The following is a 57,671-nucleotide window of genomic DNA, read 5'->3' as shown; positions in this document are numbered from 1 at the left end:
GGTGTCTTCTTCCTGCTCAAGCATCGTGGTGCCGGCGTGTTTTCACAGCCGCTGGGGCTTGCCTGGGCAGTGTTTCTGCTGTGGTTCCTGGTGCCTGCTTTCAATGCCGGGGACTTTCAGTTCTACAAACACATTGCCTATGTCAGTCTGTTTGTTTTTGCCATAGCAGCTTTCACCGATGTCCATTTCTTCAGGAGTGGACTCTTTGTACGCAGCCTGTTCTGGATCGTCTGCCTTTACATCTTCGTTTCCAGCATACGCAGCTGGATGACCGGCGAGTTCGTGTTCGGCGAGCGTGTCGGGATCCTGATGGGGCGCATGGATAATGTCATCTATGCCAGTGTGTTCCTGTTCTGTGCGCTTGGGCTGGCCTTCCCGGGCTGGGTGAAGGAGCGGCGCTGGATTGAAGCGACGCTTGCTGTTGCCCTGTCGCTTTTCGCGGTCACGTTTGTCGTGCAGACCCGTACGGCGCTGGTCGGGGCTGCTTTCCTTTTCGGGTTGTGGGCCCTGTACCTGATTTACCGGTTCCCCAGGCAGGGTGTCATTGGCTTGCTGGCTTTTGCCGTTGCCGCCGCCTTGGTCTTCTGGTTGATTCATGATGAGTCATGGGTGAAAGCGCTGTTTGTCCGTGGCGACTCCTACCGTATCGAACTCTTCCAGATCATGACCGGTGAATGGCGTAACTGCGGCTGGTTGCTGGGGTGCGGTATTGGCTTCCATACCACCCAGACCCTGACGGGCGGGCTGCCGATTCAGCACCCACACAACATTTTCGTGGCCATGGGGTTGTATGCCGGAGCCATTGCGCTGGTCCTGTTCTGTGCGGTGATGGCCTTGACGCTCTGGCAGGCCATTCGCCTGCGTGATGCATGGGGTTTTTACCTGGCCTGTGCGCTGCTCATGCTCAATTTCGATGGCAGCATGCTGGTGGGTAACCCGGACGAACTGTGGATTCTGGTGTTGTTGCCAGCCACGATGATTCTGGGGCGCGTGGTGCAGGAGCACCGCCTCAAGCAGCAGTAACGAAAATGGCCGCTTTCACAGCGGCCATTTTTTTGTCAGCGGACTGCCTGGGCCAGTTCGGTTGCGTCGCAGGTTGTCTGGGCATTCAGATAACCTTCCAGAAAGGCTTGATTGCCTTCTCCCAGAAGCCACTGACGGTCCTGTGTGTAGCGCAACATGTGCTTGAAGTTACGCAACCGCAGGTTTTTGCGCAGCGGGCTTCTGTAGGTCTTCATGTCGGCAATATCGATCAGGCCCAGCTTGCCTTCCGGGGTCAGGATCACGTTACCCAGATGCGCAGAGCGGAAATAGATGCCTTTTTCGTGCAGGTCGGCGATGAAGCGTCCCAGTTGGCCGCGAAGCTCATCGTCACTGGCAGCGTTGCCCAGCAACTGACGAAGAGTCTGCCCTGCAAGCGGGTCGTAATGAACGGCGTCACGGGCTATTTCGGCGATCCTGTAGACCGTGCGTACATTCGGGCAGGGAATCGCTCGTTTTGCCAGCGTTACACAATTGTCCGCAAAGCGTCGTGCATAGGGGTACCATGCGGCCGAGCTGATCAAGCGCTTGCGCCGAAACAGTTTCAGCATTGAACCGTCGGTCAGGCGTAATACTTTGTCGCCTGTGCCATCGGCTTCAAGGACTTCGGCTCCTTGAACCAGGACAAGGTAGCGGGCGTGGTCAAGCGCTTGCATCGATACTCCGGTTTCTACGCCCCAAGGGTTGGACGGCCGCCTATGTTACCCCAGCAGGCAGCCACGAAAACCGCTTGTGGTACAATTCGGCCTCTTTTTCACACGACGGATTCTCATGACATCCTCCGAATCGTCCGCTCCTTCCAGCGTAAAGATTTACTTCCGCTTGCTGGCCTATGTGCGTCCGTATGTGGGTATTTTCCTGCTCAGTATCATCGGGTTCGTGATCTTCGCGTCCACGCAGCCGATGCTGGCCGGTATCCTCAAATACTTCGTCGATGGCCTGACCAATCCGGAAGCGGCGCTGTTTCCCAATGTTCCGTACCTGAAAGACCTACAATTGTTGCAGGCCGTGCCATTGCTGATCGTCCTGATCGCTGCCTGGCAGGGGCTTGGGTCGTATCTGGGCAACTATTTTCTGGCCAAGGTTTCCCTCGGGCTGGTGCATGACTTGCGTGTGGAGCTGTTCAACAAGCTGCTGGTGCTGCCCAACCGCTATTTCGACACCACCAACTCGGGGCATCTGATTTCCCGTATCACGTTCAACGTGACGATGGTGACCGGTGCGGCCACCGATGCGATCAAGGTTGTGATCCGCGAAGGCCTGACAGTGGTGTTCCTGTTCATCTACCTGTTGTGGATGAACTGGAAGCTGACCCTTGTGATGCTCGCGATCCTTCCGCTCATTGCCATCATGGTTGGCAGTGCCAGCAAGAAATTCCGCAAGCAGAGCAAGAAGATCCAGGTGGCCATGGGAGACGTGACACACGTCGCCTCTGAAACCATCCAGGGCTATCGCGTGGTCCGCAGTTTTGGCGGTGAGCAATACGAGCAGGATCGCTTCGCTCGTGCCAGCGACAGCAACACCGAGAAACAACTGCGCATGACCAAGACTGGCGCGATCTATACGCCGATGCTGCAACTGGTGATCTACAGCGCCATGGCGGTCCTGATGTTCCTGGTGCTGTTCCTGCGCGGTGATGCCACGGCGGGTGATCTGGTGGCCTACATCACGGCTGCCGGTTTGCTGCCCAAGCCCATTCGCCAGCTTTCGGAGGTCAGCTCGACCATCCAGAAGGGCGTTGCAGGTGCCGAAAGTATCTTTGAACAACTGGATGTCGAGCCGGAAGTCGATACCGGCAGTGTCGAGCGCGAGCGTGTCACCGGCCATCTGGAAGTGAAGAACCTGAGCTTTACCTATCCACAGACGGATCGGCAGGTTCTGGATGACATCAGTTTCTCCGTCGCGCCGGGGCAGATGATTGCGCTGGTCGGGCGCTCCGGCAGCGGGAAGTCGACGCTGGCGAATCTGATTCCGCGTTTCTATGCACACGAAACCGGGCAGATTCTGCTCGATGGTGTCGATATCAACGATTATCGGCTGCGTAACCTGCGTCGGCATATCGCCCAGGTCAACCAGAACGTCACGCTGTTCAACGACAGCGTTGCCAACAACATCGCCTATGGCGATCTTGCCGGTGCGCCACGGTCTGACATCGAGGCTGCCGCCGCCGATGCATATGCCAAGGAGTTCATCGACAGGTTGCCTGAAGGCTTCGATACCCAGGTGGGTGAGAACGGCGTATTGCTGTCTGGCGGCCAGCGCCAGCGTCTGGCCATTGCCCGTGCCTTGCTCAAGAATGCGCCGTTGCTGATTCTCGACGAGGCCACATCCGCACTGGATACCGAATCCGAGCGTCACATTCAGGCCGCTCTGGATCAGGTGATGAAAGGCCGCACGACACTGGTCATTGCGCATCGCCTCTCGACCATCGAGAAGGCCGACATGATTCTGGTCATGGATGCCGGTCGTATTGTCGAGCGTGGCACGCATGCCGAACTGCTGGCGCAAAACGGCTATTACGCCCGCTTGCATGCCATGGGTCTGGACGAACCCGCGCCTGTCGGCGCCGTTTGAATCTTCGCGGATGAATTCGCTCCGAAACAGCAGGAGCGGGTTCATCCGTGAGAGCGGTCTCCCCGGTTTTCCTGAAAAAATTTCCGCAATCTAGCCTGCCAGAACCCTGTGCTAAGATTGCGCCCCTGTTCATTCTTAGTACGGGTTGTTCGATGAAGTTGTCCATGCCGCGTTTCGATCAAGCGCCTGTCCTTGTGGTCGGCGATGTCATGCTCGACCGTTACTGGCATGGTGGTACCTCACGGATTTCCCCTGAGGCCCCGGTGCCGGTCGTCAAGGTCGATCAGATCGAGGATCGCCCAGGCGGCGCTGCCAACGTTGCCCTCAACATCGCCGCGCTCGGTGCGCCGGCTTCACTGGTCGGTGTGACCGGTGAAGACGAGGCTGCCGACAGCCTGACCAACAGCCTGAAGGCCGCTGGCGTGCGTGCGCATTTCCAGCGCATTGCCCATCAGCCGACCATCGTCAAGTTGCGGGTCATGAGTCGCCATCAGCAACTGCTGCGTATCGACTTTGAAGAGCCGTTCATGACCGATGCCCTGGCCTTGAGTGCCGAGGTCGACTCCCTGCTTGAAGGCATCAAGGTTCTGGTGCTGTCCGACTACGGTAAAGGTGCCCTCAAAAACCATCAGGCGCTGATCAATGCCGCTCGTGAACGAGGCATTCCGGTGCTGGCCGATCCGAAGGGCAAGGACTTTGCCATCTACCGGGGTGCCAGCCTGATTACGCCGAACCTGAGCGAGTTCGAGGCCATCGTCGGTCACTGCGCCGACGAGGCGGAGCTGGTCGCCAAGGGCGCGAAACTGATGCTGGAGCTGGAGCTGGGTGCCTTGCTGGTCACCCGTGGCGAGCACGGCATGACCCTGCTGCGTCCTGACCAGCCCGCACTGCATTTGCCTGCCCGTGCACGCGAAGTCTTCGATGTGACTGGTGCCGGTGATACGGTCATTTCCACGCTGGCGGCAGCCATTGCGTCTGGAGAGGATCTGCCCCATGCCGTGGCGCTGGCGAATCTGGCGGCCGGTATTGTCGTCGGCAAGCTGGGCACCGCTGCCATCAGCGCTCCGGAACTGCGTCGTGCCATCCAGCGTGAAGAAGGCTCCGAGCGCGGCGTGCTGGGGCTGGAGCAGTTGCTGCTGGCCATTGATGACGCCCGTGCCCATCAGGAAAAGATTGTCTTCACCAATGGTTGCTTCGATATCCTGCATGCAGGCCATGTGACCTATCTGGAACAGGCGCGTGCCCAGGGTGACCGCCTGATCGTGGCCATCAATGACGACGCCTCTGTCAGTCGCCTCAAAGGGCCGGGTCGTCCGATCAATAGCGTTGACCGACGCATGGCCGTACTGGCAGGTCTCGGTGCGGTGGATTGGGTCATCAGTTTCCCTGAAGGCACGCCGGAGAACCTGCTGCGCCACGTCAAGCCGGACGTTCTGGTCAAGGGTGGGGACTACGGGATCGATCAGGTGGTCGGTGCCGAAATCGTCCAGGCCTATGGCGGAGAGGTCAGGGTGCTGGGGTTGGTGGAAAACAGCTCGACCACGGCCATTGTCGAGAAAATCCGCGGCCAGTGACTGTAGGAGCGAATTCATTCGCGAAGGCTTTTCGCGAATGAATTCGCTCCTACTGCGTGTTACTTGCTCAGCCGAACATGCAGGACCGGATTTATCCGGGAAGAGGCCCGTACATTCACAGAGTCTGCGTCGCCAGAAAGAATGTCTTCCCGGATAAATCCGGCCCCACCCCATTCGAGAAAAGACCGATTATTTGCTCAGGCTGTTGCGCGCCATTTGCAGCAGTTCCCTGGCCTTGCCGGTCAGGTGCTTGAGGCTGCTTTTCTTCGGGGGCGGTGTCAGGCCTTGCTGGCGCAACCAGTCCTTCCAGCGAATCCGTTCTTCATGCACCACCCAGCCATCCTGGGCGGCAAAGCTTTCTGCCAGATACAGCCCGCGTGTACTCACTGAACTCAGCTTGTCTCGCTTGAGCGTATAGAGTTCGGGCAGTGGCACTCCATTTTCCAGCGGCATCAGATACAGGTCGGGCTTGCTTCGATTGAGCCGGGCGACCAGCTGTTCGTTTTCCAGGGTTTCATCGACATGGAACAGGCTCAACGGGCGAGCCTCCCTGGGGATTTCCAGGCGCATGTCGTAAATCAATTGCAGGGAAGCCGTTGGCAGGTGGACATAGGCGCGTGGGCGTTCGATCAGGGTCATGCTGCCGCAACGCACAGGCTTTGCCGCCCCCGAGAGAGAGCTCAGGCTGAAAGGCATGGCTTCGCGATAGTGCAGCGCCGCCGCATAGGGGGCCGGTAGCCAGGTGTCCTTGAAGCGACCGCTCAGCCAGCCCTGAGGGGTTTCGATCAGGCATTCCTCGGCAACTTCCTGTACGGCCGTGTGCAAGGGCAGGGTGAGCTCGTGGGCCGGTACATAGCCGGAAATCAGCTTGAGCACGACATCGCCACGATCCTGCCGTCGCTGCCTGACCAATACCCAGTAATCGCGGTTCTGCCAATGAAGGGTCAACCTGATCGATACGCCGAGGTTGGCCAGTTCTGTCGCAAAGCGTTCGGTGTCCGGGACTTCGATCTTGCGGCGGCGTTGCAGGGTCTGGGAAAAATTCAACGGCATCCCGACGCTCTGATAACTCAGGCTGTCGGGAGTGGCTTCGATGAATAACGGCAGAGTCTTGAAGTCGCTGGGGTTCTTCCGAATCAGGGTTCGCGGCATATCGGCTCCTTCTTGCGTTGGGGTCGGCCGCCTACATCAGGCTTGACGGCAAATCACTGCGGCTGCGCTGGCAACATTGTGGGCCAGATGCAGGGGATTGATCGTGCCGACAATAGCACTGGCGACCCCCGGATGTTCAAACAACAACGTGAAACTGGCTTGTACCGGATCGACTCCCGGGCTCAGGCATATATGACCGCTGGCCAATGCCTTTTTCACCAGGATGCCTTTGCCGTGTGCAGCAGCGTAGTCCAGAACCGGTTTTTCACCCTGTTCATTGAGATTGTAGGTGACCATCGCGCAGTCGCCTTCGCGCAGGGCCAGCAGGCCGCCCTCGACGGTCTTGCCGGAAAAGCCGAAGCCCCGGATCTTGCCTTCGCGCTTGAGGTCGGCCAGTGTCTGATAGACGTCCGTGTCGTTGAGGATCGCCAGGTCGTTACCGTCCGAATGCACCAGCACCAGATCGATGAAATCGGTTTCAAGGCGTTTCAGGCTGCGTTCCACCGACCGGCGAGTGTGTCCGGCGCTGAAGTCGTGACGCGATTGCCCGTTCTCGAATTCTTCCCCGACCTTGCTGACGATGACCCAGTCCTGACGCTGACCACGCAGCAGCGGACCAAGACGCTCTTCGCTGGTGCCATAGGCCGGTGCCGTGTCGATCAGGTTGATGCCCATGTCACGGGCCATTTTCAGAAGCATCTTCGCTTGCTGATCATCGGGGATCGTGAAGCCGCTGGGGTATTTCACCCCTTGATCGCGGCCCAGTTTGACGGTCCCCAGCCCCAGTGGCGAAATGCTCAGGCCGGTACTGCCCAGCGGGCGGTGCAGGTCATGCAGGGTCTTGACGGTCATGGCAGCAGTTCATCCCAGACAGGTATCGCCAGAGGCGGTTTGGGCAGGCCAGTCATGGCGGGTTGAGGCGTCGGCTGGATGCCGTCTTTCGACAGTGCGGCCAGTACGCGATCGGCCAGATCCGGTGCCAGTGCCAGCTTGGTCGGCCAGCCGACCATGAGGTTCTGCTGGACATCCAGAAAGGCGTTGTCCGGCCGTACGAGGCCCGACTGGGCCGGCTCTGCCCGATCAACCCGCAAGGTGGCCCATTGCGCCTGCCCGAGATCGACCCATGGCAGCAGCGATTCCAGTTCCTTTCTGGCCGCGGCGATCTGGGCGGCGGGTTCGCGTGCCACGCCATCGGCTTCGGCCAGGTCGCCGCCCAGATACCAGACATGCTCGCCATTGGCCGCCGGGTGAGTGGTCACGGTAATCCGTGGCTTGGGTCCACCTCCCAGGCAGTGGGCGAACAGAGGCTTCAGGGTCGGGCCTTTGACCAGCACCATATGCAGAGGGCGGCGTTGCATCTGCGGTTGGGACACTCCCAGTGCCTCGAGCAGCCCGGCATTGCCCGCGCCGGCACTGAGCACGATACGCTGGGCACGAATTTCGCGGCCATCCACACGCAAGCCTGCCAGGTTGCCATGTTCGTGAAACGGTTCGATCCGTTGACCGGCCAGCAGGCTGTCACCCGCCAGTTCGGCCAGACGCCGGATCAGGCTCGGCACATCGACCACCAGTTCGGCCAGTCGGTACACCTTGCCCTTGAATTTAGGGTTTTGCAGGGCCGGTGGCAGTTGCTCGCCCTTGACCTGATCCACCCGTCCACGCACTGCCTTGCTGGCGAAGAAGCTGGTCAGGTTGCCCGCGATCGTGCCCGGCGACCACAGATAATGGGCCTCGGACAACAGGCGTACGCCAGACAGGTCCAGCTCGCCTGTGCCTTCAAGCGATTCACGCCAGCGGCGCGGCATATCGGCAATGGCCTCGGAGGCACCCGACAGCGCGCCATGCAGGGCGTATTTGGCACCGCCATGGATGATGCCCTGGGACTTCAGGCTCTGCCCGCCCCCCAGGCTCGCGCTTTCTACCAGAACTGTCGAGAACCCTTGACGACGCAACCGGGCATTGAGCCAGAGGCCGGCAATACCGCCTCCGACAATCAGGACGTCAGTGGAAATAACAGATGGCATGAGCACCTCAGTGGCGTGAAGAATGCGCCATTATAAGGGATCGCGTTTTCAATGCCCGGCGGTTTTCGAGAACAACTGAATCACCACGACACCCAGCACGATCATGCCCATGCCCAGCAGGGCGGGAAGGTCCAGTTTCTGCCCATAGATGAAGAACGCTGCGATGCTGACCATGACGATTCCCATCCCTGACCAGATGGCATAGGTGATGCCGACCGGGATCGTGCGCATCACCAGAATCAGCATCCAGAACGCGATACCGTAGCCGACAATGACCAGCAGCAATGGCAGCGGCGTACTCAGCCCCTTAACGGCCTTCATGGAGGTGGTGGCGATGACTTCGGCGCAGATGGCGATGGCCAGCAGGTAGTAGGCAGTCATGGTGTTTCTCCTTTTTTTCAGGCTGCGTATCTTAGCGATACCTGTCAGGGGCATGACAGCTCGGGTACGTCATGACCAGGCGTATTTACGTCGGCAGGGAATCGTGGCTTTGACGGGGCGTGCTGATAAACTCCGCGCCCATGAATAGAACTCTTTATACCCTGTTGTTTCATCTTGGCTTGCCGCTGGTTGCCCTGCGGCTGTGGTTGCGAGCGCGCAAGGCCCCGGCTTACCGCAAGCGAATCGGCGAACGCTTCGCTGTCGGCCTGCCTGCAATGCAGCGCGGCGGGATCTGGGTGCATGCGGTATCGGTGGGCGAGAGCATCGCGGCCGCCCCCATGATTCGTGCCTTGCTGGCGCTCTACCCGCAATTGCCGATTACTGTGACCTGCATGACGCCGACAGGTTCGGAGCGCATCAAGGCAATGTTCGCCAGCGAACCGCGCATCCAGCACTGTTACCTGCCGTACGACCTGCCTTGGGCGGCGGGGCGTTTCCTGGATCATGTTCAGCCTCGGCTCGGCATCATCATGGAAACCGAGTTATGGCCCAACCACATCCATCAGTGCGCCAGACGCGGGATTCCTGTCGTGCTCGCCAATGCGCGCCTGTCGGAGCGTTCGGCCCGTGGTTATGGACGTTTTGCCGGTCTGACACGACCGATGCTGGCCGAAATGAGCGGGTTCGCCGTGCAGACCGAAGCCGAGGCCCAGCGCTTTCGTGATCTGGGGGCGCGGCCTGAATGCGTGACGGTGACCGGCTCGATCAAGTTCGACCTGAGTATCGACCCACAATTGCTTGAACAGGCGGCGCAGTTGCGCGAGCAATGGCAGGCCACGCAACGGCCTGTCTGGATTGCCGCCAGCACTCATGCGGGCGAAGACGAAAGTGTATTGGCAGCCCATCGGCAAGTGCTGTCGAGTCATCCGGAGGCTCTGCTGATTCTGGTGCCGCGTCATCCCGAACGTTTCGACAGCGTGCATGAGTTGTGTCAGCAGCAGGGGTTCACGACCGTGCGGCGTTCAGCCGGGCTGGCAGTCACGCCAGATACTTCGGTGCTGTTGGGCGACACCATGGGCGAACTGTTGTTTCTGTACGCCCTGGCAGACAACGCCTTTGTCGGCGGCAGTCTGGTGCCCAATGGCGGGCATAACCTGCTGGAACCCGCTGCATTGGCCAAGCCGGTACTGAGTGGCCCGCACCTGTTCAACTTCCTGGAGATTGCCGCGTTGTTGCGTCAGGCCGGGGCTCTGGAAGAGGTGAGCGACTCGGTGGGGCTGGCGGTTGCGATCCAGCGGTTGTTCGATCAGCCGCAACTGGCGCGCACCATGACCGAAGCCGGGCTTGGCGTGATGAAAGCCAATCAGGGCGCGTTGCAGCGCCTGCTGGATGGCATTGCCAGACACCTGTAGGAGCGAATTCATTCGCGAATGAGCGGATCGCCGCCCGATTCGCTCCTACACAGGGTATTTAGCGCTGGGCGGGTTTTTCGAAATTCTTCCGCGCCGCCGCTGCCAGATCCGGCGGCAGGAAGTCCTTGTCCGGGTTGTAGTCGGACTTCAGGTAGCGCGACAGGTCCTGCAAGTCACCTGGGTTCAGCGTGCCCGCAGCCTGTTTCAGGCGAAGGTTGTCGATGATGTAGTCATAACGGGTGTTGTTGTAATTGCGCACCGAAGCATAGAGCTGGCGCTGCGCATCCAGCACATCCACGATGTTCCGGGTGCCGACCTGATAGCCGATTTCAGTGGCTTCCAGCGCGCTCTGGTTGGAAATGATCGATTGCTTGCGCGCCTGCACCTGTTCCACATCGGTATTCACCGCGCGATGCAGGTTGCGGGTGTTTTCCACCACCTGACGACGCAGGCTTTCGCGACGTTGCTCGCTCTGGCTCAGCCGTGAATAGGCTTCGCGTACCTGCGAGCTGGTCAGCCCGCCGCTGTAGATCGGAATATTCAACTGCACGCCGATGCTGCGTTGCTCGACGTCGCCGCCATAGTTGCGGCCTGTGTAGTTGGGGTTGCTGAAGCCCAGTGCATCGTTGTCGCCGCGCTGGTAAGTGGCGACCGCATCAAGGGTCGGAGCGTGCCCGGCCTTGCGTTGACGCAACGTCTCTTCAGCCGCGTTGACGGCATAGTTGCTGGCCAGCAGATTCAGGTTCTGTTGGGCGGCGGTATCGACCCAGGCCTTGGCATCATTGGGGACCGGAGCCAGCACCGGCAAGGTATGAACGATACCTTCGATGGAGTTGTATTCGCGATTGGTCAGGGTCACCAGCGCCTGAAAGGCATCGTCCACCTGACGCTTGGCAATGATCCGGTTGGCCCGTGCGGTGTCGTAGCTCGCCTGAGCCTGCAATACGTCGGTCTTGTCGGACAGGCCGACATCGAAACGCTCGTTGGCCTGGTCCAGTTGCCGCTTGAAGGCGGCTTCTTCGGCCTTGGTCGAGGCCAGGTTGTCCTGAGCGCGCAATACCGCAAAATAACTCTGGGCCGAGTTCAGGATCAGGTCCTGTTCGGTGGCCGAGAGTTCCAGGGCCGCCTGTTCGTTGACGGCTTCGGCTGCCTGCAACTGGAACCAGCGGTCGGCGCGGAAGATCGGCTGGCTCAGGGTAGCCTGATAGACCGTGCCGCTGCGGGTTGCAATGGCGCTGGGCTGATCGATGCTGGTACGGGTGTTGTTGGCCTGGGCGCTGGCCGACAGGTTGGGCAGCAGACCGGCGCGAGCCTGGGGTACCGCTTCCTTCCGGGCGTCGTAGTCGGCACGTGCTGCCGCGAGGTCCGCGTTGTTGTCCACAGCCTGCTGGTAGACGTTGAGCAGCCCGGTCTGGGTCGGAAGCGGCGCATCTGCTGCATGGGCCTGTACGTTATAGGCACATGACACGGCAATGACTAACGAAAGTTTGCGCAGCATGAGGCATTCCCTGTTTATGGTAATGATGTCGGCTTGATCGAAAAACCGGGTTAGCGAGTGTAGAGCCAGACGTTGACAGCAACAATCGGCTATTAGCCATTTATCGATGGCGTAACAAATACGCTGGCGTTTCGGCCGCCGCCCATCATAGACTGGCGACGTTCTTGTCGGGGTGCCTTGCTGTGAGGCTGAGATCGGTTAAACCGGATCCCGTTGAACCTGATCAGGTTAGCGCCTGCGTAGGGAACAAGATTTCTCGTCACCCGGCGAGTCCTCTTGAGTATCGTCCGGGGTCGATTGTTCAAAAAGTGAACAGTAACACGCCCGCCGATACTCAGCACCTGTAAGGGTGCGTCCGTCCGTTTTATCAGGTCACTCCGACAGTCAATCCGTCTGGAGAGCCGTGATGAGTACAAAAGCAAAAAACGCCCCCCATTTGAGTGAGTCCGCCCAGGTCGATTCTGGTTCGGTGCAGCCCTTTACCCGTTCGCAGAAGGTTTATGTCCAGGGTTCCCGCCCCGATATCCGCGTGCCGATGCGCGAAATCACCCTGGATGTGACACCGACCGACTTCGGTGGCGAAATCAATGCCCCCGTTACGGTCTACGACACTTCCGGCCCCTACACCGACCCGAATGTCATCATCGATGTCCGCAAGGGACTGGCCGATGTACGTTCACCCTGGATCGACTCTCGCAACGATACCGAACGCCTGCCGGGCCTGAGTTCCCACTTCGGTCAGCAGCGCCTGAACGACGCCGAACTGACGGCACTGCGTTTCGCCCACGTGCGCAATCCGCGTCGTGCCAGGGCGGGTGCCAACGTCAGCCAGATGCACTATGCCCGCAAGGGCATCATCACCGCCGAGATGGAATATGTTGCCATCCGCGAGAACATGAAGCTTCAAGAGGCTCGCGCAACCGGGCTGCTGAAACAACAGCACGCCGGCCACAGCTTCGGCGCCAACATTCCGAAGGAAATCACGGCTGAATTCGTGCGGGAAGAAATCGCCCGTGGCCGCGCCATCATTCCGGCCAACATCAACCATGTCGAGCTGGAGCCGATGATCATCGGCCGCAACTTTCTGGTGAAGATCAACGGCAACATCGGCAATAGCGCGCTGGGTTCCTCCATCGAAGAAGAAGTCGCCAAGCTGACCTGGGGCATTCGCTGGGGTTCGGACACCGTCATGGACCTGTCCACCGGCAAGCACATTCATGAAACCCGTGAATGGATCATCCGCAACTCACCGGTTCCGATTGGCACCGTGCCGATCTATCAGGCGCTGGAGAAGGTCAATGGTGTGGCCGAGGACCTGACCTGGGAGCTGTTCCGCGACACCCTGATCGAGCAGGCAGAGCAAGGCGTCGATTACTTCACCATTCATGCGGGTGTTCTGCTGCGTTACGTGCCTCTGACCGCCAAGCGCGTCACCGGCATCGTGAGTCGTGGTGGTTCGATCATGGCCAAATGGTGCCTGGCGCATCACAAGGAAAACTTCCTCTACACCCACTTCGAGGACATCTGCGAAATCATGAAGGCCTATGACGTCAGCTTCTCGCTGGGTGATGGCCTGCGTCCCGGCTCGATTGCCGACGCCAACGACGAAGCGCAGTTCGGTGAGCTGGAAACGCTGGGCGAGCTGACCAAGATTGCCTGGAAGCACGATGTCCAGACCATGATCGAAGGCCCAGGTCATGTGCCGATGCAGTTGATCAAGGAGAACATGGACAAGCAGCTGGAGTGCTGTGACGAAGCGCCGTTCTACACCCTCGGCCCGCTGACCACCGATATCGCACCCGGTTATGACCACATCACCTCTGGCATCGGTGCGGCCATGATCGGCTGGTTTGGCTGCGCCATGCTTTGCTATGTCACACCCAAGGAGCACCTGGGGCTGCCGAACAAGGATGACGTGAAAACCGGGATCATCACCTACAAGATCGCCGCCCATGCGGCGGACCTGGCCAAAGGGCATCCGGGGGCGCAGATTCGTGACAACGCCTTGAGCAAGGCGCGTTTCGAGTTCCGTTGGGAAGACCAGTTCAACCTCGGCCTGGACCCGGACACCGCTCGCTCGTTCCACGATGAAACCCTGCCCAAGGACTCGGCCAAGGTCGCGCACTTCTGCTCCATGTGCGGGCCGAAGTTCTGTTCGATGAAGATTACCCAGGAAGTGCGTGAATACGCGGCCAACCAGAAGATCGAGGCAGTCGATCTGTCGGTCGAGGAAGGTTTGCGTGAACAGGCCGAGCGCTTCAAACAGGAAGGCAGCCAGCTCTACAAGAAGGTCTGACTTCAGCCCTGTAGGAGCGAATTCATTCGCGAATCAACGTTTTTCGCGAATGAATTCGCTCCTACGGGGGTATTAGCCGCGGCCGGGGAACAGTTCCGGTTTGATGATGCCATTGAGCTGTGGATAAGGAATCTTCAGCTCGATGTGGCCCATGGAGTAGGGCGCAATGGTGGTTACCGGGTACTTGAGGATCACCGAGCCGTAAGTCAGGGCAATGTTGGGCGTTCGCTTGAATGGCCAGGTCTTGATGAACTCGGCGTCCTGATTCATTTTGGTCGACACCAGCCAGGCTTGATGAGCCAGTTCGGCCTTGTCCCAGAATTCGCTTTCCTTGCCCGGTACAACCATGTCGGCCAGGGTCAGGACTTTTTGTTGCTGACGCGAGTAGTTGATGAACGCTCTGCCGGGGTTGCCGTGGGCACCGCCGGTATCCAGATAGCTCGACAGCTCGACCACCACGATACCGTCATGCTGCTCACGTACCTTGGCTTGCAGGTAGCTGCTGTTGCGGCCTGTGGCCCGGCTCAGAAACTGTTCCTGATAATCCTTGATGGACGTCGGCAGCGGCGCGTTCGAGTCCGAGCGGGTCAGTTGCAGCAAGGTCTTTTGAACGATGGCGTCCAGGCGCGGCTCGTCAGGGAAATGCACGGTGTCGATGTTGACCAGCGGGCAATCGGTGGTGGTGCAGCCCGGCTTTATCAGCTCGGAAGCGTCGCGCTGGACTTGCAGCGGCGTACGCATGTTGGGGGCGAAGAGGCTTTGACAGGCGCCCAGCATCAGGGCCAGGCCGGCCAGGGAAGTGATCCTCAATAACGACATGTTGGTCCTTGGCGATATCAATGGAGGCGGTTGCGTTGTTCACGTGCAGGCTGGTTGGACTGCAAACATGGTCTTCGGTTCGCCACTTGGCGGATTAGAAGTGTTTTAGGCAGTGGCCGTCTACCCTGCATCTTCAGGGGGGCTGCATCCTGGCGTCGATGCGCGTTAGGATGGCCCGAAGTCAAAGATGGCCGCAAGTGAGAAACCTATGCCTCAGAACACCCGATCAATACCCACGGCTTTTGAAATCACACGACGTGAAAGCTGCTTTCGGGGCTTCTACAAGCTCGACAAGTTGTACCTGCGTCACGAGCTGTTTGCCGGAGGCATGGGCAAGGAAATCAGTCGTGAGCTGTTCGTGCGTCACGATGCCGTCTGTGTCCTGCCTTATGACGCCAGGCGTGATGAAGTGGTGCTGATCGAGCAGTTTCGTGTCGGTGCGATGGAGAAAAGCGGCAACCCCTGGTTGATCGAACTGGTCGCCGGACTGATCGACAAGGATGAACAGCCGGAAGAGGTTGCTCATCGTGAAGCAGAAGAGGAAGCTGGACTTGTTTTCAGCGCATTGTGGCCGATAACCAGATACTTCCCTTCTCCGGGTGGCAGTGACGAGTTCGTTCATCTGTTCATGGGGCAGTGTGACAGTCAGGGGGCGGGTGGACTGCACGGGCTGGAGTCCGAAGGCGAGGATATCCGTGTCACGGTCTGGTCTTTCGACGATGCGCTGCAAGCCGTGGCTGACGGACGAATCATGAATGCGGCAACGATCATTGCCTTGCAATGGCTGGCATTGAACCGTACCGAAATAAGGGGGTTATGGTCGTGAATCTTGTGCGCGAGCGTTACCGTGTTGATCTTGCCGGGCTGCAAGCGGCGTGCGAGGCCAACTACGCGCGCTTGATGCGTCTGCTTCCCGATATGCGTAACCAGCCATGCTCGCGCCGGGTCGCCGTGACCCAGGGAGAGCAGATGCTGGGGGTGCTGGCGGTCGAGGTGTTGCTCGACTGTCCCTACACCACCACCCTGCAGGTTCGTCAGGAGCACAGCCTGCCCTGGCTACCGGTCCCGCGACTCGAAGTTCAGGTCTATCACGATGCCCGGATGGCGGAGGTCATCGGTGCAGAGCATGCCCGGCGTTTCCGGGGGATCTACCCTTACCCCAATGTCGATATGCACCAGCCGGACGAAAAGGCCCAGCTCAATGTCTTTCTGGGGGAGTGGCTGAGTCACTGTCTGGCGTGTGGCCATGAATTTGAAGCGGTGCGCTGAAAGCACTGGCGATTCGCATCCATTCAAACAAATGTGAACGAAGCCTCTTTTTCGGGTTTACCCACCCTTTCCCGCATCCCATAATCGCGCTGAATCCGCTCAAGGAGACGGCCTTGCCGAGCGCATCCCGATCATCGTCAGTTTTAGTGGTCCAGCTATCCGACAGCCATCTGTTCGCTGAGGCGGACGGAACGCTGCTGGGCATGAATACCCGGGACAGCCTGGAAAAAGTCGTCGATCTGGTATTGGTCGAGCAGCCTGATATCGATCTGGTGATTGCCAGTGGCGATATTTCCCAGGATGGCAGTGTTCAGTCTTATCAGGCATTTCGTCAGCTCAGCGGGCAGATCGCAGCACCTGCGCGCTGGTTCCCCGGCAATCACGACGAATTGCCGCAGATGGCGCATGCCGCGCAAGGCAGCGACTTGCAGGAGCAGGTCGTCGATGTGGGGCTGTGGCGCGTGACCACGCTGGATTCGGCCGTGCCCGGTTCCGTTCCCGGATATCTGCAGGATTCACAACTGCAATTGCTGGAGCAGTCCCTGAGCGAAGCGCCGGATCGCCATCATCTGGTTTGCCTGCACCATCATCCGGTGCCTATCGGGTGCGAATGGATGGCCCCCATCGGCTTGCGGAATGCCGATGCGCTGTTTGCCGTGCTGGACCGTTTCCCCCAGGTGCGCGCCGTATTGTGGGGGCATGTGCATCAGGCGTTCGATCAACAGCGTAATGGCGTGAGGCTACTGGCTTCGCCGTCCACCTGTATCCAGTTCGCGCCGGGCAGTGTGGACTTCAAGCTCGATACGGCGGCACCGGGCTATCGCTGGCTGCGTCTGCATGACAACGGGCAGCTTGAAACCGGTGTGTCCCGTGTCGTGGGCCTGACGTTTGAAGTCGACTATGGCGGCACCGGCTATTGAACGACTTGGTTTGAATCATTCCGGTAAGGCCTTGAACCGTTCATCCCTGTAAACTATGCGGCTTTGCTCTGGGCTTCGGGAGAGACGGCTTGATCAGCGACACACCAGCACTGCTGTATATTCATGGCCTGAACAGCTCGGCCCTGTCGAAGAAGGCCAGCCAGCTTGTCGCCCATATGGCGTCACTGGGGATGGACGGGCAACTGCGTGTGCCTGAACTGCACCATCATCCGCGTCAGGCGATGGCCCAGCTGGAGTCCGAGATACAGGCGCTCGGGCGGCCTTTACTGGTCGGCAGCTCGCTCGGCGGCTACTATGCGACTCATTTGGCGCAACGGCACGGCCTCAAGGCGGTATTGATCAACCCGGCGGTCAACCCGCATCAGCTGTTCGACGGCTTCCTCGGCACCCAGGAAAACCTCTACACGGGCGAGCGTTGGGAGCTGACCCTTGATCACATCGCGGCCCTGGCCGAGCTTGAGGTGCCTGCTCCGCAGGAGCCGGAGCGTATTCAGGTGTGGTTGCAGACGGGCGATGAAACGCTGGATTATCGGCGCGCCGAATCGTTTTATCGGGCCTGCGCCTTGCGCATCCAGCCCGGTGGCGACCACAGTTATCAGGGGTTTGCCGAGCAGATGCCTGCGTTGTTGAGTTTTGCCGGATTTAATGTGTAGGAGATTCTGCCGTGTCACGGCAGCCGCACACTGCAGGAGCGAATTCATTCGCGAGGCGTCATGGGGGGCGACAGGTTTTCTTCCGCTTCACGGACCTCTCGCGAATGAATTCGCTGCCACATGAGTGCCTGTCATTCACGATGTTGCATGCTGTTTGATGAGAACGGGCGATTCGCTTCTTCGGTCCGTATTAACCCCAGAAACAATTGATGATGAGAACCCATGGCCAATCCCAGCGCTAGCTCTTATAACGCCGACGCCATCGAAGTCCTCTCGGGCCTCGACCCGGTTCGCAAGCGTCCGGGCATGTACACCGATACCGCGCGGCCGAATCACCTTGCCCAGGAAGTGATCGACAACAGTGTCGACGAAGCGCTGGCAGGGCATGCCAAGTCGGTCCAGGTGATTCTTCACGCCGACAACTCGCTGGAAGTGTCCGACGACGGTCGGGGCATGCCGGTGGACATTCACCCTGAAGAAGGGGTGTCCGGTGTCGAGCTGATCCTTACCAAGCTGCATGCCGGCGGCAAGTTTTCCAACAAGAACTACCAGTTCTCCGGCGGCCTGCACGGTGTGGGGATTTCCGTGGTCAACGCGCTCTCGACCCAGGTCCGGGTTCGGGTCAAGCGCGATGGCAACGAATATGAAATGACCTTTGCCGATGGCTTCAAGGCTTCGGAGCTGTCGGTTATCGGCACCGTTGGCAAGCGTAATACCGGTACCAGCGTCTATTTCGCGCCGGACCCCAAGTATTTCGATACGCCCAAATTCTCGGTCAGCCGCCTCAAGCATGTGCTCAAGGCCAAGGCTGTACTGTGTCCGGGGCTGCTGGTCAGTTTCGAGGACAAGTCCACCGGCGAGAAAGTCGAGTGGCATTACGAAGACGGTTTGCGCTCTTACCTTCAGGATTCGGTCAGTGAACTCCTGCGCCTGCCGGACGAGCCGTTCTGTGGAGCCTTCGCGGGCAACAAGGAAGCGGTCGACTGGGCGTTGCTGTGGCTGCCGGAAGGAGGCGAAAGCCTTCAGGAAAGCTACGTCAACCTGATCCCGACCGCGCAGGGCGGTACTCACGTCAACGGGTTGCGTCAGGGCTTGCTCGATGCCATGCGTGAGTTCTGCGAATTCCGCAACCTGCTGCCGCGTGGCGTGAAGCTGGCCCCGGAAGACGTCTGGGAACGGATTGCCTTCGTGCTCTCGATGAAGATGCAGGAGCCGCAGTTCTCGGGCCAGACCAAGGAGCGTCTGTCGTCCCGCGAGGCGGCGGCCTTCGTTTCGGGTGTCGTGAAGGATGCTTTCAGCCTGTGGCTCAATACCCATTCCGAGCTGGGTCTGCAACTGGCCGAGCTGGCGATCAATAACGCCGGCCGCCGCCTGAAGGCCAGCAAGAAGGTCGAGCGCAAGCGCATCACCCAAGGCCCGGCTCTGCCCGGCAAGCTGGCTGACTGTGCAGGCCAGGACCCGGCGCGCTCCGAACTGTTCCTGGTCGAAGGTGACTCCGCCGGTGGATCGGCCAAACAGGCGCGGGACAAGGAATTCCAGGCCATCCTGCCGCTGCGCGGCAAGATCCTGAACACCTGGGAAGTCGATGGCGGCGAAGTGCTTGCCAGCCAGGAAGTCCACAACATTGCGGTCGCCATCGGGGTCGATCCGGGCGCGGCCGACATGAGCCAGTTGCGCTACGGCAAGATCTGCATCCTGGCCGATGCCGACTCGGACGGGCTGCACATCGCGACGCTGCTGTGTGCACTGTTCGTTCAGCACTTCCGTCCACTGGTCGATGCTGGCCATGTGTATGTCGCCATGCCGCCGCTGTATCGGATCGACCTGGGCAAGGAGATCTTCTACGCCCTGGATGAAAGCGAGCGTGATGGCATCCTGGATCGTCTGGTGGCCGAGAAGAAACGCGGCAAGCCGCAGGTCACCCGATTCAAGGGGCTGGGCGAGATGAACCCGCCACAGTTGCGTGAAACCACCATGGACCCGAACACCCGGCGTCTGGTGCAACTCACCCTGGATGACTTCGCCGCGACGGCCGAAATCATGGACATGCTGTTGGCCAAGAAGCGGGCCGGTGATCGCAAGTCCTGGCTTGAATCCAAGGGCAACCTTGCCGAGGTCCTGAGTTGACAAGAGCGTGGCTGGCCGCCCTGGCACTGGTTGCTGCACCGGTTCTTGCTGCGCCTTTCGAGGAGCTGGCACTGGTGTCCGAGCATCCGGTCGAAGGCATGATCGGTGGCAACCTGTCGGGGCTGGCGATGTGCAACGGGCGGCTGTGGACGGTCTCCGACCGTGACGACACGCTGCTGTACAGCCTCGACACGTCGCAGAAGACCTGGACGGCCGAGCCACACACCATGGTGGTGCCGGAGCCTGTCAGTTACTTGCCACTGAACCTGCGCTCGCTGGCCAGTCTGTCCGCGGTAGTGCGTGGTGGCAGCATGGATTTTGAAGGCGTGAGCTGCGATGACGCCGGCAATCGCTATCTGGTCAGCGAAGCCCACGGTACGGTTCTGAAAGTACCGGTCACAGGCGATCCGGTCTGGCTGGATCTGCCTCAGGCGCTGGTGGATCAGGCCCGTTCCCGTGGCATGTTGCAGCGTTTCAACGCCATTTTTGAAGGGATCGCCGTCAATGGGGCGGGAGACCGGATCTGGCTGGCTGCCGAACGAGAAAGCCGCGGCCTGTTGGTGGTGCAGCGGGAACAGGGCAAATGGGGCTGCAAGAAAAGCTGCGTGCTACTGGCCGATCCGGGGCAGGAAGCGCCACCGCCGCAGTTGAAGGGCGACAAGTTATCCACAAAGGATTTCTCGGACATTTCGCTGTTCAACGGCAAGCTGTTCACCCTCGAGCGTTCGGTCTATCGCATCTGTCGCCGGACACTGGAAACCGGTGCGGTCGAGCGTTGCTGGTCGTTCGCGAAGGAAGCGCTGCTGCCTGAGCGTGTCTACGACCAGCCGTATGGCCTGACCGAGGCTCTGGTGGTCGATGAGGCCGGTGCCTGGATCGGCATCGACAACAACTTCAGCGCCCGTGCCGACGGCGAGAAGCGCCCGATAGTCTGGCGCTTTTCGGCTCCGGCGGATGGTTGGGGCGGCAGCGCCCGATGAGTCCATTTGAATTTACCCAGCACGGCGGCTCATGGCTGCTGTTCAGACGACAAAATGATGAGGCCCGCATGAGCGACTCCCTTGACCTCAGCCTGGATGGCGTAGAACGCCGATCGCTGGCTGACTTCACCGAACAGGCCTATCTCAACTACTCCATGTACGTGATCATGGATCGGGCCTTGCCGCACATCGGTGATGGCCTGAAGCCTGTTCAGCGACGCATTGTCTATGCCATGAGCGAGCTGGGCCTGGGGGCGGACTCCAAGCACAAGAAGTCGGCCCGTACCGTGGGCGATGTGCTCGGCAAGTTTCACCCGCATGGCGATTCGGCCTGTTATGAAGCCATGGTGCTCATGGCCCAGCCGTTCAGCTACCGCTACACGCTGGTAGACGGGCAGGGTAACTGGGGTGCGCCGGACGATCCCAAGTCGTTCGCGGCCATGCGTTATACCGAAGCCCGTCTGTCGCGTTATTCCGAAGTGCTGCTTAGCGAGCTGGGGCAGGGCACTGCGGACTGGGTGCCCAACTTCGACGGGACCCTGGACGAACCGGCTGTTCTGCCAGCACGTTTGCCGAATATCCTGCTCAATGGCACCACAGGTATTGCCGTGGGCATGGCCACCGATGTGCCGCCGCACAACCTGCGGGAAGTGGCCAGCGCCTGTGTGCGTCTGCTCGATGAGCCGAAGGCCAGCATCGAAGACCTGTGCGAACACGTCAAAGGCCCGGATTATCCGACCGAAGCGGAGATCGTCACACCACGCGCCGATCTGCTGAAAATCTATGAAACCGGCCGTGGTTCGGTGCGTATGCGCGCTGTCTATCGCGTCGAAGATGGCGATATCGTGGTCACGGCGTTGCCGCATCAGGTGTCCGGTGCCAAGGTGCTGGAGCAGATTGCCGCGCAGATGCAGGCCAAGAAGCTGCCGATGGTGGCAGACCTGCGTGACGAGTCGGATCACGAAAACCCGTGCCGTATCGTGATTATCCCGCGCTCCAACCGGGTCGAACTCGACGAGTTGATGCAGCATCTGTTTGCCACCACCGATCTGGAGTCCAGCTACCGGGTCAACATCAACATCATCGGCCTGGACGGCAAGCCGCAACTCAAGAACCTCAAGGCGCTGCTCAACGAGTGGCTGGTGTTCCGTATCGCCACCGTGCGCCGCCGCCTGCAGTACCGTCTCGACAAGGTCGAGCATCGTCTGCACCTGTTGGACGGTTTGCTCACCGCTTACCTGAACCTGGATGAAGTGATCCACATCATCCGTACCGCCGAGCATCCGAAGGCAGAGTTGATCGCCCGCTTCGCGCTGTCGGAAATCCAGGCCGATTACATCCTCGATACCCGTCTGCGTCAGTTGGCGCGTCTGGAAGAAATGAAGCTGCGCAGCGAGCAGGATGCACTGCTCAAGGAGCAGGCGAAGCTTCTGGCCCTGCTGGGCAGCGAATCCAAGCTGCGCAAGCTGGTGCGTACCGAGCTGATTGCCGATGCCGAAACCTATGGCGACGACCGCCGCTCGCCGATCGTTGAGCGTGCCGAAGCCAAGGCGCTGTCCGAAAACGAACTGATGCCTACCGAGCCTGTGACCGTCGTGCTGTCCGAGAAGGGCTGGGTGCGTTGCGCCAAGGGCCATGATGTCGATGCCACGGGGCTGTCCTATAAGGCCGGAGATGGGTTCAAGACCTCGGCCATCGGGCGTTCCAACCAGTTTGCCGTCTTTATCGACTCCACCGGTCGCAGCTATTCGGTGCCAGCCCATACCTTGCCGAACGCCCGTGGCCAGGGCGAGCCGCTGACCGGCAAGCTGCAACCGCCGCCAGGCGCGACGTTCGAGTGCGTGCTGTTGCCTGACGATGAGGCCCTGTACGTCATCGCTTCCGATGCCGGTTACGGTTTTGTGGTAAAAGGTGAGGACTTGCAGGCCAAGAACAAGGCTGGCAAGGCGCTGCTGAGCCTGCCGACGGGGGCGAAAGTCATTCTGCCGCGTCCTGTGGCGGATCGGGAGCAGAACTGGCTGGCGGCCGTGACCACTGAAGGTCGGCTGCTGGTCTTCAGAATCAGCGACTTGCCGCAGTTGGGCAAAGGCAAGGGCAACAAGATCATTGGTATTCCGGGCGAGCGAGTAGCCAGTCGGGAAGAGTACGTAACTGACCTGGCGGTCATTCCGCAAGGCGCTACGCTGGTACTTCAGGCTGGTAAGCGTACACTGTCGCTCAAGGCCGAGGATCTGGAACATTACAAAGGAGAACGCGGTCGACGAGGGAACAAGCTGCCGAGAGGCTTCCAGCGTGTGGATGCCTTGTTGGTGGAAAACAGCTAGGAATATTCATTTATAGCCAGCGGTCTTCGTTTTGCCACGAAGATCGACGCATAATCGCTGGAGTCATGGCGAATATTCACGGATGATATGGAGTCTTGGGGTCTCGGCGTGGCGCAGTGCCTGCATGAGCCTATAAGTATCTACACTGTGGCTGCCCTGAGGCGGCCACCTGGATGGGATGATGAATTTTCTACGCCTTCCCCTTGTCTTGTTGATGACGGGCGTTCTGGGGTTGGCTGGTTGCAGCATGCACCAGCCGACTGCGCTGTATCAGCTTGATAGTGGTGACCCGGGCCAGCCAAAGCAGAGCTCCGGGCTTGCTGTATTACTGGGACCGGTTTCGGTTGCCGACTATCTGCAACGTGAAACCCTCTTGCAACGTCAGCCTGACGGTACGTTGACGGCTTCGCCGGATGGCCGCTGGGCTGGCAATCTGTCTTCGGACATCGATCAGCTCTTGCTGCGTCAACTGGCCTGGAAGCTGGATAGCCAGCGGGTCGTGCTGTCTCCGGCCGTTGCGAATTTCACCCCCGATGTTCAGATCGTACTGTCGATCACCCGCCTCGATTCCGGCGCGAAGCAACCAGCCGTGCTCGATGCGCAGTGGCGTCTGCTGGACCGCAAGGGCAATGTTCGCGACAGCCGGTTGGTCCATCTCGAAGAACTCCACAATGGTGCTTCGTCTGATCAGGTAAGGGCGCAAGGTATCCTGCTGCAACGCCTGGCCGAACAGGTCAGTATCGCGGTCAAGCCGATAGCCTGGCAGGTTGTCGATGAGCCGAAGAAAGCACCTGTCGTGAAGGCCAAAGAGCCTGAGAAGCCAAAGATCCCGATGGCTTCACCGATACGGACAGATCTTGAAGTGTTCCGCTTCTGATCCTGAGCCAACAAAAAGCCCGCAGCGATGCGGGCTTTTTTGTGGCTCACTGTAGGAGCGAATTCATTCGCGAAGACGGTATTACGGTTCGCGAATGAATTCGCTCCTACAGGATCAGGCCTTGTGCGTCTCGTGCATGCGGGCCAGCTGGCGCTCCAGCATGGACGGGTAAGGCTCCATCAGGCGTTCGACGCAGCAGGCGCCTTCCGGGCTGGCGATCGGGCGGATGCGGGCGCGTTGGCGGATGAGGGCGTCGTCGTTGACCTGGCGTTCCACCAGCAGCAGATTGCGGCTGTGTTGCGACAGGGCCAGCGCATCCTGTGCGGTTTCGGTCAGCAGCAGATCGATCTGGCTCAGGCCGGACAAGCCTTCGCCCAATGTCAGGCCCAGTTGCAATTGCAGGGTGATGCCGCTGTCTGCGACCTCAATCTGCAAGGCATGACTCAGGGCGCGCAGCAACTCACCGCAGCAGATCGCGTTGGTCAGGTAGTCTTCGCCGCTTTCCTGGCTGTGGAACAACATCAGGGTGCTGCCATCATTCAGGGTATGCAGCTCGCTGTCATACAGCGAGGCGGCCTGGTCCAGGCAATCGCGATAGCGTTGCAGCAGATCGGTCAGGCGAGCGCGAGGCAGGCGACGCAATTGATCCTGTGCGCCCAGTTGCACGGCCAGCACGGCACTGTGCTGAGGTTCGTCCGGTGTAGCCGTGGCTTCTGGACGAATGGCAGGCGTGTGGCTGGAGTTGTCACGAAGATCGGCAAACGGATCTTCCTCGTCCTCTTCGTCTTCTTCGGCCACAAGGCGTCGTGGCAGAGGAGGCTGGGGCAGGCGAGGCTTGGGCGCTTCATCGAAACCGGTACTGCGTGCGGAGAACGACGGTTCCGGCTTGTCTTCGGGCTCCAGATACGTGTCGTCATCCTCGTCGTATTCGGGCTCCGGCTCGACTTCCGGTTCAGGAGCCTTGGGGGCGAACGACGCACGAAGCTGCCGTGCCAGATCGCCGATCTCGTCCTGGCGGTCGGTGGCCGGGGTGTAGGGATCGATATCGCGCAGCCAGATCCGCAGTTGCAGCAATGGCGTGGAAATATGGCGACCCAGGCGCAGGCTCAAGGTCAGCGCCAGTGCGAGCAGAATGCCGGCCAGAATGCCCATGCTTTGCAGGCTGATGGTCATTGGCTGCTGGAACTGCGACATGTCCAGGCTGATGCGCAGATGACCGGCCATCACGTCCTGGAAGGTGATCTTTATTTCATACAGGCCCTGGGCTTCACCCAGCAGGCTGTTTTTCGGGCGTTGCCCGGCCTCGGCGAGGATGCGGTTATCCACGCTGTAAATGGCGGCATGGGCCACCAGCGGGTTCTTGACCAGATTGCCCAGCAACACATTGAGGCTCAGGATGTCGTTGGACACCAGCAGCTCGGTGGCCGAAGTCGCGGTCTGGGTGGTCAGTGCCTGACCCAGTGCATCGGCCTGTTCGTGCATGGCCTGCTTGAATTGCAGGCCCATGACGCCGGCATAGATCACCAGTGCCAGGGCGACCAGGATCACGTTATGGCTGGCAATACGCAAAGCTATCGGTACACGGCGGTGGCGCAGTGCACGAAAGATCAGCAGGAAGAAGTTATCGGTTTTGATAGGCGTGGGCCGATTCACAGAGCACGGCTCTTTCGGTGAAGTTGCCGCGCAGTATAACGAGCGACCCTGTGACGGCAAAGCGCTGCCTGTGCCCGACGGTCACAGAAAGTGGGTAGAATGCGCTTTTTTTCCACTGCGGGGGTGCGCCTTGCGCGAAATCGTCCTGATTAACATCACTGGTGAAGACCGTCCGGGTCTCACTGCGGCCATCACCGGCGTTCTGGCCCAGGGTGGCGTGAACATTCTCGATATTGGTCAGGCGGTGATTCATGACACCTTGTCGTTCGGCATCCTGGTCGAGATTCCAGGCACTGAACAGGGTTCTTCCGTCCTGAAGGACATCCTGTTCACGGCCTATAAGCTTGATCAGCAGGTGCGTTTCACGCCGGTGTCCGAAGAGGATTATCAGCAGTGGGTCGAAGGCCAGGGCAAGGCACGGCATATCGTGACCCTGCTGACACGCAAGGTGACTGCGGAGCAATTGCAGTGTGTGAGTTCGATCACCGCGAAGTACGGGCTGAATATCGACCATATCGATCGTCTGTCAGGTCGTATGCCGCTCGACACTCCGGCTGACAAGGGCAAGGGCTGCATCGAGTTTTCCGTACGTGGCGAGCCTGCCGATCCCAAGGCCATGCAGGCCGAGTTTCTCAGCGTGGCGCAGGAGCTGAATGTCGATATCGCCTTCCAGCAGGACTCGCTGTTCCGTCGTAACCGTCGTCTGGCGGTATTCGACATGGACTCGACGCTGATCGAGGCCGAGGTCATCGATGAGCTGGCCAAGGCGGCGGGTGTGGGTGAGCAGGTGTCGGAGATCACCGAGCGAGCCATGCGTGGCGAACTGGATTTCCGCGCCAGTTTCAAGGAGCGTCTGGCCTTGCTCAAGGGGCTGGATGTCAGCGTACTGGATGAAATCGGAGCTTCGCTGCGTCTGACGGAAGGTGCCGAGACATTGTTCGCCGAGCTCAAGCGCCTGGGCTACAAGACGGCCATTCTGTCGGGCGGTTTCACCTACTTCGCCAGGCAGTTGCAGGCCAGACTGGGTATCGACTATGTCTTCGCCAACGAGCTGGAAGTGGCGGATGGCAAGGTCACGGGTGTGGCGGTCGAGCCGATTGTCGATGCACAGCGCAAGGCCGATCTGCTGCGTGAACTGGCGCAGAAGGAAGGCTTGAGTCTGGAGCAGACCATTGCGGTGGGCGATGGCGCGAATGATTTGCCGATGCTGGCGATTGCCGGTCTGGGGGTGGCGTTCCGCGCCAAACCACTGGTCAAGCAGTCTGCCAAACAGGCCATTTCGACGCTGGGGCTGGACGGGGTTCTCTACCTGCTCGGTTTCCGTGATCGCGAAGGAAGGGGCTGACCGGCCTCGATGGCTGTGGCTGTCGTAATGCGGTGAGGGTTGCGACGGCTACAGCGAGCTCCACAACGAATCGAATTCCTGCCCGGGTTTTGGCTTCTCTTTTTCCGCAGCCTTGGGCGCATCGTAGATCTTGTACTCGAACTGGTTATAGCTGGCGCTGCTGACGTGCCGGTTGCTCAGTGCTGCCCGGCGCTCTTCTCCGTTGATGTTGAGCATCACCTGGCTGCCATCCTGAAAGGGCAGGCGTGGAGCGAGCACGGTCGGCTGTTTGCCCATGGCGCGGACTTCCGGGAGCATCAGGGTTCGCAGATACTGGCTGCTCTGTTCTTCCCGTATCAGTTGCATGCCGCATGGCTGGGCAAAGGGCGCGATCAGTTCGATACCCATCTGGGTACCGCCGCTGCGAACCTGTCTGACCCAGCGGACAATGGCAATGCTCCAGCCCTGACCGGAATCATCCTGAATACCCACCAGTTCACCGGCCTGCAGTTGTGGCGGGACTTCCTTTTGCCAGGCCAGGCAATAACCGCCGGGGCTGTGGTTGACGATATTCAACTCGAACGTCGGGAAAATGCTCTGTGAGTTGGAGGTCGAGTCCCCATCGCTGTCTGCCGACTGGTATTCGATTTCCTCAAAGGGCAGCAGTACCGACGAGGTATTGCCGCGATGAGTGTCAAAGGCGTTGGACCACGGGTCGTCATCGTTGTCGTTGACGACCTTGAGCGAGAAATCCGCCACGTTGGTCGCCACGGGGAGCAGCAATTGCTCACTGAATGATTTCTGACCGCCCACGTAGTAATGCAGCGCACTCATGCCGATGCACAACTTCAGCGTGCCCTGGCCGGCTGTGCGTTGAAAGGTTCGTTCGGCGACATCGCCCCAAGCTGCCGCCAGATGTTGCAGCAGGTCCGTGGTGACACGGGGAGGGATGAGCAGTTTCGACTGCGAGCGTTGATCGGCAGGCAACGCGAGGTATTTATTGATCGCATCGGCCAGTGCCAGCGAATTTACCCCCAGCAATCTGGGCAACTGTTCATCGATAAACAACGTGCGGTACAACGGCGGCTTGTCGGCCGTCGGGTCCAGAGCGAACAGGCTGCTTTCGTTGGCAGGCGATTGCAGGGTGATCATGGCACTCCAGGCTTCGAGTGCGTCTGCCAGCTTGCCGATGTTCAGCTGGCGCATCTGATTGCTGCGCGAGCACCCCATCAGTAGCGCGATGGCATAGGTCTGCTCGATGCTCAGGGTGCGGGTATGGGTTGCCAGCGGTTCGTTCACGGGGGTGGTGTGCAGCTGGTGCTGGCGAGCGATCTGATAAATGTGGTGCAGCTCAAGCCAGAGGCCGTCCTGAACCGGGCAATACAACTGGCTGGCGCGGATCAGCGGACCGTTCAGCGCATGCAGCGCACGTTGCAGTGCCGTCGTGAACAGTGCGCCCCGTTCTTTGCTGTAACGCGCTCCCACTTTCTGGATGATCTGTTTGTAGCCGGTTGCCAGATGGTTCTGCAGGGCCTGGCAGAGGTTGGCGACCTTGCGCGGGCGCTCATCCAGAACGATGGCCTGGTTGAGAAAGTGGCGCTCCAGATGGCTGCAAACGAAGTAGACCTCCGGACGCAGGAGCTCCAGCAGTTGCAGGCGGTTTTCGCTGGGCGTGATCAGCTGATTGAGTTCGGACAGCCCCTGATAGAGCTGTCGTGCCATTTCGCCGATGTTTGCTTTGGGCAGGCTGGAGATCCAGCGTTTCAAGTCGCGGGGATTGGGTTCACAGAATGACAGGCTCGACTGCGTTGGCGTGGGGGCACGCAACAACAGAGGTAAGCTCAAATTACTCATGTGACAGGCAAACTCCAGCTACTCCACAGGCCCGAACGGTGGCTTTTGATCGACGAACTGTCTGCATCTTCCCATGAAGATGTATCGTACGTACGTCAATAAAGTGCGATGTGTCCTACAGCACCGATGTGATGACTTTACCAGCATCGGTGCTTTCACGCAGCTTTTGTGGCCTGATGCCAGTATTTGCCTGCTTTCATGAGAGCACAAGCCTTTGCGGCCTGTCTCTTTCGGTTCAGGGCATTGCTCAGGCGTCTTGCGGGGCTGCCATGGCTTGTCCCATTTGCACCTTGGAACCTGCTGTCAGCTCTTCGGCCCACTTCACCTGATCCGGGCCAAACAGCACGATGGCAGTGGAGCCCAGTTTGAAGCGGCCCATTTCTGCGCCTTTTTCCAGATGGATGGGCGCGCGTGCAGCTTCGTCGTAACGGACGGTCTTCAGTTCGCGTTTGGGTGGCGTGACCAGCCCGGCCCAGACTGTCTCTACGGAGGCGACGATCATTGCGCCCACCAGAACAACCGCCATCGGGCCACGCTCGGTGTCGAACAGGCAGACCACGCGCTCATTGCGGGCGAACAATTCCGGAACGTTTTCGGCGGTGGTCTGGTTGACCGAGAAAAGACGGCCTGGCACGTAGACCATTTCACGCAAGGTCCCGGCCAGTGGCATGTGGACGCGATGGTAGTCCTTCGGCGACAGATAGACCGTTGCAAACTGGCCGCCCATGAAGGGTGCGGACAGCTTCGGGTCACCGCCCAGCAGTTCGAGAGCGCTGAAGCTGTGGCCCTTGGCCTGGAAGATCCGGCCGTGTTCGATCGGTCCCAACTGGCTGATGGCGCCATCGGCCGGGCAGAGGATTGCGCCGGGTGTGGCATCCAGAGGGCGGGCGTCGGGCTTCAGGGCGCGGGTGAAGAAGTCGTTGAAGTGCTCGTAGGCCGTGAGGTCTTCAACCTGGGCCTGAGACATGTCGACCTGGTAGCGGCGCGCAAACCAGGCGGTGAATGCATTTTTGAACCAGCGCACCCGGCACTCCGCGATACAGCCTGCCAGACGAGACAGCAGGTGGTGTGGCAGCAGGTACTGGCTAAGGATAAACAGACGCTCTTTCATTGATATTCCTAAAACGTGATGGGGTGCCGACTCGTTTGATGACTGATGGAGCCCTGCCGTCATTTCTCGACAGGTGTATCCGGAAGATTGCCCCATTCACCCCAGGAGCCAGCGTAGGCCTTGACCCGAGGGTAACCGAGAGCCTTGGCGACCAGGTAGGTGAAGCCGGAGCGGTGATGGGTCTGGCAGTGAGTGATCACTTCCTTGTCGGGAGTGATGCCCAGGTTTTCCAGGATGTGCGGCATGTCCTGACGGATGCGCAGGTTGCGCGCCTTGTCCATGCCGGCCATCCATTCGAAATTGACGGCACCTGGAATGTGCCCGCCTCTCGCAGCCACGACTTTCTCGCCCGAATATTCGGCAGGGCCACGGGCATCCCAGATGGCCAGATCGGCATCGCCCAGGCGAGACTGCACGTATTCGCGGGTCGCAGTGGGCTCACCGTGCAGCGTCAGGGAAACGGATGTGTTCGCGGCAGCCGGGGTTTCTGTCGACAGCGGCAGCGATTGCGCTTCCCAGGCCAGCAGACCGCCGTCCAGGTAGTGATACTTGCCGTGACCGATGACATCCAGCAGCCAGATGAAACGCCCGGCCCAGCCGCCGCCTTCGTCGTCATAGACCACATAGACCGCATCCGGGTTGTGGCCCAGTTCGCCGAACAGCTTTTCCAGATCCGCCGGGGCAGGCAGCAGGCCGGGGGCTGGCGGTTGGCCCAGTTGGGTGCGCTTGGGGTCTACGAAGCGGGCGCCACGGATATGACCGGCCTCGTAACGGGCGCTGCTGGTCAGGTCAACGAGGATCAACTCTGGAGCGTCGAGGCGCTCAAGCAGATCGTGGGTTTCGATGACCAACGGCAAACCACTGAAGACGGACATTTGCAGCCTCCGATATAGGGAAAGTGCGAATTGTACGCCAGGCCTCAGGTTTTGCGCTGACTAAAGATGGCGAGAGAGCGTTCAATACATTGCGCGGTTTTTCCGAATGCCTGGACGGAAATTTCGGACAATGGGCCGCCTCCCTGGTCTGCAATTGCCAGTATCAACACCCTTCCGTTGTTGCCCAGGGAGCGAATCAGCCAGTGCTCGCCGCTGAACACGCCTTGAAGGGTGGGCGGCAGCAAGGCGGCGAACTGGGCGCGGTTGGCCGGTGTAATGCGCAACTGGGTCGGTTGTGCCAGCAGGCGTTGCAGGACTGAACTCTCCTTTATAGAGAACTGCATGCCGGCGATTTCTTTTGGCAAGCCGCCAATCTGGTGTGCGCGCAGGACTGCTGATGTCTTGTCCGCCATCAACAGCATCACGCGCTCCATGCCGCAGGCCATGAACGTGTCGCGAGCGGCCGTGGTCAGGTGCATGGAATTTATGAACGGTGTCGGTTCGGTCAGCAGCTCGGCACAGTGTTTGCGCCACAGTTGCAGGGCGTCGGTGGACGGTGGCGGTGCCGGGTCGTTGTCTCGCCGGATGCGGCGGGTGTCCCAGGGCCAGATCAGGGCTTCGGCGGGGTGCCACAAATCTTTCTCGGCGTGTATGCGGGCACTGCTGGCGGCGTTCTGGTGAGCCTGCTGCTGAACATCCTCCAGTGGCTGTTGCAGATAAAGGCTGGAGAGACGTTCCCAGCGCAGGCAGTGGGGCGTGTTCCACGCCTGCTGCGCCGACAGGGCAAGGCCATTGCCCAGCAATACCGTATTGGCCGGTTGATTCAGCCAGCGCCTCAGGTTCGGGTCGGCATCCATGAGCTGTTGCTGATGCAGCGGGTCGTAATCTTCGCGGGCAATGTGCAGGGCCTTGACCAGCTCACGGCGTTCGTTGATCAGCACCTTGTAGCCACGGGTGACCCAGACCGGCAGACGCCAGAACTCGGCCAGCGCCAGGCACAGGTCCAGCAGACTGACACCGAACAGTTCCTTTTCGACCTGTCGACTGGACTCGCCTCTGTGGATAACCCGCAGTTCCCAGTCTTCCAGAAGCTGAGGGTGGGCGAGTGCCATCGGCCAGAGTGGCGACAGGAACAGCAGGCTGCCCAGATGAATGTCTTGCCACAGCCGGGCAAGGCGGCTGGCGAACAGGCCGTTGGCCTGTTGCGTGGCGTGCTGGCTGATGAGGATCAACTGGCGGAAGGCGACGGGGATGTCCTGTGGCTCTTTGGCCGGCAGGCGTCCGAGCAGGATTTCGGTGCGGGCCAGTCCGAGTCGATTGATTGCAATCTCAAGACTCTCTGCGGGCTCCACCATGCCATGGCTTTTATGGTTGGCTTCACGCAGTACGCTCAATACCAGCTCCGGGCTTTCCTGCATCATGTCGGCGATATCGCGCAATGAGCGACGGCTGTCTTTCAGCGCCTCGCGCACATGCCCGTGGTTTACCACGGGGATAGGCAGGTCTACGCTGTCCAGTTGCTTGATCCAGGCAGCGATGGTTTTGGGTATTGAGTGCTTCAAAGAGCTTGCTGTCGACATTCAAGGGCCTTTACAGCGGAATTTTTCAGGCAGTGGAGACTGCGATTCTTAAGGGCTGAGCAGCTGTTTTCAAGCCCTCGTTTGAGGGACAAACTGGTTTTTCACAAGAACTGACTATAGTCTGGCCCAATGAGGCCGATACGTAGAACAAGAGTTTCCGCACATGTCCCTGAACCCGACTCGATAAGTATTTTCTACCTATGGCTAAAATTATCGGCATCATCGTCGTTATCGCGAGCGTGCTCGGCGGATACGTACTGTCCCATGGCAAACTTGCAGCGCTGTTTCAGCCTTATGAAGTGCTGATTATCGGTGGTGCTGCCCTGGGTGCATTCCTCCAGGCCAACCCTGGCTATATGACCATGCACGTCTTCAAGAAATCCTTGCAGATGTTCGGTACGCGCTTCACTCACGCCTACTACCTTGAAGTGCTGGGCCTGGTCTACGAGATCCTCAACAAGAGCCGTCGCGAAGGCATGATGGCCATTGAAGGGGATATCGAGGAGCCGGCTTCCAGCCCGATCTTTGCCAAATACCCCGGCGTGCTCAAGGATGCGCGCATGACGGCCTACATCTGCGATTACCTGCGAATCATGTCGTCGGGCAACATGGCCCCTCATGAACTCGAAGGTCTGTTCGACATGGAATTGTTGAGCATGAAAGAAGAGCTCGAACACCCTTCCCACGCCATTACCGGTATCGCCGACGGTATGCCCGGTTTCGGTATCGTGGCTGCGGTACTGGGTATCGTGGTGACCATGGCGTCCCTGGGTTCCGGCGACAAGGCGGCGATCGGTATGCACGTAGGTGCGGCACTGGTGGGTACCTTCTTCGGTATTCTCGCGGCCTATGGCTTCTTCGGCCCGCTGGCCACTTCCCTGGCCCACGATGCCAAGGAAGAAATGAACGTCTATGAATGCATCAAGGCTTCGCTGGTGGCTTCGGCATCCGGCATGCCGCCTTCGCTGGCCGTGGAGTTCGGCCGCAAGGTTCTGTACCCGGCGCATCGACCCAGCTTCAGCGAGCTGGAACAAGCGGTTCGCGGTCGTTAAGTCATGGAAAATAATCAGCCGATAATCGTCAAGCGCGTCAAGCGCTTCGGTGGAGGACACCACGGCGGTGCCTGGAAAATCGCCTTCGCTGACTTTGCGACAGCGATGATGGCGTTCTTCCTGGTGCTGTGGCTGATGTCTTCTGCCACGCCTGAGCAGTTGATCGCGGTCGCCGGTTACTTCAAGGACCCGGTCGGCTTCACGGACAGTGGCTCGCCTTACGTGATCGATCTGGGCGGCTCGCCTGAAATGTCGCCGAACCAGACCATCAACCCGGAGGTCAAGACCACGCCTTCCCCGGATACGGTGCCGATCGAGTCCGACACCTCCGAGTCCAAGGCCGAGCAGGTCGAGCAGGAGCGTCTTGAGATGCTGTTGCAAGAGCTGCAGAACAAGGTCGAAGAGAACCCGCAACTGCAGAAGTTCAAGGATCAGATCCTGTTCGAGATTACGCAGGATGGCCTGCGGATCCAGATCATGGATGCCGATAACCGGCCGATGTTCGACTCCGGCAGTGCGCGTCTGAAGCCGTATTTCGAGGACATTCTGCTGGCCATGGCCGACACCATTCGCACGGTGCCGAACAAGATCAGCATCAGCGGTCACACCGATGCCAAGCCTTATGTGGGCAGTGGTGAGTTCGGTAACTGGGAACTGTCGGCAAACCGTGCCAACGCGGCGCGTCGTGCGCTGGTGGCGGGTGGTTACCCCGATCCTCAGGTTGCCCGGGTGGTTGGATATGCATCTTCGGCGCTGTATGACCGTGAGCATCCGTTCAATCCGGTGAACCGCCGCATCGACATCGTCGTGCTGACCAAAAAGGCCCAGCAGCGTATCGAAGGTGACCAGAACACCGGCGGCGCGCCTCAAACGCCTGCTGCACCATCGGCCCCGGCAGCCCCCGGTGCTCCGGGAGCGTCCACGACGACGCCACCCGATCCGCAGGCGTATGCCCAGCCTCATGAGATCCGGCAAAAGCTGAATATCTTTGAAGAGGGGCCGTTGCGCACGGAGCCTGCCAGGAACTGACATGTGACAGATGCAAAAACGCCGCGATCATCGCGGCGTTTTTGTGTGCGGCTCAGTAGCTGTCTTGCGGCAGGCTGGCGATGATCGAGCGGTAGCTGTTCATGCGCTGTTGCTGGACACGGCCCTCTTCAAGGGCCTTGAGCAGGGCGCAGCCCGGTTCGCGGTCATGCTTGCAGTCCCGGAAACGGCAGGTGCCGATCAGGTCGTTGAACTCGATGAAGCCGGCCTCCACATCGGCGCGGCTGACATGGCCCAGGCCAAACTCGCGGATGCCCGGCGAGTCGATCAGATCTCCGCCCCGCGGGAAGTGGAACAGGCGGGCGGTGGTTGTGGTGTGGGTGCCCTGGCCGGAAAACTCCGACAGCGGACCGACACGTGTCCCGACTTCCGGCAGCAGGCTGTTGACCAGCGAGGACTTGCCCACACCGGACTGCCCCACGAACACGCTGATATGGCCGTCGAGACGGGCTTGCAGCTGTTGCATGCCATCGCCTTGGTGCGCCGACACTTCCATGACCGGATAACCCAGTGTCCGGTATACGGCCAGCAGGGCGTTGAGCGCCGGAGCGTTCTGCTCGTCGATCAGGTCGGCCTTGTTGAGCAGCAGCAACGGGTGAATGCCAGCGTGCTCGGCTGCGACCAGATAACGGTCGATCAGGTTGGCGTGGGGTTCCGGCATGGGCGCGAAGACGATCACGATCAGATCGACGTTGGCGGCCACCGGCTTGAGCTGGCCGCGGGTATCCGGGCGACAGAGTTCGGTGGTGCGCGGCAGTTGCGCCACGATCACGCCAATCCCCTGATTGCCGGCGCGCCAGACGACCTGATCGCCTGTGACCAGTGCCGGCAGGTTGGCGCGCAGGTGGCAGCGGAAGACCTGACCCTGTTGTTCGCCTTCCCGGGCCTCGACTTCAACCTGAACGCCGAAGTGCGCGATGACCAGCCCTGTCTGCTCGGGGCCGAGATCGCCACCTTCCAGCGTTTCCAGAGCCAGTGTTTCGCGTTTTGCGGCGCGCGCAGCACGTTCGCCCTGGATCTTTTCGATGCGCCAGTTCTGGCGGCGGTTGAGTTGGCGTTTGGCCATGGGTGTTCCGAGTCGATAGAGCGGATGATTTAATCGGCGGAGTCTAGCACGCCATGGTGAGCTAAACTGCGCTCCTACGCCGAGGAGTCGTCACATGCAGAACAAGCAAAACCTGATTTGGATCGATCTGGAAATGACCGGTCTGGACCCGGACAACGATGTCATCATCGAAATGGCCACGATCATCACCGACAGTGAACTCAATACCCTGGCCGAAGGCCCGGTGATTGCGGTTCATCAGAGCGACGAGATCCTGGCCGGGATGGACGAGTGGAACACCCGTCAACACGGTGGATCGGGCCTGACCCAGCGCGTGCGTGAAAGCACCATCAGCATGGCTGAGGCCGAGAAGCAGACCCTGGACTTCATCAAGCAATGGGTTCCGGAACGCAGTTCGCCGATCTGCGGTAACAGCATCTGTCAGGACCGCCGCTTCCTGTACCGTCACATGCCGACCCTGGAAAACTACTTCCACTACCGCAACCTGGACGTCTCCACTCTCAAGGAACTGGCTGCACGCTGGTCGCCGGAGCTGAAGTTCAAGAAAGGCAGCACCCACCTGGCACTGGATGACATCCGCGAGTCCATCGCCGAGCTGCGTTTCTATCGCGAGCATTTCATCAAGTAACGACCTGGCGCATGAGTGCAGTGAATAAACTTCGTTGCACTCTTTCAGTGCGTTGATCCGCTGGTTAGACTGCGCGCCTTTGTCGCAGGTGTCACCGCCATGTTGCTGATGCTTTACCTGATTGCCATCACCGCTGAAGCCATGACCGGTGCCCTGTCTGCCGGACGTCGGGGCATGGACTGGTTCGGTGTGGTGCTGATCGCCTGTATCACTGCACTGGGCGGAGGTTCGGTGCGTGATGTACTGATCGGGCATTACCCGCTGACCTGGGTCAAGCACCCGGAATATCTGGTCCTGACCAGTGTGGCGGCGCTGGTCACGATCTTCATCGCCCCGCTGATGCGCCATCTGCGTTCGCTGTTTCTGGTGCTCGATGCCTTGGGGCTGGTCGCCTTCACCCTGATTGGCTGCATGACGGCACTGGAAGCCGGGCACGGCATGCTGATCTCAGCGGTGTGCGGCGTGATCACCGGTGTGTTTGGCGGCATCCTGCGGGATATCTTCTGTAACGACATTCCCTTGATCTTCCGGCGTGAACTCTATGCCAGCGTGTCATTCCTTGCCGCGTGGTGCTTCCTGCTGTGCCGTTATCTGGAGTTGCCAACAGAGCAGGGAATCCTGATTACCCTGTCCGGCGGATTTCTGCTGCGCCTGCTGGCGATTCGTTTCAAGTGGGAAATGCCGAAGTTTGTCTATAAAGACGAACATTGAGCAGGAGCGAATTCATTCGCGAAGACTCCATACCTGCCCCGATATTTCTTGCGGATGTACCGGCCTTTTCGCGGTTAAAACCGCTCCCACGGATTGTGAACTGCCCCTTTGCGAATGAATTCGCTCCTACAGGTTGTGTTGTTTTAGCGCCCATTCCACATGCTCGCGCACCATCTCCGACGGGTAATCACGGCGTGCTTCCAGTGCCTGGAGCACGGGAATGGTTGACGGTGCGTTGCCCAGTCCCACGGCCAGATTGCGCAGCCAGCGCTCATAACCGGCGCGGCGTAGCGGTGAGCCTTCGGTGTTGCTCAGAAACGTGTCTTCGTCCCACATGAACAACTCGGCCAGCCCCGCATTGTCCAGGTTGTGACGCGGTTTGAAGTCGTTCTGGTCCGTGGGGCGGGCGAACCGGTTCCAGGGGCAGACGATCTGGCAGTCATCGCAGCCAAAGACCCGGTTGCCGATCAGGGCGCGCAGCTCTTCGGGGATGGCGGTCTTGAGCTCGATGGTCAGGTAAGAGATACAGCGCCTGGCATCCAGCACGTAAGGGCCGACGAAGGCTGCGGTGGGACAGATGTCCAGACAGGCCGTGCAGCGTCCGCAATGCTCGGTGGCATGAGGCGGGTCCACAGGCAGTGGCAGATCGACGAACAGCTCGCCCAGAAAGAAAAAGCTGCCGGCCTTGCGATTGAGCACCAGCGTGTTCTTGCCTATCCAGCCCAGCCCGGCCTGTTCCGCGATGGCTTTTTCCAGTACCGGCGCACTGTCTACAAACGCCCGGAAGCCAAACGGCCCGATCGCTTGCTGGATACGTTCGGCCAGTTGCTGGACGCGCTTGCGGACCAGCTTGTGGTAATCGCGCCCCAGCGCGTAGCGCGACACGTAGGCTTTTTCCGGTTCGGTCAGGCGCTGGGCCATTTCGGTATCGCCCGGCAGGTAGTCCATGCGCAGCGACACCACCCGCAGCGTGCCCGGCACCAGTTCGTCCGGATGGGAACGTTTGCTGCCATGGGCTGCCATATAGTCCATCTCGCCGTGATAGCCCGCGTCGAGCCAGCGTTCCAGATGCTGTTCGTGCTCTGCCAGATCCAGCCCGGAAATGCCGACCTGTTGAAAGCCCAGCTCACGGCCCCACTCCTTGATCGATTGCGCAAGGGCGATGAGGTTGTCGGAAGTGGGAAGTTCAGCAGTAATAGCAGGCATGCGCAGAGAGAAACCGGGTCCAAGGTGCGTATAATTCTGCCAGACATCGGAGCCCGGATACGCATGTTCGACACTAAACCTCATTTACCCGACGCGCTGTACAGTGCTGCGCAGGTCCGGGACCTTGATGCCCGGCTGATTGCCGCAGGTACGCCGGGCCTGGAATTGATGCACCGCGCTGCCCATGCCACCTGGCGAGCCGTGCGTCGGCGCTGGCCCCAGGCTGGCGAACTGACGGTACTGGCCGGGCGTGGCAACAATGCGGGCGATGGGTATCTGGTGGCGGCGCTGGCCCTCAAGGCCGGATGGCGAGTGACGGTGCTGGCTGTCGGCGATTCGCTCGCGTTGGCGGGTGATGCGGCAACAGCTTATGGCGAGGCGGTTGCAGCGGGCGTCGATATTCAGCCATGGACCGCTCAAGCGCTGTCTGGCGTGGTGCTGGATGCCTTGTTGGGTACAGGTTTGAAGGGAGAGGTGCGTGAGCCTTACCGGTCGGCTATCGAGGCCATCAATGCCAGCGGTCTTCCGGTTGCAGCGGTGGATATTCCGTCGGGCCTGAGTGCCGATACCGGGCATGTAACGGGCGTTGCGGTGCGGGCCGATCTTACCGTGACCTTTATCGGCATGAAGCTGGGCCTGTTGACCGGTGATGCGGCCGACCGGGTTGGCGAGCTGGTTTTTGACGACCTGCAGGCCGATGCGGCTCTGGTTGCACAGACATCGGTCAGTGCGAAGCGTCTGGATACATTTAATCTGCCGTTACTGGAACCACGTCCACGGGCCGCCCATAAAGGCCTGTATGGGCGCGTGCTGGTGATCGGCGGTGATCATGGCCTGGGCGGTGCAGCCTTGCTGAGCGCCGAAAGCGCATTGCGCAGCGGTGCGGGCATGGTCACGCTGGCCACTCGCAGCGAGCACGTACCGGCGGCGCTGGCGCGGATGCCCGAAGTCATGAGTGCCGCCATACATTCAGCCAACCAGTTGCTGGCCCTGATCGAACCGGCTGCCGTGCTGGTCGTCGGGCCCGGTCTGGGGCAGGCGAGCTGGGGGCGAAGCCTGTTGTCGGCGGCTGCCGATGCCCCGAAGCCGCAGGTCTGGGATGCCGATGCCCTGAATCTACTGGCGGGCAGCCAGGTGAGTCTGCCGGCAGGGTGTGTGATGACCCCGCATCCGGGGGAGGCGGCACGCCTTCTGGGGATTCCGACCCGTGAAGTTCAGGCCGATCGCCCTGCTGCGGCCTTGGCGCTTGCCCGGAAATTCAGGGCGGTCTGCGTGCTCAAGGGCAGTGGTAGCCTGATTGCCGATGCCGACGGGCGGCTGGCCTTGTGTGATCGCGGCCATCCCGCCATGGCCACCGCTGGCCTGGGCGATGTGCTGGCCGGGGTGATCGCTGCGCTGATGGCACAACATCTGGCACCGTTCGAGGCTGCCTGTCTCGGTGTCTGGCTGCATGCCCGGGCTGGAGAACTGGTCGGTGCCGGCGGTCGCGGGCTGGCGGCAAGCGATACAATTGCAGTCATTCGTCAGTTATTGGAGGAGTTACAACCGTGTCTGAGTTAACGCTGCATTTGGCTGGCGAAGAGGCCATGATGGGCTTTGGCTCGCGTCTGGGACAGGTCACGGAAGGCGTGGGTGTCATTTTTCTGGAGGGTGACCTGGGGGCCGGCAAGACCACCCTGTCGCGAGGCCTGATCCGTGGCCTGGGGCATGTCGGGGCGGTCAAGAGTCCTACGTTCACCCTGGTCGAGCCTTATGAAATCGGCTCGATACGTGCCTTTCACTTCGACCTGTATCGTCTGGTAGATCCGGAAGAGCTGGAGTACATGGGCGTGCGGGATTACTTCGATGGCGGGGCGCTTTGCCTGGTCGAATGGCCTCGGCGGGGCACAGGCTTTTTGCCAAAGCCTGACCTGACCATTACCATTAGGCCGCACGAGCAAGGTCGTTCTGTAACATTGAGCCCGCAAGGTTCGCGTGGCGAAACCTGGTGTGCCACTTTGGCGTTGGAATTCAAATAGATATGGGGTCAGGTATGCGCATGCGCGCGCGGGTTACTGTAGTGGGGCTGCTGTTGATGGCCTTTGCCGTCGAAGCGCTGGCCGCTACGCAAGTACGAAGTGTCCGCTTATGGCGTGCGCCGGATAACACCCGGCTGGTCTTCGATCTGTCGGGCCCTGTCCAGCACAACGTGTTCACGCTGACGTCGCCCGATCGTCTGGTCATCGACATCAATGGTGCGACCCTGGCCGGGTCTCTTGACGTAGCAACGGCCAACACGCCGATTACCAGCCTGCGCTCGGCCCAGCGCACGCCAACCGATCTTCGGGTCGTCATCGACCTGAAAAAGGTCGTGACCCCCAAAAGCTTCACCCTGGCCCCGAACCAGCAATACGGCAACCGTCTGGTGGTGGACCTGTTCGACAATCCGGCCGATGCCAACCCGACTCCCACCATTCCGGACAACGTTGCCAATACGGCGCCTGCCGTTCCGGTGAGTCCTGCCAAGCCTGAAATCAAGCTGGCGCCGGTGCCTAACGGCAAGCGTGACATCGTGGTCGTGATCGATGCCGGCCACGGTGGCGAGGACCCTGGTGCTTCGGGCGGCAGCGGGCAGCAGGAAAAAAACGTCGTGCTCTCCATTGCCAAGGAGTTGCAGCGTCAGGTCAATGCCGAAAAGGGGTATCGCGCCGAGCTGACGCGTACCGGCGACTATTTCATTCCATTGCGTAAGCGTACGGAAATCGCTCGCGCCAAGGGCGCAGACCTGTTTGTCTCCATTCATGCCGACGCGGCTCCGTCCAGGGCAGCTTTCGGTGCGTCGGTGTTTGCCTTGTCCGATAAGGGCGCGACCTCCGAGACAGCGCGTTGGCTGGCCGACAGTGAAAACCGTTCCGACCTGATCGGTGGTGCCGGTGCGGTGAGCCTCGACGACAAGGACCGGATGCTGGCCGGCGTGCTGCTGGACCTGTCGATGACCGCTTCGCTGTCGTCGAGCCTGAACGTCGGGCAAAAGGTGTTGAGTAACATCGGTCGGGTGACGTCGCTGCACAAGTCCCGTGTCGAGCAGGCCGGGTTCATGGTGCTCAAGTCCCCGGACATTCCGTCGATCCTGGTGGAGACCGGTTTCATCTCCAACGCCAACGAAGCGAACAAGTTGACCACGGCTTCCCATCAGCAGGCCCTGGCGCGCTCGATCAACTCGGGGGTCAAGCAGTTCTTCCAGCAAAACCCGCCTCAAGGGACCTACATTGCCTGGTTGCGGGATAACGGCAAGCTGGCACAAGGGCCTCGTACCCATGTCGTGCGTTCCGGGGAAACCCTGGCGATGGTGGCCGCCCGTTACGACATGAGTGTGTCGACCTTGCGCAGTGCCAATAACCTGAAGACCGATGCCTTGCGCATCGGCCAGGATCTGAGCATTCCGAGCACGGAGGTCGCGGCGCAATAATGAGTGATCTTCTTCTCGACGGTGAGCCGTCCGAAGCCGCCACTACGGCCTTGAACGCCGCCCGGATCGAACTGCTCAGCCCGCGGCTGGCCAACCAGATTGCAGCGGGCGAGGTGGTGGAGCGACCGGCCTCGGTCATCAAGGAACTGTTGGAAAACAGCCTGGATTCCGGTGCCCGCCGTATTGACGTCGATGTCGAACAGGCCGGGGTCAAGCTGCTGAAGGTGCGCGACGACGGCAGCGGTATTTCTGCCGATGACTTGCCGCTGGCACTGGCGCGTCACGCCACCAGCAAGATTCGCGAACTGGAAGACCTTGAGCGGGTCATGAGCCTGGGGTTTCGTGGCGAGGCGCTGGCATCGATCAGCTCGGTTGCGCGCCTGACCCTGACTTCCCGTACCCGTGATGCCGACAAGGCCTGGCAGGTTGAAACCGAAGGCCGCGACATGGCGCCTCGCGTGCAACCCGCCGCGCATCCGGTCGGTACGTCGGTGGAAGTCCGCGACCTGTTTTTCAATACTCCGGCACGTCGCAAGTTTCTCAAGGCCGAAAAGACCGAGTTCGACCACCTTCAGGAAGTCATCAAGCGCATGGCGCTGGCGCGCTTCGATGTCGCCTTCCATTTGCGTCATAACGGCAAAAGCGTGCTCAGCCTGCATGAGGCTCATGACGACACCGCACGGGCGCGTCGTGTCGGTGCGATCTGCGGTTCGGGCTTTCTGGAGCAGGCGCTGCCGATAGAAATCGAACGCAATGGCCTGCACCTGTGGGGCTGGGTAGGGTTGCCGACCTTCTCGCGCAGTCAGGCGGACCTTCAGTATTTTTTCGTCAATGGCCGCGCCGTTCGCGACAAGCTGGTGGCTCACGCTGTCCGGCAGGCGTATCGCGATGTGCTGTTCAACGGTCGCCATCCGACGTTCGTGCTGTTCTTTGAGCTGGACCCGGCGGCAGTGGACGTGAACGTCCACCCGACCAAGCACGAAGTGCGCTTCCGTGATGGCCGCATGGTGCATGACTTCCTGTACGGGACTCTGCACCGTGCCCTGGGCGATGTACGCCCCGACGATCAGTTGACCAGTGCGCCGATACCTGTGGTTGAACGTCCTACCGGGCAGATGGCCGGGGAGTTCGGGCCACAGGGTGAAATGCGTCTGGCGAACAATGTGCTGGAGCAGCCGCAGGGCGAGCCTTATGCGCGACCGGCGTCAGGCGGTTCGGGCGGCAGTGGTGGCTATCAATATCAGTATTCGCCGCGCCCGGCGTCGGCGTTGCCTGCGGCCGAAGCACAAAGTGCCTATCGTGAGTTCTTCGCGCCGCTGCCCGATGCGGCACCGGTTGCCCTGCCCGAATCGCAAAGCGATATCCCGCCTCTGGGTTACGCGCTGGCGCAGCTCAAGGGTATCTATATCCTGGCCGAGAACGCCCACGGGCTGGTGCTGGTGGACATGCATGCCGCCCACGAGCGGATCATGTACGAGCGTCTGAAGATCGCCATGGCCAGCGAAGGCCTGAGCGGTCAACCGCTGTTGGTGCCTGAATCCCTGGCGGTCAGCCAGCGTGAAGCCGATTGCGCGGAAGAGCACATTGCGACTTTCCAGCGTCTAGGCTTCGAGTTGCAGCGCCTTGGCCCGGAAACCCTCGCTATCCGGCAGATTCCGGCCTTGCTCAAGCAGGCCGAGGCGAATCGTCTGGTCAGTGATGTGCTGGCCGATTTGATGGAATACGGCACCAGCGACCGGGTGCAGGCGCATATCAACGAACTGCTGGGCACCATGGCCTGTCATGGTGCCGTTCGGGCCAACCGTCGTCTGGCTATCCCGGAAATGAACGGCTTGCTGCGCGATATGGAGAATACCGAGCGCAGCGGCCAGTGCAATCATGGTCGACCGACCTGGACCCAGATGGGGCTGGACGATCTGGACAAACTCTTCCTGCGCGGTCGCTGAATGAATGCCTTACCTCCGGCCATCTTTCTCATGGGGCCAACGGCTGCCGGCAAGACCGATCTGGCCATTGAGCTGACCAAAGTCCTGCCTTGCGAGCTGATCAGTGTCGATTCGGCGCTGGTCTATCGTGGTATGGATATCGGCACGGCCAAGCCTTCTCGTGAGCAACTGGCCGAGTTTCCACACCGGTTGATCGATATTCTCGACCCTTCGCAAAGCTATAGCGCCTCCGATTTCCGCACGGACGCCCTGGCGGCCATGGCTGAAATCACGGCCCGCGGGAATATTCCTTTGCTGGTCGGCGGCACTATGTTGTATTTCAAGGCTCTATTGGACGGTCTGGCAGATATGCCGGCTGCCGATGCGCAGGTCAGGGCCGAGCTGGAAGCACGTGCCCGGACCGAAGGCTGGCAGGCGCTGCACGATGAACTGGCCGCCGTGGACCCTGTATCGGCGGCCCGTATTCACCCCAATGATCCCCAGCGTCTGATCCGGGCTCTTGAGGTTTATCGTGTCAGCGGAATGAACATGACGGCGCATCGGGAGCAACAATCTGTGCAAAGTGCCCAGGCTGCTGCGTCGGGACGCCAGCAATTGCCCTATACTGTCGCCAGCCTTGCGATTGCTCCGGTTGATCGCAAGGTGTTACATGACCGTATCGCACTACGTTTTCTGCAAATGCTGGACCAGGGATTCCTGGACGAAGTACTGGCCTTGCGCTCAAGAGGAGACCTTCATTCAGGGTTGCCATCGATAAGAGCTGTCGGTTATCGCCAGGTCTGGGATCACCTGGATGGAAAGCTGACCCGGGATGAAATGCAGGAGCGGGGCATCATTGCAACGCGTCAACTGGCCAAGCGGCAGTTCACCTGGCTACGCAGTTGGGAGAATTTACACTGGTTGGACAGCCTGGCTTGCGACAATCTGCCACGCGCCTTGAAATACTTGGGATCGGTCTCCATATTGAGCTGAGTCCTTGCAATAGCCGTCTATCCTTGGGGGGTGGCGGTTTTAGCCAATTGAATTCGTTTTATTATTATTGATCCTTAAAGGAGTGCGGCACATGTCAAAAGGGCATTCGCTACAAGACCCTTACCTGAACACCTTACGTAAAGAAAAGGTCGGGGTTTCGATCTACCTGGTAAACGGTATCAAGCTGCAAGGCACGATCGAGTCTTTTGACCAGTTCGTCATTTTGCTGAAAAACACTGTCAGCCAAATGGTCTACAAGCACGCTATTTCTACTGTTGTTCCGGTTCGTCCAATCCGCCTGCCTAGCGCTACCGATTCCGATGCGGGTGATGCTGAGCCAGGTAACGCCTGATAGGAGTCTGCCTTGTTCTTTGAGCGCCACAGTGGTGGTGAACGGGCCATTCTCGTTCATCTGGATGGTCAAGACCCTGAGGCGCGCGAAGATCCGCAGGAGTTTCAGGAGTTGGCCATATCGGCAGGTGCCGATACCGTCGCGTTTATCAACGTGCCGCGTCATCGGCCATCGGCCAAATACCTGATTGGCACTGGCAAGGTCGAAGAGCTTCGCGACCAGGTCAAGGCCGAACAGGTAGATCTGGTGATTTTCAATCACACCCTCACGCCCAGCCAGGAACGTAACCTCGAACGTGTCTTCGAGTGTCGCGTGCTGGACCGCACCGGTCTGATTCTGGACATCTTTGCGCAACGTGCGCGTACTCACGAAGGCAAGTTGCAGGTCGAGCTGGCCCAGCTTGAGCATATGAGTACCCGTCTGGTGCGTGGCTGGACTCACCTTGAGCGGCAAAAGGGGGGTATCGGTCTGCGTGGGCCGGGTGAAACCCAGCTCGAAACGGACCGCCGTCTGCTCCGGATTCGTCTGCGTCAGATCAAGGGGCGTCTGGAAAAGGTTCGCAGTCAGCGCGATCAGGCCCGCAGAGGGCGGCGACGCGCCGATATTCCTTCGGTTTCACTGGTGGGCTATACCAACGCCGGCAAATCGACCCTGTTCAATGCCGTGACCGATTCCGAAGTGTTTGCGGCCGACCAATTGTTCGCCACCCTCGACCCGACCCTGCGCCGTCTGCAACTCGACGACCTGGGGCCGATCGTGCTGGCCGACACGGTGGGGTTCATCCGCCATCTGCCGCACAAGCTGGTCGAGGCCTTCCGGGCAACGCTCGAGGAATCGAGCAACTCGGACCTGCTGCTGCATGTCATCGACTCCCACGAGCCGGAGCGCATGTCACAGATCGAACAGGTCATGGCGGTGCTGGGCGAGATCGGGGCCGAGGGCTTGCCGATCCTCGAGGTGTATAACAAACTCGATTTGCTGGAAGGGGTGGAGCCTCAGATACAGCGCGATGCCGATGGCAAGCCGCAGCGTGTCTGGTTGTCTGCCCGTGACGGTCGAGGGCTGGACCTGCTCAAGCAGGCTGTAGCCGAGTTGCTCGGTGACGATTTGTTTGTGGGCACCTTGCGTTTGCCCCAGCGTTTTGCTCGACTGCGTGCACAGTTCTTCGAGCTGGGGGCGGTGCAGAGCGAAACGCATGACGAAGAAGGTGCCAGCCTGTTGGCAGTACGTTTGCCGAGAGTTGAATTGAATCGTCTGGTGAGTCGCGAAGGACAGCAGCCACTGGAGTTCATTGAGCAACACACTTTGCAATAAAAGCGCGCTAAAGCCATTGTACGGCTTTAACGGGCATTCTGTAGCATGGGGCGGCGCGCCGCGGGCGCGTCTTTGCTTTATCAGATGGAGAGCGCTATGGCTTGGAATGAGCCGGGTGGCAACTCGAATAATCAAGATCCCTGGGGTGGAAAACGCCGTGGCGGCGACCGCAAGGGACCACCTGATCTCGACGAGGCCTTCCGTAAGCTGCAGGAAAGCCTGAATGGGTTGTTCGGCGGCGGAAAGAAACGCAGCAGTGATGGAAATGGTGGCGGTTCGGGCGGTGGTGGCGGCTTCGGCCTGCTGGGCATCGGTCTGGTCGTGCTGTTTGCTTTCTGGCTGTACAACGCCGTTTATGTCGTTGATGAGCAGGAGCAGGCTGTCGTATTGCGTTTTGGCCAATACTACGAAACCGTCGGTTCGGGTCTGAATATCTATTTCCCGCCGTTCGATCGCAAGTACATGGAAAACGTCACTCGCGAACGTGCCTACAGCAAACAGGGTCAGATGCTGACCGAAGACGAAAACATCGTCGAAGTGCCGCTGACCGTACAGTACAAGATCAGCAACCTGCAGGATTTCGTGCTGAACGTCGATCAGCCTGAAATCAGTCTGCAGCACGCGACCGAAAGTGCTCTGCGCCATGTCGTGGGTTCCACGGCGATGGATCAGGTGCTGACCGAAGGTCGTGAACTGATGGCCAGCGAAATCAAGGAGCGCCTGCAGCGTTTCCTCGATACCTACCGCACCGGTATCACCATTACCCAGGTGAACGTGCAGAGCGCTGCTGCTCCGCGTGAAGTGCAGGAAGCCTTCGATGACGTGATCCGTGCCCGTGAAGACGAGCAGCGTGCACGCAATCAGGCCGAAAGCTACGCCAACGGTGTGATTCCTGAGGCGCGTGGTCAGGCCCAGCGCATTATTGAAGATGCCAATGGTTATCGCGACGAAGTGGTTTCCCGTGCCAAGGGTGAGGCGGATCGCTTTACCAAGCTGGTTGCCGAATACCGCAAGGCCCCTGAGGTCACCCGTCAGCGTCTGTACCTGGACACCATGCAGGAAGTCTTCAGCAACACCAGCAAGGTGCTTGTGACCGGTGACAAAGGCCAGAACAATCTGCTTTACCTGCCGCTCGACAAGATGATCGAAAGCAGTCGTGGCGGTGCCGGTAATCCATCGGTTAGCGGTGGTTCGTCCACGACTGGAACTGATGTCGGTGCCCGGGCTACCGATATTCAGCAGCGTGACGTGCGTACCAGGGAGAGCCGTTGATGAGCAATAAATCACTGATCACCCTGATTGTCGGCGTCGTGCTGGCAATCGTGGCCTGGAACAGCCTTTATGTCGTGTCCCAGACCGAGCGTGCGGTTCTGCTGCAATTCGGTCGTGTGGTAGAGGCTGATGTGCCGCCGGGCCTTCATGTGAAGATTCCTTACATGAACCAGGTGCGCAAGTTCGATGGTCGTTTGCTGACGCTCGATGCGCCTACCCAGCGTTTCCTGACGCTGGAAAAGAAAGCCGTCATGGTCGATGCCTATGCCAAGTGGCGCGTGAAGGATGCGGAGCGTTTCTACACCGCGACTTCCGGCCTCAAGCAGATTGCCGATGAACGTCTGTCGCGTCGTCTGGAGTCCGGTCTGCGCGACCAGTTCGGTAAGCGCACCCTGCACGAAGTCGTGTCGGGTGAGCGTGACGCACTGATGTCTGACATCACCGGTTCCCTGAACCGGATGGCCGAGAAAGAGCTGGGTATCGAAGTGATCGATGTCCGGGTCAAGGCCATCGATCTGCCGAAGGAAGTCAACCGCAGTGTGTTCGAGCGCATGAGCACCGAACGTGAGCGTGAAGCCCGTGAGCACCGTGCCAAGGGTAACGAGCTGGCAGAAGGTATTCGTGCCGATGCCGATCGTCAGCGTCGCGTGCTGCTGGCAGAAGCCTATCGCGAGTCTGAAGAGACACGTGGTGATGGCGATGCCCAGGCGGCTGCGATCTACTCGAAGGCTTATGGCCAGGACCAGGATTTCTACGCGTTCTACCGTAGCCTGCGTGCCTATCGCGAAAGCTTTGCGAACAAGAGCGACGTGATGGTGCTTGATCCGAAAAGCGAGTTCTTCCGCTTCCTGGAGAAAGCCAAGCCGTAATTCATCATCCCCACTGGGCGGCAAAACCGCCCGGTGGGGTGATCGTACGGTAAAACGTGTGTATGATGCGGCAGCCGGGAAATTCCCGGCTTTTTTGCGTCTGCACGATTGATTGGCCGCAGTTGCTTTGGCAGGCGGCAAGATTTTTCGAGGAGAGCGGTCTGCAAGGGCTGTCTCGGTGTTTGTCGTGCCCGTCATACGGGGCGACCGCTCTCTGCTTCACTCAAGGCTTGCCTCAGGGCTGGCCACCCGGACCATAGGGGAATGGCGTAATGGCAACGGTTGACCGCTGGCTGCTACCAGATGGCATCGAAGAAGTACTGCCACCAGAGGCGGCGCGTATCGAAGTAGCGCGTCGTCAGGTGTTGGATCTGTTCCAGAGCTGGGGCTATGAGTTTGTCGTCACCCCGCATATCGAATACCTGGAGTCCCTGCTCACCGGAGCAGGCTCCGATCTGGATCTGCGCACCTTCAAGGTGGTGGATCCGCAGTCGGGTCGGCAGATGGGCTTTCGGGCCGACATCACGCCACAGGTTGCACGTATCGATGCGCATACCCTCAAGCGTGAAGGGCCAAGCCGTCTCTGCTATGCCGGCAGCGTCCTGCACGCCCAGCCGCGTGCGCTGTCATCCTCGCGCAGCCCGATCCAGCTGGGTGCCGAGTTGTATGGCGATGCAAGCCCGAGCAGCGATGTCGAAGTCATCAGCCTGATGCTGGCGATGCTGCAACTGGCAGATGTGCCCGATGTCCACATGGACCTGGGGCATGTCGGCATCTACCGTGGCCTGGCGCGTGCTGCCGGTCTGTCCGGTGAGGTCGAGCAGCAGCTTTTCGATGCGCTGCAACGCAAGGCCATCGACGAAGTGATTGCCCTGACGGCCGATCTGCCGCAAGAACTGGCTAATATGCTGCGTGCGCTGGTCGACCTGTGTGGTGGTCGCGAAGTGTTGGCGGCTGCGCGTGATCGCCTGGCCAATGCGCCTGCGCCTGTGCTGGCGGCGCTGGACGATCTGCTGACCATCGCCGATCGCCTCTCGGCCCGCTTCCCGCAGTTGCCTCTGTATTTCGACCTCGGTGAGCTGCGCGGTTACCACTACCATACAGGTGTGGTATTTGCGGTGTTCGTACCGGGCGTGGGTCAATCGATCGCTCAGGGCGGTCGTTATGATGATATCGGTGCCGACTTCGGTCGCGCCCGTCCGGCGACCGGCTTCTCCACGGACCTGAAAACCCTGGTGACATTGGGGCGTGCGGAAATCGAACTGCCATCCGGCGGTATCTGGATGCCGGACAGTACGGATGCGGCGCTCTGGCAGGCGGTCTGCCAGTTGCGCAGCGAGGGGCAGCGTGTGGTTCAGGCTTTGCCTGGGCAGCAAGTGAGTGCAGCGCGTGAGGCCGACTGTGATCGGCAATTGATTCAGCATGGCGAGCGTTGGCAGGTAATGCCGCTGGCTTCTTGAGTATTCCTGCCGGCCGCCGCCGGCACCCAGTTTGCGTGAATGAGGACAAGTGTTATGGGTAAGAATGTCGTAGTCCTGGGCACCCAGTGGGGTGATGAGGGCAAAGGCAAGATCGTTGATCTGCTGACCGAACATGCTACCGCCGTGGTTCGCTATCAGGGCGGCCACAACGCAGGTCACACTCTGGTGATCGATGGCGAGAAGACCGTATTGCACCTGATTCCGTCCGGTGTACTGCGCGAAGGCGTGCAGTGCCTGATCGGTAACGGTGTGGTGGTTGCACCCGATGCGCTCATGCGCGAAATCATCAAGCTGGAAGAGAAAGGCATTCCGGTGCGCGAGCGCCTGCGCATCAGCCCTTCCTGCCCGCTGATCCTGTCGTACCACGTTGCGCTGGATCAGGCGCGTGAAAAAGCCCGTGGCGAACTGAAGATCGGCACGACCGGTCGCGGTATCGGCCCGGCTTACGAAGACAAGGTTGCGCGTCGCGGCCTGCGCGTCGGCGATCTGTTCCACCGTGAGCGTTTCGCGGCCAAGCTGGGCGAGTTGCTCGACTATCACAACTTCGTGCTGGTCAATTACTACAAAGAGCCTGCCATCGACTTCCAGAAGACGCTCGACGAGTGCATGGAATACGCCGAGCAGCTCAAGCCGATGATGCTCGACGTCACTGCTGCGCTGCATGAGATGCGTCGCGATGGCAAGGACATCATGTTCGAGGGTGCTCAAGGTTCCCTGCTGGACATCGACCACGGTACCTACCCGTACGTCACCAGCTCCAACACCACGGCCGGTGGTATCGCGACCGGTTCGGGTTTTGGTCCGATGTACCTGGATTACATCCTGGGTATCACCAAGGCCTACACCACTCGCGTTGGTTCGGGTCCTTTCCCGACTGAGCTGTTCGACGACGTGGGTGCTTTCCTGGCCAAGCGTGGCCACGAGTTCGGTGCTACCACCGGTCGTGCCCGTCGTTGTGGCTGGTTCGACGCGGTCATCCTGCGTCGTGCCATCGAGATCAATAGCATCTCGGGCCTGTGCCTGACCAAGCTGGACGTACTCGACGGTCTGGAAACCATCAACATCTGCGTCGGCTACGAGAACGAAGACGGTGCCGTCATCGAAGCGCCTACCGATGCCGACAGCTACAACGGCCTGCGTCCGGTCTACGAGCAGATGCCGGGCTGGAGCGAATCCACGCTGGGTGCCAAGACCCTGGAAGAGCTGCCTGCCAACGCGCGTGCCTACATCAAGCGTGTGGAAGAGCTGGTAGGTGCGCCTATCGACATCATCTCCACCGGCCCTGACCGCAACGAAACCATCGTTCTGCGTCATCCGTTTGCCTGATCGGGCTCGTTGAGCTACTAAAGAAGGGTCGCCTCGTGCGGCCCTTTTTTATTTTCAGCTGTTCGGTATACGGGGTGCGGGATTGCACTTGCCGAACGGCACGACGCTTGCTACACAGAAAGCGTCAAAAAAAGTGCCATTATTTTAATGTCACCCAAGGTGGAGGGATTCTCCTGTGTCAGCTGTGCTCTCTCTTTTACGCAGCCGCTTGCTGCGTCCGGTTTTCATCGCGCTGGGCATTGCCCTTTTGGTGCAGGTGCTGGTTGCCGTTGCTCTTACCCGGAGCACTGTCACGGCTCTTGAGGCGGATCTTGCCAGTCGTCTGGGGGTAGATTCGCAACATTTATCTTCCGAGCTTGAGCAGGCGAGTAGCGAGGTGACATCAAGTCTTGATGCGCTTTCTGCCAACACGCGTCAGCGCTTGAGTGCGGGTCTGTCGACACGCCTCAAGGATGAGCAGGGGCATCTGCGTGCCACGCTGGAAAAAAACCTCAAGGATTCGGCCACCGACATGGCCGAACTGCTGGCGGCGGTGGCTCCGCGTGCCATGTGGGATAACGACACGCCTACGCTGTCTGAATTCGCGCGTCGTGCGCAACGCAATCCCAATGTGCTGTTTGTCGTCTATGACGATGCGGCCGGTGAGCACCTGACCCGCTACCTCAATCGGGACAACGTCCTGATCAAGGCGCTGCTGGCCAAGGGGGAAGGCGAGCGGGCCATGGACAAGGTCCTGAATGCCGCGAAAACCGATCCTTCTGTCTATTACGTCGAGGCGGCCATCAGCCCCAATGGCGTGGAAATCGGCAAGGTGCGCATGGGGGTTTCCACGGCGACGGTCGAGGAAAGCCTGGTCGCGCTGGACAAGCGCTTCTCGTCCCTTATCGCCAGTGGCGAGCAACTGGTTTCAGAAAGCCTGGCCGATGCGTCGAAAGACAGCGCGGCGGCACTGCGTAACCGTTTGCAATCGGCTCAATCGGCGGCCACGGCCATGGCGAGCAATACCAGCCTTGCCGTTCAGGGGGCGGCCGAGGATCTTCGCTGGCGGATCGGGTTGGGGCTGGCATTGGTAGGGCTGGGTGTGTTGCTGTTGGTGGCCGTGGTGCTTGGACGCCGGGTGGTCAGCAAGCTGCACATGCTGATTGCGGCGTTGAATGATCTCGCTGCGGGTGAAGGTGATCTGACCAAGCGTGTCAGGCTCGACAGCAATGATGAGATCGGTGACATGTCGGCGGCGGTCAACCGTTTCATCGACAAGCTTCAGCCTATCGTCCGTGAGGCGGGTGAGGTGGCTCAGCGTACGGGTGTCGAAATCGGTGTGATGAGCGAGCGAAATGCCGGGGCCGATGCGGCGGCAGAATTGCAGCGTGATGAAGTGGCGGCCAGCCTCAAGGCATTGGAACAGATGGCCGATGAGGCGCAGTCGGAAAGCAATGCCATGCAGGCCGCCTTGCAACAGGTGGTCGATATCAAGCAGGCGACCGACGAGAACACGCGGACTTCCAATCAGGTGGGCGGCTTGATCGAAGCGCTGGCCGGTCAGGTAGAAACCGGGGCTCAGGTCATTGAGCGTCTGGCGCAGCAAAGCGAGCAGATCGAGGTTGTGCTGGAGGTCATCCACGGGATTGCCGAGCAAACCAACCTGCTGGCCCTGAACGCTGCAATCGAGGCGGCGAGGGCGGGCGAGACGGGGCGTGGCTTTGCGGTGGTGGCCGATGAGGTTCGAGCGCTGGCCAGCAAGACGCAAAGCTCTACCGGAGACATTCAAGAGCATATCGGCGCATTGCAGCGCGGAGCCAAGGAAGCCGTGGCGGCTATCGGCCTTGCCGGGCGTCAGGCCAAGGAAGGGCTTTCGGTGCTTCGCGACAGTGCCAAACTGCAACAGACGGTGCAGGAGTCCGTCGAGCAGGTGCATGCGGCCATCGGGTTGGCAACCAGGGCGGCCGAGCATCAGGCCGAAGGTGCTCAGGCGGTGCGTGGTCGGGTTGAGGTGATTCATGCCCAGGCCGAGCGTGCAGCAAGGGCGGTAGTGGAAACGACGGCGAGTGGCAAGGTGCTCGATGGCCTGGCTGCACAGTTGAAGGCCAGCCTGGGGCAGTTCCGAGCGTAAGAATGTGGGAGCGAATTCATTCGCGAAGGTCTGGGTTGAACCACAACCGCTTCGCGAATGAATTCGTTCCTACGGTTTCAAACCCCGAAAAGCACAAAACCGAGCACAAGGCTCGGTTTCGTTGAATTGGTGCCCAGAAGAAGACTCGAACTTCCACGGCCTTGCGGCCACCAGCACCTGAAGCTGGCGTGTCTACCAATTTCACCATCTGGGCAGCATCTTCAGCGCTGTACGCTGTCGATGGGGCGCACTATACGGACAGTGATTCGATCTGTAAACCCCTGTTTTGGTTTTAATAATCAAAACCCTGAAATGCAAAAACCCGCTTTCGCGGGTTTTTGTGGGAGTCTGAAGATTGAAGTAATCTACAGCTCTGAATGTGGTGCCCAGAAGAAGACTCGAACTTCCACGGCCTTGCGGCCACCAGCACCTGAAGCTGGCGTGTCTACCAATTTCACCATCTGGGCATTATCGAGAGGTGTGTGCCTGTCGATGGCGCGCACTATACGGAGCGCCTTTTGAGCTGTAAACCCCTGTTGTTAAAAATAATTGGAAAAAATCGTGAATGCTGCCCAAAACGCTTTTCCGTAACCTTCAGAAGGTTTTTTAGTGGGGCGTTTGAGTCTGAAATTTCCCGTTTCAATAGGTGTATGCCAAACTAACCCGCATATAGACAAGGTGAAAACTCTCTAATGGCCGATTGGCAGTCCCTCGATCCCGAGGCCGCTCGTGAAGCGGAAAAATACGAAAACCCTATTCCCAGCCGTGAGCTGATTCTGCAGCACCTTGCCGAGCGTGGTTCGCCGGCGAGTCGCGAGCAACTGGTCGAAGAGTTCGGTCTGACCACCGAAGATCAGTTCGAGGCCTTGCGCCGTCGCCTGCGGGCAATGGAGCGCGATGCGCAATTGATCTACACCCGCCGCGGAACCTACGCGCCGGTGGACAAGCTGGACCTGATCCTGGGTCGCATTACCGGGCACCGCGATGGTTTTGGCTTCCTGGTGCCGGACGACGGCTCCGACGACCTCTTCATGAGCCCTGCTCAAATGCGCCTGGTGTTCGATGGCGACCGTGCCCTGGCGCGCGTTTCCGGCCTCGATCGTCGCGGCCGCCGTGAAGGTGTCATCGTTGAAGTCGTGTCCCGTGCTCACGAAACCATCGTGGGCCGTTACTTTGAAGAGAGCGGCATCGGCTTCGTCATTCCAGACAACCCGAAAGTCCAGCAGGAAGTGCTGGTTACGCCCGGGCGCAACAACAACGCGAAGATCGGCCAGTTCGTCGAGGTGAAAATCACCCATTGGCCTACGCCGCGTTTCCAGCCGCAGGGTGACATTATCGAAGTGGTGGGCAACTACATGGCCCCCGGTATGGAAATCGATGTTGCGCTGCGCACCTACGACATTCCCCATGTCTGGCCTGAAGCCGTGCTCAAGGAAGCGGGCAAGCTCAAGCCGGAAGTGGAAGAGAAGGACAAGGAAAACCGCGTCGACCTGCGTCACCTGCCTTTCGTGACCATCGACGGTGAAGACGCCCGCGACTTCGACGATGCCGTCTACTGTGAGGCCAGACCCGGCAAGCTGCGCCTGTTCTCGGGTGGCTGGAAGCTCTACGTGGCGATTGCCGACGTATCGAGCTACGTGAAGATCGGTTCGGCGCTGGACGCCGAGTCGCAGGTGCGTGGCAACTCGGTGTACTTCCCCGAGCGTGTCGTGCCGATGCTGCCGGAACAGCTCTCCAATGGGCTTTGCTCGCTGAACCCGCTTGTCGATCGTCTGGCCATGGTGTGTGAGATGACCATCTCCAAGACCGGCGAAATGACCGACTACGTGTTCTACGAGGCGGTGATTCACTCCCACGCCCGCCTGACCTACAACAAGGTCAGCACGATCCTGGAGCATCCGAAGTCAGCCGACGCCAAGACCTTGCGTGGTGAGTACGCCGAGGTGGTTCCGCATCTCAAGCAGCTTTACGCCTTGTACAAGGTGCTGCTGGGCGCTCGCCATGTACGTGGTGCGATTGATTTCGAGACTCAGGAAACCCGGATCATCTTCGGTTCCGAGCGCAAGATTGCCGAAATCCGCCCGACGACCCGCAATGATGCGCACAAGCTGATCGAAGAGTGCATGCTGGCTGCGAACGTGGCCACGGCCGAGTTCCTGAAGAAGCACGAAATCCCTGCGCTGTACCGCGTTCACGACGGTCCGCCGCCGGAGCGCCTGGAAAAACTGCGTGCTTTCCTGGGCGAGCTTGGCCTGTCGCTGCACAAGGGCAAGGAAGGTCCGACGCCGAAGGACTATCAGGCACTGCTTGAAACCGTGCGCGATCGTCCGGATTACCACCTCATCCAGACGGTCATGCTGCGTTCGTTGAGTCAGGCGGTGTACACCTCGGACAACAACGGCCACTTCGGCCTGAATTACGAGGCGTACACGCACTTCACTTCGCCGATTCGCCGTTATCCCGACCTGCTCACGCACCGTGCCATTCGCAGCGTGATCCGCTCGAAGCAGGACACGCCGCATGTGCGCCGTGCCGGTGCCGCCACGATTCCGAAGGCGCGCATCTACCCTTACGACGAAGCGATACTGGAGCAACTGGGCGAACAGTGCTCGATGAGTGAGCGCCGTGCCGATGAAGCCACCCGTGATGTGGTCAACTGGCTCAAGTGCGAGTTCATGAAGGACCGCGTGGGTGAGTCGTTCCCGGGGGTGATCACGGCGGTGACCGGTTTTGGTCTGTTCGTCGAGCTGACCGATATCTATGTCGAGGGCCTGGTGCACGTGACGGCTCTGCCGGACGATTACTACCATTTCGACCCTGTTCATCACCGTTTGGCGGGTGAGCGTAGCGGTCGTAGCTTCCGTCTGGGCGATACCGTCGAAGTGCGCGTCATGCGCGTTGATCTGGATGAGCGCAAGATCGACTTTGAAATGTCTGAAAAGACCACCAGCGCGCCTGTTGGTCGCAAGCGTCGTGGTCAGGAAACGGCACCTGCACCTGCTGCCGAAAAGGCCAAGGCTGCGGCCAAGCCGACCGGGCGTCGCGGCGCCTCTGCCAAGGAAGCGGTGTCCGAGGCCTATCGTCCCGGCGATGCCGCTGCCAAGAATGCGGAAGTTCGCAAAAGCCGGGAAATGAAAAAGGCGCTGCTTGAGCAGGCCAAGACCAGTGGCAAGGCATCGTCGGGCAAGTCCGACAAGTCCGGTGGCTCGGCATCGAAACCCACTAAACACCGTAAGGGCCCGTCCAGGTCGGGCTCGGCTCCTGCCGCGAAAAGTGGCGGGTCGCGTAAAAAGGCCAAGTCATGAGTCAGTTGGAAAAAATCTACGGTGTGCATGCCGTAGAAGCGTTGCTGCGTCACCACCCCAAGCGGGTCAAGCATATCTGGCTGGCTGAAGGCCGAAATGACCCGCGTGTGCAGGTCATCGTCGAGCTGGCTGGTCAGAATCGCGTTACGCTCGGGCAGGCCGAGCGTCGTGAGATGGATGCCTGGGTCGAGGGTGTGCATCAGGGCGTGGTCGCCGATGTCAGTCCGAGTCAGGTATGGGGCGAAGCCATGCTTGACGAGTTGCTGGACCGTACCGAAGGCGCACCGCTGATTCTGGTGCTCGACGGTGTAACGGATCCGCACAACCTGGGCGCCTGCCTGCGTACTGCCGATGCGGCCGGTGCGCTGGCGGTCATTGTGCCCAAGGACAAGTCAGCGACCTTGACGCCTGCCGTGCGTAAAGTGGCGTGCGGCGCGGCGGAAGTCATTCCGCTGGTGGCCGTGACCAACCTGGCACGCAGTCTGGAAAAACTCCAGCAGCGTGGCCTGTGGGTCGTGGGTACCGCCGGTGAAGCCGAGCAGGAGCTGTATCAGCAGGACCTCACCGGGCCGACGATCATCATCATGGGTGCCGAAGGCAAGGGTATGCGTCGCCTGACCCGTGAGCACTGCGACTATCTGGTGCGTCTGCCGATGGCAGGCAGCGTCAGCAGCCTGAACGTTTCTGTCGCGACGGGCGTCTGCTTGTTCGAAGCGATGCGTCAGCGTAGTGTGAAAGCAGCCGCTTCGCGGAAGTAGTCTCAAGCTACAAGCTACAAGCTACAAGCTACAAGCTACAAGCTACAAGCGGTCGGAGTGCGGCTTGCAGCTTATAGCTTGCCGCTTGAAGCTTTCTCTTTCCCTTGCAGCTTCCCTTCCCCTTCTCTACAATTGCGCCCCTTGCTGTCACGGCAGGCGCTTTTGTGTCTGTCCCTGAGCAAGACTAACAGTGTCATTCACTCCTTGTCTGACCGCTTTGGCGGCAGGCTACAACCCGTAAGGAGCATTCATGCGTCATTACGAAATTATCTTTTTGGTCCACCCGGATCAAAGCGAGCAAGTCGGCGGCATGGTTGAGCGTTACACCAAGCTGATCGAAGAAGACGGCGGCAAAATCCACCGTCTGGAAGATTGGGGTCGTCGTCAACTGGCCTACGCAATCAACAACGTTCACAAGGCTCACTACGTGATGCTGAACGTTGTAGATAACGGACATCAAGCGTCGACA

The 57,671-nt window shown here is 59.9% G+C and carries 47 protein-coding genes, 2 tRNA genes and 1 riboswitch (1 of these 50 running past the window's edge); of the genes, 33 read left to right on the top strand and 16 right to left on the bottom strand.

Annotation, left to right across the window (positions count from 1 at the left end):
* Positions 1 to 1,023 carry the 3' portion of an O-antigen ligase domain-containing protein gene (locus ACIPY9_RS03055; RefSeq protein ID WP_400696915.1) on the top strand. Its footprint begins 144 nt before the window's first position, so the window shows 1,023 of its 1,167 coding nt (coding positions 145-1,167); its start codon lies beyond the left edge, outside the window; its stop codon occupies positions 1,021 to 1,023.
* Positions 1,024 to 1,058: 35 nt separating this feature from the next.
* Here the strand turns inward: ACIPY9_RS03055 and ACIPY9_RS03050 are convergent, their stop codons facing one another.
* Positions 1,059 to 1,697, bottom strand: a complete 639-nt coding sequence (locus tag ACIPY9_RS03050) for a toluene tolerance protein (RefSeq protein ID WP_400696914.1) — start codon at positions 1,695 to 1,697, stop codon at positions 1,059 to 1,061.
* A gap of 115 nt (positions 1,698 to 1,812) precedes the next feature.
* Between ACIPY9_RS03050 and msbA the strand changes: the two genes are divergently transcribed.
* Positions 1,813 to 3,615: a lipid A export permease/ATP-binding protein MsbA gene (gene msbA / locus ACIPY9_RS03045; RefSeq protein WP_400696912.1), complete on the top strand. Its 1,803-nt coding sequence runs from the start codon at positions 1,813 to 1,815 to the stop codon at positions 3,613 to 3,615.
* Positions 3,616 to 3,767: 152 nt separating this feature from the next.
* Positions 3,768 to 5,189 carry a bifunctional D-glycero-beta-D-manno-heptose-7-phosphate kinase/D-glycero-beta-D-manno-heptose 1-phosphate adenylyltransferase HldE gene (gene hldE / locus ACIPY9_RS03040; protein ID WP_400696911.1) on the top strand — a complete coding sequence of 474 codons (1,422 nt, stop codon included), beginning with the start codon at positions 3,768 to 3,770 and terminating at the stop codon, positions 5,187 to 5,189.
* Positions 5,190 to 5,378: 189 nt separating this feature from the next.
* Here hldE and ACIPY9_RS03035 read toward each other — a convergent pair whose 3' ends face one another.
* From ACIPY9_RS03035 to ACIPY9_RS03020, 4 genes are read right to left on the bottom strand one after another with little or no spacing between them, the layout of a single operon-like run.
* Positions 5,379 to 6,341, bottom strand: a complete 963-nt coding sequence (locus ACIPY9_RS03035) for a metal ABC transporter ATPase (protein WP_400696910.1) — start codon at positions 6,339 to 6,341, stop codon at positions 5,379 to 5,381.
* A 36-nt stretch (positions 6,342 to 6,377) separates the two neighbouring features.
* Positions 6,378 to 7,193, bottom strand: coding sequence for an aldo/keto reductase (locus ACIPY9_RS03030; protein WP_400696908.1), 816 nt, complete (start codon positions 7,191 to 7,193; stop codon positions 6,378 to 6,380).
* On the bottom strand, positions 7,190 to 8,365 hold the full coding sequence (locus tag ACIPY9_RS03025; RefSeq protein WP_400696907.1) for an NAD(P)/FAD-dependent oxidoreductase: 1,176 nt from the start codon (positions 8,363 to 8,365) through the stop codon (positions 7,190 to 7,192). The genes ACIPY9_RS03030 and ACIPY9_RS03025 overlap by 4 nt, the downstream gene beginning before the upstream one ends.
* A gap of 48 nt (positions 8,366 to 8,413) precedes the next feature.
* The gene (locus tag ACIPY9_RS03020; RefSeq protein WP_400696906.1) at positions 8,414 to 8,746 is read right to left on the bottom strand and encodes a DMT family transporter; all 333 of its coding nucleotides are present in this window, start codon (positions 8,744 to 8,746) and stop codon (positions 8,414 to 8,416) included.
* Between the two features lie 140 nt (positions 8,747 to 8,886).
* On the opposite strand from ACIPY9_RS03020, the gene waaA reads away from it, so the two are divergent.
* A complete protein-coding gene (gene waaA, locus ACIPY9_RS03015) occupies positions 8,887 to 10,158 on the top strand; it encodes a lipid IV(A) 3-deoxy-D-manno-octulosonic acid transferase (RefSeq protein WP_400696904.1) in 1,272 nt (423 codons plus the stop codon).
* A gap of 58 nt (positions 10,159 to 10,216) precedes the next feature.
* Here waaA and ACIPY9_RS03010 read toward each other — a convergent pair whose 3' ends face one another.
* Positions 10,217 to 11,656 carry a TolC family outer membrane protein gene (locus ACIPY9_RS03010; protein ID WP_400696903.1) on the bottom strand — a complete coding sequence of 480 codons (1,440 nt, stop codon included), beginning with the start codon at positions 11,654 to 11,656 and terminating at the stop codon, positions 10,217 to 10,219.
* 158 nt (positions 11,657 to 11,814) lie between these two features.
* Positions 11,815 to 11,919, top strand: a riboswitch (TPP riboswitch).
* Between the two features lie 143 nt (positions 11,920 to 12,062).
* Here ACIPY9_RS03010 and thiC point away from each other — a divergent pair.
* Positions 12,063 to 13,952, top strand: a complete 1,890-nt coding sequence (gene thiC / locus ACIPY9_RS03005) for a phosphomethylpyrimidine synthase ThiC (RefSeq protein ID WP_400696902.1) — start codon at positions 12,063 to 12,065, stop codon at positions 13,950 to 13,952.
* Positions 13,953 to 14,024: 72 nt separating this feature from the next.
* Here the strand turns inward: thiC and ACIPY9_RS03000 are convergent, their stop codons facing one another.
* Positions 14,025 to 14,771: an RsiV family protein gene (locus tag ACIPY9_RS03000; RefSeq protein WP_400696900.1), complete on the bottom strand. Its 747-nt coding sequence runs from the start codon at positions 14,769 to 14,771 to the stop codon at positions 14,025 to 14,027.
* A 208-nt stretch (positions 14,772 to 14,979) separates the two neighbouring features.
* Between ACIPY9_RS03000 and ACIPY9_RS02995 the strand changes: the two genes are divergently transcribed.
* The 8 genes from ACIPY9_RS02995 (at position 14,980) to ACIPY9_RS02960 (ending at position 23,942) form a co-directional block, all read left to right on the top strand.
* Positions 14,980 to 15,597 carry an NUDIX domain-containing protein gene (locus tag ACIPY9_RS02995; RefSeq protein WP_400696898.1) on the top strand — a complete coding sequence of 206 codons (618 nt, stop codon included), beginning with the start codon at positions 14,980 to 14,982 and terminating at the stop codon, positions 15,595 to 15,597.
* A complete protein-coding gene (locus ACIPY9_RS02990) occupies positions 15,588 to 16,040 on the top strand; it encodes a DUF1249 domain-containing protein (protein ID WP_400696896.1) in 453 nt (150 codons plus the stop codon). Before ACIPY9_RS02995 ends, ACIPY9_RS02990 begins: the two co-directional genes overlap by 10 nt.
* 113 nt (positions 16,041 to 16,153) lie before the next feature.
* Positions 16,154 to 16,960: a 3',5'-cyclic-AMP phosphodiesterase gene (cpdA, locus tag ACIPY9_RS02985; RefSeq protein WP_400696895.1), complete on the top strand. Its 807-nt coding sequence runs from the start codon at positions 16,154 to 16,156 to the stop codon at positions 16,958 to 16,960.
* A gap of 89 nt (positions 16,961 to 17,049) precedes the next feature.
* Positions 17,050 to 17,634 (top strand): YqiA/YcfP family alpha/beta fold hydrolase, encoded by a 585-nt coding sequence (locus ACIPY9_RS02980; protein WP_400696894.1) that lies wholly within the window; start codon positions 17,050 to 17,052, stop codon positions 17,632 to 17,634.
* Between the two features lie 222 nt (positions 17,635 to 17,856).
* Positions 17,857 to 19,761, top strand: coding sequence for a DNA topoisomerase IV subunit B (gene parE, locus ACIPY9_RS02975; protein WP_400696892.1), 1,905 nt, complete (start codon positions 17,857 to 17,859; stop codon positions 19,759 to 19,761).
* Positions 19,758 to 20,741: an esterase-like activity of phytase family protein gene (locus ACIPY9_RS02970; protein WP_400696891.1), complete on the top strand. Its 984-nt coding sequence runs from the start codon at positions 19,758 to 19,760 to the stop codon at positions 20,739 to 20,741. Before parE ends, ACIPY9_RS02970 begins: the two co-directional genes overlap by 4 nt.
* 68 nt (positions 20,742 to 20,809) lie before the next feature.
* Positions 20,810 to 23,065: a DNA topoisomerase IV subunit A gene (parC, locus tag ACIPY9_RS02965; protein ID WP_400696890.1), complete on the top strand. Its 2,256-nt coding sequence runs from the start codon at positions 20,810 to 20,812 to the stop codon at positions 23,063 to 23,065.
* 181 nt (positions 23,066 to 23,246) lie between these two features.
* Positions 23,247 to 23,942 (top strand): membrane integrity-associated transporter subunit PqiC, encoded by a 696-nt coding sequence (locus ACIPY9_RS02960; RefSeq protein ID WP_400696888.1) that lies wholly within the window; start codon positions 23,247 to 23,249, stop codon positions 23,940 to 23,942.
* A 114-nt stretch (positions 23,943 to 24,056) separates the two neighbouring features.
* Here ACIPY9_RS02960 and ACIPY9_RS02955 read toward each other — a convergent pair whose 3' ends face one another.
* Positions 24,057 to 25,595 carry a histidine kinase gene (locus ACIPY9_RS02955; RefSeq protein ID WP_400696887.1) on the bottom strand — a complete coding sequence of 513 codons (1,539 nt, stop codon included), beginning with the start codon at positions 25,593 to 25,595 and terminating at the stop codon, positions 24,057 to 24,059.
* A 130-nt stretch (positions 25,596 to 25,725) separates the two neighbouring features.
* Between ACIPY9_RS02955 and serB the strand changes: the two genes are divergently transcribed.
* Positions 25,726 to 26,940, top strand: a complete 1,215-nt coding sequence (serB, locus tag ACIPY9_RS02950) for a phosphoserine phosphatase SerB (protein WP_400696886.1) — start codon at positions 25,726 to 25,728, stop codon at positions 26,938 to 26,940.
* 48 nt (positions 26,941 to 26,988) lie between these two features.
* Here the strand turns inward: serB and ACIPY9_RS02945 are convergent, their stop codons facing one another.
* The 4 genes from ACIPY9_RS02945 to ACIPY9_RS02930 all read right to left on the bottom strand — a co-directional run bounded on the left by ACIPY9_RS02945 (position 26,989) and on the right by ACIPY9_RS02930 (position 32,339).
* Positions 26,989 to 28,773 carry a molecular chaperone gene (locus ACIPY9_RS02945; protein WP_400696885.1) on the bottom strand — a complete coding sequence of 595 codons (1,785 nt, stop codon included), beginning with the start codon at positions 28,771 to 28,773 and terminating at the stop codon, positions 26,989 to 26,991.
* Positions 28,774 to 29,020: 247 nt separating this feature from the next.
* Positions 29,021 to 29,890: an archaetidylserine decarboxylase gene (gene asd, locus ACIPY9_RS02940; RefSeq protein ID WP_400697406.1), complete on the bottom strand. Its 870-nt coding sequence runs from the start codon at positions 29,888 to 29,890 to the stop codon at positions 29,021 to 29,023.
* A gap of 53 nt (positions 29,891 to 29,943) precedes the next feature.
* Complete coding sequence (locus ACIPY9_RS02935; protein ID WP_400696884.1) at positions 29,944 to 30,759, bottom strand: rhodanese-like domain-containing protein; 816 nt, start codon at positions 30,757 to 30,759, stop codon at positions 29,944 to 29,946.
* A 44-nt stretch (positions 30,760 to 30,803) separates the two neighbouring features.
* Entirely contained in the window at positions 30,804 to 32,339 is a 1,536-nt protein-coding gene (locus tag ACIPY9_RS02930) for an HDOD domain-containing protein (protein ID WP_400696883.1), read from the bottom strand.
* Positions 32,340 to 32,539: 200 nt separating this feature from the next.
* Between ACIPY9_RS02930 and motA the strand changes: the two genes are divergently transcribed.
* Together motA and motB are read left to right on the top strand one after the other, a co-directional pair.
* Entirely contained in the window at positions 32,540 to 33,391 is an 852-nt protein-coding gene (gene motA, locus ACIPY9_RS02925) for a flagellar motor stator protein MotA (RefSeq protein ID WP_400696882.1), read from the top strand.
* 3 nt (positions 33,392 to 33,394) lie between these two features.
* Entirely contained in the window at positions 33,395 to 34,420 is a 1,026-nt protein-coding gene (gene motB, locus ACIPY9_RS02920; protein WP_400696880.1) for a flagellar motor protein MotB, read from the top strand.
* 52 nt (positions 34,421 to 34,472) lie between these two features.
* On the opposite strand, the gene rsgA is transcribed toward motB, so the two are convergent.
* Positions 34,473 to 35,504 (bottom strand): small ribosomal subunit biogenesis GTPase RsgA, encoded by a 1,032-nt coding sequence (gene rsgA, locus ACIPY9_RS02915; protein ID WP_400696878.1) that lies wholly within the window; start codon positions 35,502 to 35,504, stop codon positions 34,473 to 34,475.
* Positions 35,505 to 35,598: 94 nt separating this feature from the next.
* Here rsgA and orn point away from each other — a divergent pair, with 94 nt between their 5' ends.
* Both orn and ACIPY9_RS02905 read left to right on the top strand, forming a co-directional pair.
* A complete protein-coding gene (gene orn / locus ACIPY9_RS02910) occupies positions 35,599 to 36,132 on the top strand; it encodes an oligoribonuclease (protein ID WP_400696877.1) in 534 nt (177 codons plus the stop codon).
* 99 nt (positions 36,133 to 36,231) lie between these two features.
* Positions 36,232 to 36,843 (top strand): trimeric intracellular cation channel family protein, encoded by a 612-nt coding sequence (locus tag ACIPY9_RS02905; RefSeq protein ID WP_400696875.1) that lies wholly within the window; start codon positions 36,232 to 36,234, stop codon positions 36,841 to 36,843.
* 126 nt (positions 36,844 to 36,969) lie between these two features.
* Here the strand turns inward: ACIPY9_RS02905 and queG are convergent, their stop codons facing one another.
* On the bottom strand, positions 36,970 to 38,049 hold the full coding sequence (queG, locus tag ACIPY9_RS02900; protein ID WP_400696874.1) for a tRNA epoxyqueuosine(34) reductase QueG: 1,080 nt from the start codon (positions 38,047 to 38,049) through the stop codon (positions 36,970 to 36,972).
* A gap of 63 nt (positions 38,050 to 38,112) precedes the next feature.
* Here queG and ACIPY9_RS02895 point away from each other — a divergent pair, with 63 nt between their 5' ends.
* From ACIPY9_RS02895 to ACIPY9_RS02840, 12 genes are all read left to right on the top strand, one after another.
* The gene (locus ACIPY9_RS02895; protein WP_400696872.1) at positions 38,113 to 39,609 is read left to right on the top strand and encodes an NAD(P)H-hydrate dehydratase; all 1,497 of its coding nucleotides are present in this window, start codon (positions 38,113 to 38,115) and stop codon (positions 39,607 to 39,609) included.
* Positions 39,597 to 40,067 (top strand): tRNA (adenosine(37)-N6)-threonylcarbamoyltransferase complex ATPase subunit type 1 TsaE, encoded by a 471-nt coding sequence (gene tsaE, locus ACIPY9_RS02890; RefSeq protein WP_400696871.1) that lies wholly within the window; start codon positions 39,597 to 39,599, stop codon positions 40,065 to 40,067. Before ACIPY9_RS02895 ends, tsaE begins: the two co-directional genes overlap by 13 nt.
* A 14-nt stretch (positions 40,068 to 40,081) precedes the next feature.
* Positions 40,082 to 41,497, top strand: a complete 1,416-nt coding sequence (locus tag ACIPY9_RS02885) for an N-acetylmuramoyl-L-alanine amidase (RefSeq protein WP_400696870.1) — start codon at positions 40,082 to 40,084, stop codon at positions 41,495 to 41,497.
* The gene (gene mutL / locus ACIPY9_RS02880; protein ID WP_400696869.1) at positions 41,497 to 43,443 is read left to right on the top strand and encodes a DNA mismatch repair endonuclease MutL; all 1,947 of its coding nucleotides are present in this window, start codon (positions 41,497 to 41,499) and stop codon (positions 43,441 to 43,443) included. Before ACIPY9_RS02885 ends, mutL begins: the two co-directional genes overlap by 1 nt.
* Positions 43,444 to 44,415, top strand: coding sequence for a tRNA (adenosine(37)-N6)-dimethylallyltransferase MiaA (gene miaA / locus ACIPY9_RS02875; RefSeq protein ID WP_400696868.1), 972 nt, complete (start codon positions 43,444 to 43,446; stop codon positions 44,413 to 44,415).
* Between the two features lie 91 nt (positions 44,416 to 44,506).
* On the top strand, positions 44,507 to 44,767 hold the full coding sequence (hfq, locus tag ACIPY9_RS02870) for an RNA chaperone Hfq (protein WP_122315994.1): 261 nt from the start codon (positions 44,507 to 44,509) through the stop codon (positions 44,765 to 44,767).
* Positions 44,768 to 44,779: 12 nt separating this feature from the next.
* Positions 44,780 to 46,081, top strand: coding sequence for a ribosome rescue GTPase HflX (gene hflX, locus ACIPY9_RS02865; RefSeq protein ID WP_400696866.1), 1,302 nt, complete (start codon positions 44,780 to 44,782; stop codon positions 46,079 to 46,081).
* Positions 46,082 to 46,177: 96 nt separating this feature from the next.
* Positions 46,178 to 47,353 carry an FtsH protease activity modulator HflK gene (hflK, locus tag ACIPY9_RS02860; protein WP_400696864.1) on the top strand — a complete coding sequence of 392 codons (1,176 nt, stop codon included), beginning with the start codon at positions 46,178 to 46,180 and terminating at the stop codon, positions 47,351 to 47,353.
* Positions 47,353 to 48,222 carry a protease modulator HflC gene (gene hflC, locus ACIPY9_RS02855; RefSeq protein ID WP_400696863.1) on the top strand — a complete coding sequence of 290 codons (870 nt, stop codon included), beginning with the start codon at positions 47,353 to 47,355 and terminating at the stop codon, positions 48,220 to 48,222. The genes hflK and hflC overlap by 1 nt, the downstream gene beginning before the upstream one ends.
* Positions 48,223 to 48,494: 272 nt before the next feature.
* Positions 48,495 to 49,682, top strand: coding sequence for an ATP phosphoribosyltransferase regulatory subunit (locus tag ACIPY9_RS02850; RefSeq protein ID WP_400696861.1), 1,188 nt, complete (start codon positions 48,495 to 48,497; stop codon positions 49,680 to 49,682).
* 54 nt (positions 49,683 to 49,736) lie between these two features.
* The gene (locus tag ACIPY9_RS02845; RefSeq protein WP_400696859.1) at positions 49,737 to 51,029 is read left to right on the top strand and encodes an adenylosuccinate synthase; all 1,293 of its coding nucleotides are present in this window, start codon (positions 49,737 to 49,739) and stop codon (positions 51,027 to 51,029) included.
* Between the two features lie 175 nt (positions 51,030 to 51,204).
* The gene (locus tag ACIPY9_RS02840; protein WP_400696858.1) at positions 51,205 to 53,139 is read left to right on the top strand and encodes a methyl-accepting chemotaxis protein; all 1,935 of its coding nucleotides are present in this window, start codon (positions 51,205 to 51,207) and stop codon (positions 53,137 to 53,139) included.
* Positions 53,140 to 53,266: 127 nt separating this feature from the next.
* Here the strand turns inward: ACIPY9_RS02840 and ACIPY9_RS02835 are convergent.
* Together ACIPY9_RS02835 and ACIPY9_RS02830 are read right to left on the bottom strand one after the other, a co-directional pair.
* Positions 53,267 to 53,353 (bottom strand) — tRNA-Leu (locus ACIPY9_RS02835).
* Positions 53,354 to 53,519: 166 nt separating this feature from the next.
* Positions 53,520 to 53,606, bottom strand: a tRNA-Leu gene (locus ACIPY9_RS02830).
* Positions 53,607 to 53,831: 225 nt separating this feature from the next.
* Here ACIPY9_RS02830 and rnr point away from each other — a divergent pair.
* The 3 genes from rnr to rpsF all read left to right on the top strand — a co-directional run.
* Entirely contained in the window at positions 53,832 to 56,444 is a 2,613-nt protein-coding gene (gene rnr, locus ACIPY9_RS02825; protein ID WP_400696856.1) for a ribonuclease R, read from the top strand.
* Positions 56,441 to 57,202, top strand: a complete 762-nt coding sequence (gene rlmB / locus ACIPY9_RS02820; RefSeq protein ID WP_400696854.1) for a 23S rRNA (guanosine(2251)-2'-O)-methyltransferase RlmB — start codon at positions 56,441 to 56,443, stop codon at positions 57,200 to 57,202. The genes rnr and rlmB overlap by 4 nt, the downstream gene beginning before the upstream one ends.
* Positions 57,203 to 57,452: 250 nt before the next feature.
* A partial coding sequence (gene rpsF / locus ACIPY9_RS02815; protein ID WP_400696853.1) for a 30S ribosomal protein S6 occupies positions 57,453 to 57,671 on the top strand: 219 nt, incomplete at its 3' end.

Origin of the sequence: Pseudomonas sp. NPDC089734, from assembly GCF_044748865.1 — a bacterium.
Lineage (GTDB): Bacteria > Pseudomonadota > Gammaproteobacteria > Pseudomonadales > Pseudomonadaceae > Aquipseudomonas.
Note: the sequence above shows the minus strand (reverse complement) of the source record. Positions and strands in the feature narration are given on the sequence as shown.

Bases quoted from the DNA above. Each gene is read 5' to 3' on its own strand.
- ACIPY9_RS03050 (WP_400696914.1), bottom strand. From the start codon at position 1,697: ATGCAAGCGCTTGACCACGCCCGCTACCTTGTCCTGGTTCAAGGAGCC.
- msbA (WP_400696912.1), top strand. From the start codon at position 1,813: ATGACATCCTCCGAATCGTCCGCTCCTTCCAGCGTAAAGATTTACTTC.
- hldE (WP_400696911.1), top strand. From the start codon at position 3,768: ATGAAGTTGTCCATGCCGCGTTTCGATCAAGCGCCTGTCCTTGTGGTC.
- ACIPY9_RS03035 (WP_400696910.1), bottom strand. From the start codon at position 6,341: ATGCCGCGAACCCTGATTCGGAAGAACCCCAGCGACTTCAAGACTCTG.
- ACIPY9_RS03030 (WP_400696908.1), bottom strand. From the start codon at position 7,193: ATGACCGTCAAGACCCTGCATGACCTGCACCGCCCGCTGGGCAGTACC.
- ACIPY9_RS03025 (WP_400696907.1), bottom strand. From the start codon at position 8,365: ATGCCATCTGTTATTTCCACTGACGTCCTGATTGTCGGAGGCGGTATT.
- ACIPY9_RS03020 (WP_400696906.1), bottom strand. From the start codon at position 8,746: ATGACTGCCTACTACCTGCTGGCCATCGCCATCTGCGCCGAAGTCATC.
- waaA (WP_400696904.1), top strand. From the start codon at position 8,887: ATGAATAGAACTCTTTATACCCTGTTGTTTCATCTTGGCTTGCCGCTG.
- ACIPY9_RS03010 (WP_400696903.1), bottom strand. From the start codon at position 11,656: ATGCTGCGCAAACTTTCGTTAGTCATTGCCGTGTCATGTGCCTATAAC.
- thiC (WP_400696902.1), top strand. From the start codon at position 12,063: ATGAGTACAAAAGCAAAAAACGCCCCCCATTTGAGTGAGTCCGCCCAG.
- ACIPY9_RS03000 (WP_400696900.1), bottom strand. From the start codon at position 14,771: ATGTCGTTATTGAGGATCACTTCCCTGGCCGGCCTGGCCCTGATGCTG.
- ACIPY9_RS02995 (WP_400696898.1), top strand. From the start codon at position 14,980: ATGCCTCAGAACACCCGATCAATACCCACGGCTTTTGAAATCACACGA.
- ACIPY9_RS02990 (WP_400696896.1), top strand. From the start codon at position 15,588: ATGGTCGTGAATCTTGTGCGCGAGCGTTACCGTGTTGATCTTGCCGGG.
- parE (WP_400696892.1), top strand. From the start codon at position 17,857: ATGGCCAATCCCAGCGCTAGCTCTTATAACGCCGACGCCATCGAAGTC.
- parC (WP_400696890.1), top strand. From the start codon at position 20,810: ATGAGCGACTCCCTTGACCTCAGCCTGGATGGCGTAGAACGCCGATCG.
- ACIPY9_RS02960 (WP_400696888.1), top strand. From the start codon at position 23,247: ATGAATTTTCTACGCCTTCCCCTTGTCTTGTTGATGACGGGCGTTCTG.
- ACIPY9_RS02945 (WP_400696885.1), bottom strand. From the start codon at position 28,773: ATGAGTAATTTGAGCTTACCTCTGTTGTTGCGTGCCCCCACGCCAACG.
- ACIPY9_RS02935 (WP_400696884.1), bottom strand. From the start codon at position 30,759: ATGTCCGTCTTCAGTGGTTTGCCGTTGGTCATCGAAACCCACGATCTG.
- ACIPY9_RS02930 (WP_400696883.1), bottom strand. From the start codon at position 32,339: ATGTCGACAGCAAGCTCTTTGAAGCACTCAATACCCAAAACCATCGCT.
- motA (WP_400696882.1), top strand. From the start codon at position 32,540: ATGGCTAAAATTATCGGCATCATCGTCGTTATCGCGAGCGTGCTCGGC.
- motB (WP_400696880.1), top strand. From the start codon at position 33,395: ATGGAAAATAATCAGCCGATAATCGTCAAGCGCGTCAAGCGCTTCGGT.
- rsgA (WP_400696878.1), bottom strand. From the start codon at position 35,504: ATGGCCAAACGCCAACTCAACCGCCGCCAGAACTGGCGCATCGAAAAG.
- orn (WP_400696877.1), top strand. From the start codon at position 35,599: ATGCAGAACAAGCAAAACCTGATTTGGATCGATCTGGAAATGACCGGT.
- ACIPY9_RS02905 (WP_400696875.1), top strand. From the start codon at position 36,232: ATGTTGCTGATGCTTTACCTGATTGCCATCACCGCTGAAGCCATGACC.
- queG (WP_400696874.1), bottom strand. From the start codon at position 38,049: ATGCCTGCTATTACTGCTGAACTTCCCACTTCCGACAACCTCATCGCC.
- ACIPY9_RS02895 (WP_400696872.1), top strand. From the start codon at position 38,113: ATGTTCGACACTAAACCTCATTTACCCGACGCGCTGTACAGTGCTGCG.
- ACIPY9_RS02885 (WP_400696870.1), top strand. From the start codon at position 40,082: ATGCGCATGCGCGCGCGGGTTACTGTAGTGGGGCTGCTGTTGATGGCC.
- mutL (WP_400696869.1), top strand. From the start codon at position 41,497: ATGAGTGATCTTCTTCTCGACGGTGAGCCGTCCGAAGCCGCCACTACG.
- miaA (WP_400696868.1), top strand. From the start codon at position 43,444: ATGAATGCCTTACCTCCGGCCATCTTTCTCATGGGGCCAACGGCTGCC.
- hfq (WP_122315994.1), top strand. From the start codon at position 44,507: ATGTCAAAAGGGCATTCGCTACAAGACCCTTACCTGAACACCTTACGT.
- hflK (WP_400696864.1), top strand. From the start codon at position 46,178: ATGGCTTGGAATGAGCCGGGTGGCAACTCGAATAATCAAGATCCCTGG.
- hflC (WP_400696863.1), top strand. From the start codon at position 47,353: ATGAGCAATAAATCACTGATCACCCTGATTGTCGGCGTCGTGCTGGCA.
- ACIPY9_RS02850 (WP_400696861.1), top strand. From the start codon at position 48,495: ATGGCAACGGTTGACCGCTGGCTGCTACCAGATGGCATCGAAGAAGTA.
- ACIPY9_RS02845 (WP_400696859.1), top strand. From the start codon at position 49,737: ATGGGTAAGAATGTCGTAGTCCTGGGCACCCAGTGGGGTGATGAGGGC.
- rnr (WP_400696856.1), top strand. From the start codon at position 53,832: ATGGCCGATTGGCAGTCCCTCGATCCCGAGGCCGCTCGTGAAGCGGAA.
- rlmB (WP_400696854.1), top strand. From the start codon at position 56,441: ATGAGTCAGTTGGAAAAAATCTACGGTGTGCATGCCGTAGAAGCGTTG.